We start from the raw sequence: 57,671 nt of genomic DNA, 5'->3' as shown, positions 1-57,671 counted from the left end.
CGCCGAGCCCCAGACGAACATGCGGTTGACGAGGCCCGGCACGATGACGCGTTTGCCGGCCATCAAGCCCTCATAGCCCTGGCGGGCCACTTCCGCCGCCGGCAGCATCGCCGGCTTCATCGCGCCCATCACGCCCGAGAGATCGAAGCCGGCCCGCGCCTGGAAGCCGGTCTGCACGGGACCGGGACACAGGCAGGCGACCTTCACCCCCAGCGGCTTCAGTTCCTGCGATAGCGCTTCGCTGAGCGAGCGCACATAGGCCTTGGTGGCGTAATAGACGGCGAAGCCAGGCCCCGGCATGAAGGCCGCGACGGAGGCGACGTTGAGCACGCCGCCCTTCGCCGCGACGATCGACGGCAGAAAGCGCAAGGTCAGTGCGGTGAGCGCGCGCGTATTGAGATCGACAATCGCGAGCTGCTCGGCGGCGTCGAGCTCGATGGCGCGGCCCATAAGGCCAAATCCCGCGTTGTTCACCAGGAAGCGCGGCGCGACGCCTGCTTCCGCCAGGCGTTCCGCAAGCGACTCGGCGGCGCTCTCAGTTGTGAGATCGAGTTCGATGGGGAGTGGGCGGACGACGGCGCCATTGGCGGCGATTTCGTCGGCCAGCGCCTCCAGCCGCTCGCCGCGACGGGCGACGAGCGCGAGCTCATGGCCGTTGGCGGCGAAGATGCGGGCAAGCGCCGCGCCGATGCCGTCAGACGCGCCGGTGATGACCGCGACGGGGCGCGTCACAGTTCGCCCTCGCTCGGCGACCACGGGCCGGTTGGCGTCGGCGCGGCGGCGTCGCGGAACTCCCGACGCAGCTCGACGCGTTCGCGCGTCGAGACGCCCAGCAATTCGGCGACGCGCCAGACGACGTTCTCCTCGAATTCGTGCACCGCGCCGTCGGCATGCGCCATATCCCAGAGCATGCCGACAATCTGCCGGCGACCGTCCTCATCGAGCCGGCGCTTCAGCACGCTCGTAAAGCGATAAAGGTCGACGGCGTCCCGCTCGCTCTCCTGCGCGGAATCGATCAGTTCGGCCGCCGCGTCGCCTTGAAGGCCGAAGCGCGCCTCGACGAGCTGATGAATGCGCGCCCTTTCCTTGTCGTCGAATTGGCCGTCGACCGAGGCGATATGGACGAGAAGCGCGGCGGCGGCGAGCTGATAGTCCGCGGCCCCAAAGGCCTTGGGCTGCTCGGCTTCGCCGGTGAGGTCGTTGATGAAGTTTTTGAGCGCTGAGAACATGGGCGGCGAAGCTACCGAGCGGGAGTTGGGTAGTCATCGGTATAGATCATGGGGAGCGGGAAGGGTAGGAGGGGCAGCCGATCCGGCCAATCCGCTGCTTATGGCCGTCTCGCCAGTGGTCGCCGTTCAGTTCGCCACGGCGACGATCCTCGCTCGCGCGAACTTCGCGCAATGGCTCGCAGAGCGGCGGATAAGGTCATTGTGAGTTTAGCCGCAAGTCGCGCGGCTTGATCACTCGGCTGCCGAAGGGCGCCAAGCGCGATCAGTCGAGGCGCCGGTCGCTGTTTTTCTGTATCCAGCGCCCGACGGCGTACGGAGATCGTTCACCATCAACTTGCATGCGACGTTCCCGAGCCGACGCGCAAAATGTTCCAATGAGTATCTCTCTTCGTATAGCGCGCGCGTATCGCTCGCCGCCAATTCGCTCCGTTCGCTCATGGCGCGACACTTGACCATGGCAGCGGCGAATTCGCTGGCCTCATTCGCAATGTAGACGTTGCGAAGCCGTGAGGGATCGATCTCCATGCCCCTGAAAGCCTTCGACGTCGCGATGACGGGCAGTCCGCTGGACAGAGCTTCCACGGTCTTGATTGAAAGGCCGTGCCCTTCTCTTGTTGGGAGGAGAATGAGGCCCGCGTCGGCGTAGGCGGAGTCTATATCGGCTATCCTGCCGCGGAAAAGATTGCGATGTTCTTCATACAACCGCCTGTCACGCCTTTTCACGCCATCGGCGATGTCGCCAAAAATCGAAATCGACATTTCAGGCGCATGCGGCACAATATATTTAAGAAACCATCGGACGCTGATGTAGTTGGCGGCGTTGTCGCCAGCGACAAAAATAGCCCGATCGCCATTGGGGCCGGGAGCCACGGGGGCTATCGACGGATAGATCAGTTCGTGACGAGACTGAGGCAGCAGCTGGCCGAACGTCGCATACTCTTCCGAATTCAAGTGAATGCATAGGTCGGCGCGCTCGACCCATGCGAGTTCGATCGCGAGCATGCTGTTGTAGCGAACATGCGGCGGGATGCTAAACGCAGCGCGATTCCGTAGCTCGTACTGCCGAGCCTGAATGTCGTGAGTGTCTAGCACGACGGGAATGCGGCGGCTTTCGCGCATTCTTTCGACGAAGGGCATGACGAAGAAATGATTGGCGTGGATCAGGTCAATGGCGCCCGTATCGAGCGCTTCGGGCAGAGGCGCGCGCTTCACGAGCTCCACGAGCCAAGTTGCGTGGTCGCCATGGATCAAGGGCCACCAACCGTCCTTCAGGAGCGTTGTCTTGAAGAGGTCCGCGATCGTGGCGGACGATTCATATCTCTCGTCGGCAGCGAGGTCCCGACTATGCAACCTGTAGTTCTTCCAGCGCCCGCCGTGGCCGATCGAGGGCGTGACATCGTCCATAAGCGCGACGGAGAGCACGCGCGCTCCGAGTTTCTTATAGGCCTTTATTTGGCTGGCGATGACCTGATGCGTTCCGCAGGAATGCCACGCAGGATGCACGACTGCGACGGTTTTTCCCGATAGCGCGGCGCGGCCCGGAGGTAGTTGATATACCGACATACCGATGACCCCTTTGGGTCCTCAAGGTCGGATTCCCCGGAGACATTTATTTGCTCAATTTGTTTCGTTTTGTTTCGAGTTCAGCTTGGCCAGCGACACCCTCGCGATCAGGCCGCCGCCGGTCCGCTCATCCAACGTGAGGCGTCCGCCGTGAGCTTCTACGATCGCGCGCGCGATCGCCAAGCCCAGGCCAAATCCCTCGTTCGCGGACGCGTTGACGTCTCCTCGCTCGAAGGGTTCCAGCATCGATTCCCTCTTTTCCGGCGGGATGCCCGGACCCCTGTCGACGACCTCGACAACGGCTGCTTCATCGCTTTCCCACAGCCGGACCTCGGGGCTTTCCCCGTATTTTACGGCATTGTCTATGAGGTTAGAGAACGCACGCTCCAGATCGTCTGGACTGCCGAGAACGCTTAAGTGATCGACTCCGTCGTAACGCGCGTCGGCGCCCATATCGCCGAACTGATCGACAACCGCCTGCAACAGGCTCGCCAGATCCAGCGCGACGACTTCCTGCTGGAAACCGCCGCGCAAGTAGTCCAGGCAGCTGCGGACCATCGCCTCCATCTGGTCGAGGTCACGCAGCAGTTTCAGTTTCGTGTCGCCACTTTCGATGTATTCGGCGCGAAGGCGCATTCGCGTAATCGGCGTTCGAAGGTCATGGCTAACGGACGTCAACATCCTCGTTCGTTGGGAGGCCATCAGGGCGATGCGATGCTGCATGCGGTTGAAGGCCCGCGTCGCCTTGCGGACTTCTTCGGGTCCTGTCTCGGCGAGCTGCGCCGGGACGCTGTCGAGGCCGAAGGATTCGGCAGCGTTGGCGAAGTTCGTCAGGGGGCGCGTAAGCGACAGCGCGGCCCATAAGGAGAAGATGAACAGACTGATCGCGACGAAGCCGAGGGTGACGACCGCGAACCGTGGGAAACCGGGACGCCGGGTCGGAGCGTCGAGTTCGAATTTCTGACCGTCGTGCAACGACCCGCTAAATCGCTTGTCGCCGTCGTGGGCTTCGATCTCGACTCCGGTGGGAAGGCGATCTTGGAAATAAACTGGCTGGCCTCCGTTGCGGGCGGCGACTCCTGGCCCTAAGAGCGCGACGTGAAACCCTGGAAGGTTTGCATTAAATGCCGTGGCGATGGCTGGCCGTTCCGCTGCGGAGGCGGCGTCTAAGGCTGTCAAAGCCGCCACGCTGAGAGCGGCGCTTAGGTCTCGAGGGTCGCCCGGAGCGGGTTGGGTCAGAAAAAAGATCGTCGTCACCGCCGCATGGAACAGGCCGACGCATAGGAGGAGGAGAAGTCCCAACTGCACATTGATGTTTCGGAGCGCAGATGTTTTCAATGAGCGCTGACTTTCGCCGTGAACGTGTAGCCCATCGAGCGGATCGTCTGAATGAGCGTCGGGTCTCGCGGGTCATTCTCGATCTTTTGACGAAGCCGGCTGATCAGGATGTCCACGCTCCGCTCAGTCGTTGACGCCGCCTTCAGCTCGTCGCGCGCGAATATTTTTCCGGGATTGCGGCAGAGCGTCAGCAACAGGTCGAATTCCGCGCTCGTCAGAATCACCCTTACGCCGGTCGGGCCCAACAGGCGACGCGTGGAGGAGTTCAAAACAAAGCCGGAGAAGCAATAGGCATTAATTTGCTGGCTGGGCTCGATGTCCGGAGCCGTCCGCCGAAGGACGGCGCCGATGCGTGCGAGCAGTTCGCGCGGAACGAAGGGCTTGACCAGATAATCGTCGGCGCCGAGCTCAATGCCGAGTATCCGGTCCGTGTCTTCGCCACGCGCGGTCAGCATGATCACTGGGGGGCTTCCCGTGTTCCGCAAGCGCATGCAAATCGAAAATCCATCCTCATCGGGAAGGTTGACGTCGAGCACGATGAGATCGACCTGCGAACTCGCGAGGAGCTCGTCCATCTGTTTGCCGTCTCCGGCAAGCATCACCTTAAATCCGCAGTCGCTGAGATATTTCGATAAGAGCGATCTGATCTCCTCGTCGTCCTCGACGACGAGAATCCGTCGCCTTTCGACCGCGTTTGATGCGGTTTCATTCAAGCTAGGGCCCCCTTTATTCGCGGCTCCGGGCCAGCGCTGAGTTCCCTGCCAAGGGTCCCTCACCGCTGTGTCGAGATTCTGGCGCGCTTGTTTCGGTTTGTTGCGGTGGCTCGGCCCCTGTCGCATATAGACATAAAGAAATCTTTATATCTTTATTGCCTTTCTCGGCCGCCCCTGCTATAGGCTGGCGCCGAGCCGTTGGCCTGAGCCTGCGGCGCGAATTCGGTTGAGCCGCTCCTTGGCGTGTCATTCCCGGCAGGCCGCAGGCCCGACCGGGAATCCAGAGCCGACGCAGAAATGCTCGCCTTGCTCTGGATTCCCGATCGCGCTTCGCGCGTTGGGAATGACATCCGAGACTAAGCCGCGCAGGAAAACAGAAGGATTTCGCATGACCGCACATCACTTTAACGATTTCGCCGTCACCGACCTTTCGCTGGCCGACTGGGGCCGCAAGGAAATCGCCATCGCCGAGACGGAAATGCCGGGCCTGATGGCGACCCGCAGCGAATATGGCCCGTCGCAGCCGCTAAAAGGCGCGCGCGTCGCGGGCTCCCTCCATATGACCATCCAGACGGCCGTGCTGATCGAGACCTTGAAGGCGCTCGGCGCCGACGTGCGCTGGGCCTCCTGCAACATCTATTCGACGCAGGACCACGCCGCCGCCGCCATCGCCGCGACCGGCACGCCGGTCTTCGCCAAGAAGGGCGAGAGCCTCGAGGACTATTGGGACTACACCCACAAGATCTTCGAATGGGGCGACGGCGGCTGCCCGAACATGATTCTCGACGACGGCGGCGACGCGACGCTGCTGATCCACCTTGGCCTGCGCGCCGAGCAGGGCGACGTCGCCTTCCTCGAAACCGCCTCCAATGAAGAAGAAGAAGTTCTCTACGCCTCGATCAAGAAGCGCCTGAAGGCCAATCCGGGCTTCTACAAGCGCAACGCCGAGGCGATCAAAGGCGTCACCGAAGAGACGACGACGGGCGTGCATCGCCTCTATGTGATGCACAAGGAGGGCAAGCTCCTCTGGCCGGCGATCAACGTCAACGACTCGGTCACGAAGTCGAAATTCGACAATCTCTATGGCTGCCGCGAGTCGCTCGTCGACGGCGTGCGCCGCGCCACCGACGTGATGATGGCCGGCAAGGTCGCCGTCATCGCCGGCTATGGCGACGTGGGCAAAGGCTCGGCCGCGTCGCTGCGCAACGCCGGTTGCCGCGTGCTCGTCACCGAAATCGATCCGATCTGCGCGCTGCAGGCGGCGATGGAAGGCTATGAAGTCACGACCATGGAAGACGCCGCGCCGCGCGGCGACATCTTCTGCACGGCGACCGGCAATGTCGACGTCATCACCGTCGACCATATGCGCGCCATGAAGGACCGCGCCATCGTCTGCAACATCGGCCATTTCGACTCGGAGATTCAAGTCGCCGGCCTGAAGAACCTGAAGTGGCACAATGTGAAGCCGCAGGTCGACGAGATCGAGTTCGCGGACGGCAAGCGCATCCTGCTGCTCGCGGAAGGGCGCCTCGTGAATCTCGGCTGCGCGACGGGTCATCCCTCCTTCGTGATGTCGGCGTCCTTCACCAATCAGACGCTGGCGCAGATCGAGCTGTGGACCAAGCAGGGCCAGTATCCTGTCGGGGTCTACACGCTGCCCAAGCATCTCGACGAGAAGGTCGCCTCGCTGCATCTCGACAAGATCGGCGTGAAGCTGACGCAGATGACCGATGAGCAGGCCAAATATCTGAACCTGCCGAAGAACGGCCCGTTCAAGCCGGACCATTACCGCTACTGACGCGGTTCAGGTTTTTTCCGATTTGCGGCCTCGCTCCTTGCCTGGAGCGAGGCCGTCTTTTAAGAGGCCTGCGAGCAGGGCGACCGGTTGAAGGCAAAGCGTTGCGCGTCCTTCCCCCTTGACGGAAAGGGAGCCCGCGTAAGGGAGTTGGACGGGTCAAAATTTGCTCAAGGGCGTGTGATGCGGCCCCACCCGTTGGTCTTCGATCGCCGACCTCTCCGCAAGGGAGAGGCATTTCGCGTCATACGCGGAGATCGACGTTCGCCCGAACGCCTTGCACATTCGCGCTTCAAAGATTCCGTTTTGGGCAATTGCGCTTTAGATTGGGGTTGATTCGTGTGCGCGCGACAGGCGACGGACGGACCCCTCCGTCTTCCTGCGGTCGGAGCCCATCCGCGTCCTGCGCTCGGCAGGCTGCGTCCGCGTTCTGCAAGAACCGTTTACGGCGTTGTTGTGATGAGCACCCGCAATTGACCGTGGAGACCGGCTTTCATGACGCGCCAATTCGATCGCTTGCAAGCGGAGTCGTCCTCGCAATGACGAGACGGCGCCGCGCGATTAACCACTCTGGCGCTCCTCCCTTTGCCGGCGCTTCCCTCGGGTCTTTGCTTTTATGGCTCGAGGCGACGCCGGCGCGCGCGGCAGGCTTCCTCGAGGATCTGGCCATTGATCCGCAGATCGTCAGCTTCGCCTTTAGCGGCGGACTGGCGATTTTCGCCGCGGCCCTCGTCGCGACGCATGTGCGCGAGCGCGCCGCCTGGCGTCGCCGCGAAGCCGCCTTGCGACTCGAATTCGACGACGCTCGCGCCCAACTGGGGCGGGCGAAAACCTTCCTCGCATCCGAGCCGCAGATCTTCGTCGCCTGGACGGCGCCCGACGCCGAGCCCGAAATCCATTCTTCATCTCTGATCATGACCGGGGCTGTCGCCGCGCCGCGCCGCATATTGAGCTTTGCCGCCTGGCTTGCGCCCAAAGACGCTCAGGCGCTCGAAAGCGCCGTCGACCGTCTGCGCAAGAGCGGCGAAAGCTTCCGCCTGGCGCTTGCCGGCGTCGCCGGTCGGTATTTTGACGCCGACGGCCGAGCGGTTGGCGGCAGCGTCGTGTTGCGCATCCGTGAAGTCTCCGGCGACCGGTTGGAGCTGATTGGCCTTCGCGAGCGCTACGCGTCGGCGCAATCTGAACTCTCCGGTCTGCGCGCGATGCTCCAGGCGCTGCCCGCGCCATTTTGGATACGCAATGAGGCGGGCGAACTCGTCTTCGTCAACGACGCTTATGCGCAGGCGGTCGAAGCGAAGAACCCCGAGGACGCCCTCGCCCGCAAACTGGAGTTGCTCGACCAGTCGGCGCGTAGCGCCGCCGAGCAAGCGCGCGCCAAAAACAGCGTCTGGCGCGAGCGCGTCAACGCCGTCGTCGCGGGCGAGCGCCATCGGCTCGACGTCACACAAGCCTCCGCTGCAGGCGCCGCCGCCGCCATCGCGATCGATCGTCATGAGGTCGAGACGGTGCGCGCTGATCTTGAACAGCAGATGCAATCGCATGTGCGCACGCTCGATCAGCTGCCGACGGCGGTCGCGAGCTTTGATCGCACGCGGCGCCTGATTTACAGCAACGACGCTTACGCCAAGCTGTGGCAGCTCGACCCGAGGTTCCTCGAACAACGGCCGACCGACGGGCAGATTCTCGACCGACTGCGCGCCGAGCAGCGCGTGCCCGTCGAGTCGGATTACAGGGCGTGGAAAGAGCGATTGTTTGAAGTCTATCGCTCGCCGGAGCCCATACGTCACACGTGGCATTTGCCGGATGGCCGCATCATCGACGTCGTCGCGCATCCCAATCCCAAAGGCGGCGTCACCTATCTTTATGACGACGCCACCAAGGCTTACGATCTCCAGACGCGCTTCAACGCGCTTGCACGCATGCAGAGCGAAACGCTCGAGACGCTGCACGAGGGCGTGGCGGTGTTCGGTTCCGACGGCCGTTTGAAGTTCAGCAATCCCGCCTTCGCCCATCTGTGGCGGCTTGATCCAGCGGAGCTCACGCAACGGCCGCGCTTCGACGCGCTCGCGGCGAGATGCCGCGCGCTGCACGCCACGGAGGAGACATGGGCGGCGCTGCAAGGCTTCGTCACCGGTCTCAATGAGCTGCGCGAAGGCTTCACGCGGCGCATCGAACGCAGCGACGGCGTCGTCTTGGACTGCACGGCGCAATCACTGCTCGACGGCGCGGCGCTCCTTACCTTCGTCGACGTTTCCGCCGACGTGAATGTCGAGCGCGCATTGACGGACCGTAACAAGGCGCTGCTCGCCGCCGAAAAATTGCGCAATGACTTCATCCATCACGTCAGTTATGAGCTGCGCTCGCCGCTCAACAACATCAACGGCTTCGTGCATCTCCTCGGAGAGGACTCGACCGGCCCGCTCAATCCGCGCCAGCGCGAATATCTCGGATATGTCAACAAATCCTCGGCGGCGCTGCTCGCCATCGTCGACGATATTCTCGATCTGGCGACCATCGACGAAGACGCGCTGGAGCTTGAAATTTCCGAGGTCGACGTCGAGGCGACGATGCGCGCGGCGATCGAAGGCGTGCAGGATCGGCTCGCCGAAAATTCGATCGACGTGCAGATCGTCGCCCTGGACGATGTCGGAACGTTCCGCGGCGACGCCAAACGCGTGCGCCAGATCCTGTTCAATCTTCTTTCGAACGCCATCGGATTTTCGCGTCCGGGGCAGACAGTGACGCTTGCCGTGTTGCGGCGCGAGGCCGAAATCGTCTTCAAAGTCACCGATCGCGGCCGCGGCATTTCGCCGGAAATTCTCGAACGCATCTTCGATCGCTTCGAGTCGCACACTGCCGGCTCCCGCCACCGCGGCGTCGGGCTCGGCCTTTCCATCGTGCGCGCCTTGATGGAGCTTCATGGCGGCAGGGTCTTGATTGATTCCGCCCCTGGCGAAGGCACGACCGTAACCTGCATTTTTCCGGCGCATGCCGCGCATGAAGAGGCGCGTCTTCTCGCGGCGAGCGCTGGAGGCGCCGAATGAGCGAGGAGTCAGCGCCGAAAGCTGTCTGGCGCCTCGACGTCGCCAGCGAAGCCGAGACGATTGAACTGGCGCAAGAGCTTTCGACGCTCGTTCGCACCGGCGACGCCGTGATGCTTTCCGGCGATCTCGGCGCGGGCAAGACCACATTCGCGCGCGCGATGATTCGCGCTTTGGTCGAGGACCCGCGGCTTGAGGCGCCAAGCCCGACCTTCACGCTGATGCAAGTCTACGAGGGCGCAGGCAAGCGCGTCGTTCACGCCGACTTCTATCGGCTGGAGAACACTGGGGAGCTTGAGGGATTGGGCTGGGAGGAGGCGACCGACGACGCGATCGTGCTCGTCGAATGGGCCGAACGTGCGCGCGAAGCGCTCTCGCCCGATCGTCTCGAAGTGCGATTGAGTTTCGTCGATGGCGATAATCGCGAGGCGCGTCGGCTCACCATTTCCGGCTATGGCGGCTTCGTGTCGCGCCTCGCGTCCTTTAAGGCGCTGCGCGAACTTCTGCGACAGGCGGGATGGGCCGGCGCCGAGCGGCGTTTTCTCCAGGGCGACGCTTCGACGCGCGCCTATGAGCGGCTCGCAAAGCAAAATGGACAGCGCGCGATTCTGATGATCTCGCCGGCGCGGCCCGACGGACCGCCGATCCGTTTCGGCAAATCCTATAGCGCGATCGCGCGCCTCGCCGAAAACGTCGCTCCTTTTGTCGCGATGTCTCAGGGGCTGCGCGGCCTGGGGCTCTCGGCTCCGGAAGTCTACGCCAAAGATGTCGACGCCGGCCTGCTCATCATTGAGGATCTTGGCGGCGAGGGCGCCGTCGACGGGAGCGGCCCGATCGTCGAGCGCTATCTCGAAGCGGCGGGCGTGCTCGCCTATCTTCACGCGCAGCGCCTGCCGGATAAGATCGCGGTCGATGGCGGCGGCGAATACCACATCCCGCCCTATGACCTCGACGCCTTGCTGATCGAAGTGGAATTGCTCGTCGACTGGTATCTGACGCGCCAGAAGGCGTCGGTCTCGTCCGGCGCCAAGGCCATCTTTCTCAATCTTTGGCGCCAGGCGCTTGTCGATGTCGCGAGCGCCGCGCCGACATGGACTCTGAGAGACTATCACTCTCCCAATCTTTTGTGGCTCGCGCAGCGGAACGGTCTGGCGCGGATCGGCATCCTCGATTTCCAGGACTGTGTGCTCGGCCACCCCGCCTATGACGTCGCTTCGCTAGGGCAGGACGCCCGCGTCGACGTGCCCGACGATTTGGAGTTGAAGCTCCTCGCCCATTACGCCAAACTGCGGCGCGACGCCGACTCCGCATTCGACATGGCCGCTTTCGCTAAAGCTTATGCGATCCTGGCGGCGCAGCGCGCGACAAAGATCCTGGGGATTTTCGCGCGGCTGGATCAGCGCGACGGCAAGCCGCAATATCTCGCGCATCTTCCGCGCGTTGAATCCTATCTCAAAAAGAGCCTCCGCCATCCGGCGCTGGCCGATGTCAGGGCGTGGTATGAAGCCAACATCCCCGGCCTGTTTCGCGAGGCCTGATAGAGTTCTCGCGTCTGCGCCGAGCGTCGCCATGGTGTTCGCCGCCGGCCTTGGCGCGCGCATGCGGCCGATCACCGAGAAGACGCCGAAGCCGCTCGTTTCCGTCGCCGGCCGCACGCTGATCGACCGCGCGCTCGATGAATTCGAAAACGCTGGCGTCGAACTGGCCATCGTCAACGTCCATCATCTCGCCGATCAGATCGAGTCGCACCTCGCGACGCGCGCCCGTCCGCGCATCGTGATTTCTGATGAGCGTGCGCTGCTGCTGGATCAAGGCGGCGGGATCAAGAAAGCGCTTCCCCTGATCGGAGACGATCCGTTTTTCGTTTGCAACACCGACGCGTTCTGGATCGACGCGGCGCGCTCAAATGTCCAAGCGCTTGCGGAAGCCTTTGACCCCGACATGATGGACGCGGCGCTGCTGCTCGCGCCGACATCGGGAAGCGTCGGAGTCGACTGGGGCGGCGATTTCGATCTGGACGCTGAAGGGCGCATTATTCGGTATGATGGCCAGAAACCTTATGTGTATACCGGCGTGGGCCTCATGAAGCCGCAGCTCTTCGCCGGCGTCGCGGATGATGTCTTCAAGCTCGCGCCCTTCTTCTTCGAGGCCGCGCGCAAGGGGCGACTCTACGGCGTCGTCTCCAGCGGTCTTTGGCTTCACGTCGGCACGGCCGCGGCGATTGCAGACGCCGAGCGTGCGATCGCCGCGCGCAGGGGCTGAATAAAATGCTTCCGCGCCGGCGCAATCTTTTCACCATTGCGCCGGGCGCGCCGTTTCTGAAGACCTTTGTTTACGCCTTGCTCGACGGCGAGATCGTTCCCGCGCTCTCGAGCGACACGCCGCCGCTGACGATGGCGCGCGCCACGATCTATGTGCCGACGCAGCGCGCGGCGCGGGCGCTCGCCGCCGAATTCGCGCAGGCGCTGGATCGGCGCGCGACATTGCTGCCGCGCATCCTGCCGCTCGGCGCTCTGGAGGAGCGCGAGAACGCCGCTCTGTTTGCCGGAGACTTTGACGTCGAGGCTGATGCGTCCCTCGCCGCGCCGATCGAAGAACTGGAACGACGCCTGCTGCTGTCGCAGCTCATTTTGCAATGGGCGGAAGCGATTGGGCGCGCGCTCATCTCGGTCGATACAAGCGGCGCGCCTAAACTGCATGAGAGCGAACCGCTTCTCGTCGCATCGACGCCGTCGGCCGCCTATGCGCTGGCCGCCGAACTCGGCGCCCTCATCGACGAATTGCACATCGAAGATGTTTCGGTCGACAGGTTCGATGCTTTGAGCGACGACGCCTACAGCGATTTCTGGGCGATCACGACGAAATTTCTGCAGATCGCCTTGCGCGAATGGCCGCAAATTCTCGCCGACCGCGGACGGATCGACGCCAGCGCCTATCAGAAACGCCTCGTTGAAGCGCAGATCGCCGAGCTTACCCGCACGCCGCCGACCGCGCCGGTGATCGCGCTCGGCTCCACCGGCGCGCAGCCGACGACCACGCGGCTGCTCGCCGCCATCGCCGGACTCGAAAATGGCGCCGTGGTCCTGCCGGGCCTCGATCAGATCATGAGCGCGGAGGTCTGGGCGAGCGTGGGTTGGACGGATCAAAGTCGAGAGCCGACCTTTACCCATCCGCAGATGATGTTGAAACGCTTGCTCGCGGCGATGGGCGCGGCGCGCGACGAACCGCGCGAACTCGCGCGCTTGACCCCGACGCTCGCGGCGCGCCGCGCCTTTGTCTCGCAAGCGATGGCGCCTGCTGACGCGACGTCGGCGTGGCGCGACTATCAGGCTGCGCAGAGCGGCGGCTTCGCACAGGCGCTCGACGGCGTCATCGCGCTGGAAGCGCCGGATGAGCGGCTCGAAGCTTTGACGCTCGCGCTCTTCATGCGCGAGGCGCTGGAGACGCCCGGCAAAACGGTGGCGCTCGTTACGCCGGACCGGCTCGTCGCGCGGCGCGTCGCCGCCGAGTTGCGACGCTTCGACATTGAGATCGACGATTCGGGCGGCATGCCGCTCGCACGAACATCCATAGGCGCGCTGGCGCGGCTCGTCGCAGCGATCGGATCGGATCGCGCCGGCGCCGTGAACGTCGCCGCGCTGCTCGCCCATCCGCTGACTGCGCTCGGACTTTCGCGCGCGCATGTCGCATCGCTCGCGCCGCTTATCGAGATCGGGGTGCTGCGGACATTCGCGCAGCCTGACGGCGGCTGGGCGGCGCGGGTCCCCCCGGCGCGCGAAGTGGCGCGCGCGCCGCATGCGCATCCGGCGGCGCGCCGCATCAGCGATGACGACTGGCGCGCGAGCGAAGACGCGCTTGCGCGTATTGACGCCGCTTTCTCGCCCTTCGCCGCGCTGACGCCAACGGCGTCGCTATCGGACCGCGCGCGCGCGCACAGTCGCGCGCTTGAAGCCGTGATCGCCGGCGCGGACGAAAGCGATGAAGAAGGCGCGTCGGCGCTGTTCGAACTCCTCGATCGGCTCGCGCACGCTGAGGCGCCGGCAGGCTTTGACGCGCTAAACTACGCGGCGCTCTTCGACCGCGTCGCCGCCGAGACGATGCTGCGCGGCCCAAGACGCGCCCATCCACGCTTGAAGATCCTCGGCCCTTTGGAGGCGCGGCTCATCGAGGCCGATCTCATCCTGCTTGCCGGACTGGACGAAGGCGTATGGCCGCCGCAGACGGACACCGGCGCTTTTCTCAATCGCTCGATGCGCGCCCAACTCGGCCTGATGGCGCCGGAGCGACGCATCGGCCAAAGCGCGCATGACTTCATCATGGCTTTGGGCGCGGAGCGCGTCGTGCTGAGCCGTGCGATCAAGCGTAATGGCGCGCCGACCGTTCCTTCCCGCTTCATCGCGCGCCTCTCGGCGCTTGCCGGCGATGTGTTCGACGACTGCAGGAAACGCGGCGACGCGATGCTCGCGATCGCCGCTGTGCTCGATCGTCCGGAAACGACGATTGCGATCGAACGGCCGCAGCCGCGCCCACCGGCGGCGCTGCGCCCACACCGCTTGAGCGTCACCCGCGTCGAGCGCCTGCGCCGTGACCCTTACGCGATCTTCGCCGAATATATTCTCAAACTCACGCCGCTGCCGCCGATCGGCGCGGAAGCCGGCGCGCGAGAAATCGGCGTCGCGATACATGAAGCGCTTGCGGCCTTCGTCGCACGACATTCGCGCGGCGCGCTTCCCTCTGGCGCCCGCGACATTCTCCGCGATCTCGCGCGCGAGAAACTCGATGGCTTCATGGCCGATCCCGCTTTCGTGAGTTTCCAATGGCCGCGCATCGAAGCGGGGCTCGATCATGCGTTCAGCTTCGAACAGGAGCGTCGCGCTTTGGACTGCGACATCCATGTCGAAACGCGCGGCGAGATCGCGCTTGCGCTCACTGACGGAACGACCTTTCGCCTGACCGCGATCGCCGACCGCATAGAGCTGGATCGCGAGGGCCAAGCCTATGTCTTCGACTACAAGACCGGCGCGCCGCCGTCCAAAAAGCAGGTCAAGGCCGGCTGGTCGCCGCAGCTGACGTTGGAGGCGGCGATGATCGAGGCCGGCGCTTTCGAAAAGATCGGCCCGCGGCCGGTTTCCGGCGCCGCCTATATCGGATTGCGAAAGGGCGGCGAGACTCAATGGCTCGAATGGAAAGACGCGCGCTTCGCCGATGTCGTCGCGGCGCATCGCGCGCAGCTCGAAGAGCTGCTGTCGCAGTTTTCCAGTGAATCGACGCCCTACGCGTCGCGGCCGCATCCGGCTTTTATGAGCGATATCGGCGACTATGACCATCTGGCGCGCGTCAAGGAATGGATGCGCGGCGGGGGAGAGACGGCATGAGCGAGCGTCCCGTTGGCGCGCTAACGATCCGGCGCCAGCAAACGGCGTCAGATCCGTTCACGTCCGCCTGGGTGTCGGCGCATGCCGGCTCCGGGAAAACCCATGTGCTCGCGCAGCGCGTTTTGCGGCTGCTGCTTGCCGGCGCGCGGCCGTCGCAGATTCTCTGCCTCACTTATACGAAGGCGGCCGCCGCCAATATGGGTTCGCGCGTTTTCGAGGCGCTCGCGCGCTGGGCGACGCTCGACGATGCGGCGCTGGCCAATGAAATCGCTCGGATGGGCGCAACAGTCGAGTCGCGCATCGATCTTGACTTCGCCCGGCGGCTTTTTGCGCGCGCCGTCGAGACGCCCGGCGGCCTCAAGATTCAGACCATCCACGCCTTTTGCGAGAAGCTGCTGCATATCTTTCCCTTCGAAGCCAATGTGCCGGCATCCTTCCGCGTCGTCGACGATCTGGAGCGCGCCGAGCTGATGGATTCGGCGCGCCGGCGCGCGCTTGAGGCCGCCACGCGAGACAATGGATCGCTGCGAAAAGCGCTGGAGCTTGTCGCCCGCGAGACTTCGGCCGCGGGATTTGACGCGCTTTGCGAGGAATTGCTGCATCACCGTCAAGAAATCGCGCATATGCGCGAGCAGGACGACTATGAGGCGCGTGTCTTTGCCGCGCTTGGTTTGACGACAGATGAAACGCTGGCGCGAATCGAAGCGGCGATCATCGAGGACGGCGAGCCGCCGTCCGCGTGGCCGGCGCTCGCCAAAATGCTGCGCGGCGGTTCGACCAACGACGGCAAACTCGCCGACTCGCTTGACTCTGCTTTTGTGCTTGCGCCGCATCCGGACTGTATCGAAAGCTATCTCGCGGTCTTCTTCAAAACAGACGGCGAACCGCGCGGGACCGGCAAGACAAGAATTGTCACGAGCGGTCTCGCCAAGCGCGAACCGCAGCTCCTCGCGCGCATGGAGGCCGAGCGCGACAGGCTCATTGCGCTCGTCGAAAAGCGCAAGGCGGCGGCCGCGGCTGAACGCTCGCTGGCGCTGCATGTTCTCGGGGACGCCATCTTAAGCGAATATGAGCATGCCAAGAGACGTCGGGGACTACTCGACTATGACGATTTGATCGAGGGCGCGCGCCGCCTGCTGCATCGTTCGAGCCCCTCCTGGGTGCTCTATAAGCTCGACGCGCAGATTGACCACATCCTGCTCGATGAGGCGCAGGATACGAGTTCGGCGCAGTGGGACATATTGGCGGCGATCGCTGATGAATTTTGCACAGGCGACAGCGCGCGCGAAGCCAAGGGCGGCCCGCCGCGCAGTTTTTTTGCGGTCGGCGACGAGAAGCAATCGATCTTTTCCTTTCAGGGCGCGGCGCCGGAAAAATTCGACGAGATGCGGCGCGAGTTTGGCCGAAGATTCGAATGCGTCAAACGCCGTTTCGAAGCGGTGACGCTCACGCAATCCTTCCGTTCTTCGCCCGGCGTGCTGCAAGCGGTCGACGATATTTTCGCGATCGAAGCGAATCGCCTCGGCCTGTGCTGCGATCCGCAGGAGCCGGCGCCAAGGCACGAGGCGTGGAAATCCGACGTCGCGGCGCTCATCGAAATCTGGGAGCCGATCGGCGCAGATAAGGCGCAGGACCCAAGCGATTGGCGCCTGCCGCTCGACTATGTCGACGCAAGCGATCCCAGTGAGCGTCTCGCGGAAAGACTGGCGCGCAAGATCAAGGCGCTGCTCGCGCCCGAAAACGGCGAATGCGTCGAGGACGGCGGCGCGCTGCGTCCTGTCGAGGCCGGCGATCTATTGATTCTCGTGCGCAAGCGCGGTCCGCTCTTCGAGGCGATCATTCGCGCGTTGAAAAACGAACATGTTCCCGTGGCCGGCGCCGATCGGCTGAATCTCGCCGACCACATCGCCGTCCACGATCTCATCGCGCTTGGACGCGCCGCGCTGTTGCCGCAAGACGATCTGACGTTGGCGTGCGTCCTGAAGTCGCCGTTCTTCGGCTTCGACGACGACGATCTCATCGCGCTCGCGCCGGGCCGTCGCGCGTCACTGATTGAAGCGATCGAGCAGTCCGAAGACGCGCGCTGCCGGGAGGCCGCGGCGCGGCTGCGACGCTTGCGACGCGATGCTGCGGCTCTGGCGCCGTTCGACTTTTTCAGCAGCGTTCTCGGCCCCGGGGGCGGACGCGCGCTACTCATGGCGAGACTGGGCGGCGAAGCCGAGGACGCGATCGACGAATTCTTAAAGCTCGCCGCGAGTTTCGAGCGCGAACAGCCGCCGTCTCTCACGGCCTTTCTGGAGATGGCCGAGTCGCTCGATCTTTCGATCAAGCGCGATATGGAATCGGCCGGCGGGGCCGTGCGGGTGATGACCGCTCATGCGGCGAAGGGCCTCGAGGCGAAGATCGTTTTTCTGCCCGACACCTGCGGCGCGCCTGCAGGCAAGCACGATCCGAAGCTTTACGCGTTTGGCGAGGATGACGAAGCGGCGCTCCTCTGGTCGATCGGCAAGGACAGCGACCCGGTCGCCCTCCAGCAGGCGCGCGAGGAGCATCGGCGCGGCGAGCGCGAGGAAAGCCAGCGCCTGCTCTATGTCGCGCTGACCCGCGCCGAGGAGCGGCTGTATATTTGCGGCGCTCATGGCGTCAACGGTCGCGCCGACGGCTGCTGGTACGACGCCGTACGCGACGCGCTCGAATCAAGCTGCGAGACTTTGCCCGACCCCCTCGATGCGACAGCGACGATTCTGCGCCGCGGCGCGGTTCCGCCGCGCTTCGATCTTTCGAGAAGAGCGCCGCCGGCCGCCGCTGTGGCCGTTCCGGCCTTCGCCATGACCAAGGCGCGGCCCGAGGTCGCGCCGTCGCCGCCGCTGCGTCCCTCGAGCGCGCTCGCCGGCGCGGACCTCATCGCCAATGGCGCGGACGGCGTGGCTGCGCGCCGAGGCGAAGCGGAACGTCTGCTGAACGGCCGTCTGGTCCATGCGCTGTTGCAGCATCTGCCGGCCTGCGCGCCAGACCGCCGTCAAAGCGCGGCGCGACGCTTCCTTATGGCGCGCGGCGGCTTTCTGGACGAAGCGAGGCGAGAGGCGTTGGCGCAGTCGGCGCTTGCGATCCTCGCAGACCCGCGTCTTGCGCCGCTCTTTGGCCCAGACTCGACTCCAGAGGTCGACATCGTCGCGACGCTCGAGAACGGCGCCGTCGTTTCCGGCCGCATTGACCGACTTGCCGAAACCGTGACCGAAGCGCTCATCGCCGAATTTAAAACAGGACGGCCGCGCGCCAAGCTCGAAGACGCGCATGTGCGCCAGCTCGCGCTCTATCGCGCCGCTGTCGCCTCGCTCTTTCCGGGCAAGCGGCTGCGCTGCTTTCTGATCTATACGCAGAACGCCAGCGTGCTCGAAGCCGATGAATCGGCGCTCGCGAACGCGCTTCAACGCGCGCTGTAGATCCGGCGGCGCTGAGGCTAAGCCGGCTGATCGGGTCCGACGCGGCGGCGCCAGAATTCCAGCAACAACGGGCTGAGCGCCATGACGATGGGGCCGAGGACGATGCCCGACGCGCCGAACAATTGAAGGCCGCCGAGCATGGCGATGAACGCGGGCACGGTATGTAGCCGCATGCTGTCGCCGATGAGCAGCGGCCGGACCAGATTGTCGATGCTGGCGATCACCACGCCGCCCCATAGAGCGAGAATTATGGCCTCGACCCAACGGTCCTCGATCAAGAGGTAAATCGTCGCCGGGATCCAGATGACGAAAGAGCCGAGCACCGGCACGATCGAGAGCAGCCCCATGATCAACCCCCACAGCACCGGCGAATTGAAATCCAGCGCCCAGAACATGAATCCGCCCAGCACGCCTTGCAGCGCCGCCACTGCCAGCGTGCCAAAGAGGATCGCATGGATCGTATCGCGCACGCGCACGATGATCCTGCCGGTTTCGAGATTGGAGAAGGGCGACAATCGCGCGAGCGTCTGCAGCGCCACGGCCCGGTCGCGCAGGAAAAAGAAGAGGAGGTAGAAGGCGAGAAGAGTGGTGATGATCTGACCGGTAGACGCGCGCAGAAAGTTCGCGGCGATATTGGTGACAAAGGCGCCCAGCTGCGAGAACGTCGCTTGCAGATCGAACCTGCGTGCAATCCAGCTTTGGAAGCGGCCGAGCCACGGATGCGCGTCGAGCATCGTTTGCCAGTCGCCTTGCTGCACCGTTTTCTGAACGTAGTCGACGCCTGCGGCGGCCTCGCTGACCAGGCGTTCGATCATAAGCAGCAGCGGTGCAACGACGACGAGGCCGACGATCAGCATGGAGACGCCGGCCGCGACGGAGGGCGGCAGGAAGCGCTCCAGCAGGCGATGCGGCCCAATGAACACAACCGCGAGCACAAGCGCCCAGGTGAGCGCCGGCAGAAAGGGCGCAGAAATCAGAATCGCGGCGGAAATAAACGCAAGCGTGACGGCCAGCCTGGCGAGAACAAAAATGTCTATTGAAAGGTTCTGATCCTGTTCGACGAGCGCCGCCGCTTCAAGCTCCTCGTTCATGTCCGCCCTCTGTCGATGCTCAGCCTATAGACAGGGCGCGACGCGGGCTTGGCAAGGAGGCGGGGAGCGCGAGCGCGCTTAAATCACGCTGCTGGCGCGGCGGCGCGCCGATAATATTCGTGAATTCGCGCGGCCGTTTTCGCGCCCTAAAAAACGGGCGGCTCCGAGAAGCCGCCCGATGAAATGTTCTATTCTCCGCCGTTCGCCGCGGCGGATTCGCGTTCGGCCTTTTCCTTGGCCTCTAGGTCTTCGCCAGTCTCCTGATCGACGACGCGCATCGAGAGGCGGACCTTGCCGCGGTCGTCGAAGCCGAGGAGTTTGACCTTCACGCGGTCGCCTTCCTTCACGACGTCGGTCGTCTTGTTCACGCGCTGCTTGGAAAGCTGCGAAATGTGAACGAGCCCGTCCTTGGCGCCGAAGAAGTTGACGAAGGCGCCAAAGTCCGCGGTCTTCACCACCGTGCCCTCGTAGATCATGCCGACCTCGGGATCAGAGGCGATGGACTTGATCCAGTTGATCGCCGCCTTGATCGAATTGCCGTCCGAGGAGGCGACCTTCACCGTGCCGTCGTCCTCGATGTTGATCTTGGCGCCGGTCTTCTCGACGATCTCGCGGATGACCTTGCCGCCCGAGCCGATCACGTCGCGGATCTTGTCGGTCGGGATCTTCATCGTCTCGATGCGCGGCGCGAATTCACCGAGTTCGGCGCGCGAAGCCGTGATCGCCTTCGCCATTTCGCCGAGAATATGCAGGCGGCCGTCCTTCGCCTGAGCGAGCGCGACCTTCATGATTTCCTCGGTGATGCCGGCGATCTTGATGTCCATCTGTAGCGACGTCACGCCATTGGACGTGCCCGCAACCTTGAAGTCCATGTCGCCGAGATGATCCTCGTCGCCCAGAATATCCGAGAGCACGGCGAAACGTTCGCCTTCGAGGATGAGGCCCATGGCGATGCCGGCCGTCGGCGCCTTAATCGGCACGCCGGCGTCCATCAACGCCAAGGACGTGCCGCAGACCGTCGCCATCGAGGACGAGCCATTCGACTCGGTGATCTCGGAGACGACGCGCAGCGTGTAGGGGAATTCGGCCGCGGCCGGCAGCATCGGCCTGAGCGCGCGCCAAGCGAGCTTGCCATGGCCGATTTCGCGACGGCCGGGCGAACCCATGCGGCCGGTCTCGCCGACGCTGTAGGGGGGGAAGTTGTAATGGAGCAGGAAGCGCTCCTTGTAGGTGCCCTCGAGCGAATCGACATATTGCTCGTCTTCGCCCGTTCCCAGCGTCGCCACGACGAGCGCCTGCGTCTCGCCGCGGGTGAAAAGCGCCGAGCCATGCGCGCGCGGCAGCACGCCGACTTCGGAAACGATCGGGCGCACGGTCTTCACGTCACGACCGTCGATGCGCACGCCGGTGTCGAGAACGTTCCAGCGCACGACCTTGGCCTGCAACGCCTTAAAGGCTTCGCCGACGTGCTCCTTGGTGAATTTCGCATCGCCGCCTTCCGGAAAGAGCGCGGCCATCACCTTCGCCTTCACCGCGTCAACGGCGGCGTAGCGCTCCTGCTTGACGGTGTGCTTGTAGGCTTCGCGCAGTTCAGCTTCGGCGATCTTTGCGACGGCGTTCGCGACCTCTGTCGTGTCGGCGATGACGAGGTCGCGCGGATCCTTGGCGGCGCGCTCGGCAAGGCGGATGATGGCGTCGATCACCGGCTGGAAGCCGCGATGCCCCAGCATGACCGCTTCCAGCATGGTCTCCTCGGAGAGCTCCTTGGCTTCCGACTCGACCATCAACACGGCGTCCTGCGTGCCGGCGACGATGAGATCGAGCTCGGAAAGCTTCATCTCCTCGATCGTCGGATTAAGTTTGAGCTGACCGTTGATGCAGCCGACGCGCGCGCCGCCCACCGGTCCCATGAAAGGGATGCCGGACAGCGTCAGCGCCGCTGACGCCGCCACCATGGCGAGAATGTCGGGATCGTTTTCGAGGTCATGCGACAGCACGGTCAGGATCAACTGCGTGTCGTTGCGATATCCATCGGGAAAGAGGGGACGGATCGGACGGTCGATCAGGCGGGAGATCAACGTCTCGCGCTCGGACGGACGGCCCTCGCGTTTGAAATAGCCGCCCGGAATGCGGCCTGCCGCGAAGGCCTTTTCCTGATAGTTTACGGTAAGCGGAAAAAAGTCCTGCCCCGGCTTTGGCGCCTTGGCGGAAACCACTGTCGCGAGCACGGTCGTCTCGCCCCAACTCGCCATCACGGCGCCGTCGGCCTGTCGGGCGACCTTGCCGGTCTCGAGCACGAGCTTGCGCCCGGCCCAATCGAGTTCTTCGCGGTGAATCTGGAACATGCTGGTCTTTCTCTGATGAACCTGCGGTTCGTCATGAGCAAGACGGCGAGAAGCTGCGGCAGCGGTGTTTCGTAAAGCGTCGACGCAGCGTCCGGCGATCCTGCCATGACTTTACGCGTTGGTCGTGGCGAGCGCCCTCTGGACGCCCATGTCGGTTGAAAGCGGCGCATCGAAAGCGCCGCTTTCGCTCAGCTGGGTTAGCGGCGGATGCCGAGCCGCTCGATCAGGCTCTTGTAGCGCGGTTCGTCCCGCACCTTCACATAGTCGAGGAGCTGGCGGCGCTGGGAAACGAGCTTCAGGAGCCCGCGACGCGAGTGATTGTCTTTCGCATGCGTCTTGAAGTGTTCGGTCAGATTGGTGATTCGTTCGGTGAGAATCGCCACCTGCACCTCGGGCGAGCCCGTGTCGTTCGCCTTGGTGGAATATTCCTTGATGAGCGACTGCTTGCGCTCCGCCGTGATCGACATCGGATTGTCCTTGTTTTCGGGGGTGATCCGCGCTCCGCGGCCAAGGCCGGGATGTCGTCCAGCAGGGTCGCGCGAAAACGGAGCCGCCCCGGCGGACCGGGGCGTGCGGGGGCGGTTATAGCAGAAATGCTGGAGATGGATAGGGGCTTACGCCTTCTCCAGCCTTCAAGTCGCTGCCTCAGCCTGTTGATTTCCGCTTCCGCGCTGACAAGCTCGGTCAGTCATACTGGACGCCAAAATAGGAGATCGCCGCTCCGCTGCTGTCGAGCGGCGGCGTAATATTGAGCTTATTGAAGAAACTCGCCGTTTTTCCGATAATTGCGCAGCGTCACTTCAATGTGTCGATGCTTGAATGGGTTGATGCTTGGCATGGCCTCCCGCAGAGGCGTATTCCCTCCTGATCCCGGTCGTCGCCTTGCAGAAAGCGGCAGTCCTGCAGCTGTTCAGTTTGGCCTTTCTCACCGAGCGTCGGCTTGCGCGCGTCATGCATCTTGTCCCCCGAAAGCCCCTTCCCTAGGCCGTGTGTGCGCGCGCAAAGCGCGCGCGGTTCAGGGAGCTCACGATCACGCCGATGGACGCCGGGGTCGCATCCGCGCCGCTTGACGAGAGCCTTGATGAACCGCACCGTTTGCTATTGTTTGCCGATTGTCGTCGCGAGCGGCTTCGCGTCCGCCGCCGCGCAGGACATCTCCTCCGCTTACACAAAGCTCGACGTGCGCCGCGACTGCGCGCACCGGCCTGGAAAGGCGGTCGAGGACTATGGCGACTGGCGCTGCAAGGGCTATGCGGGCATGCCCATGTGGCTCGGGGCGGGCGATCAGCGCATGTATGTCAGCTTCGGATCCAAGGCCAAGGACGAGCCGGCGGCGGGAGAGACGCTTGCGCCCTTCAACGACTTCTATAAGGGCGTCGTCGAATGGCGGCTCGCCAATGGCAGGCCCTTCGCCACGATCATGCGCTGGAACGTGAAACGCGCCGCCGACATGGAAAACCGTGAGGTGCGAGGCCGCGCACTGGTCGTCACGCGCCTGCCGCCGGGCGCCGTCTGCCACGTCGGCTACGTCGATGCGCTCGCCAACCCAAGCGCCAATGCGCTGGCGCGCGAGATCGCCGACAAACACGCCCGCGACTTCGCCTGCGGCAAGGACAGGCCGATCGTCCTCGGCAAGATCACGCCAGGCGAGGATTTCTTCAGCACAAAGCCTTAGGCGCCTTTGTCGGGCTGGAGCATCTGGGCGTCGCCGCGCAACATGCGGGTGATGAAGGCGCGCGCCGCGGGCTTGTCGCTTTTTGAGGTCAGTCCCGACAATAGTCCAAGCGCGCCGCCAAGCGTTACGCCAGCGAGCGCGCAGAGCGCATAGATTTCGATGCGATTGTGCGATCCCGCCGCGGCCAAGGCGCTGAATAGGCCCGCCGCGCCGCCGCAGAGCGCGACGAGCGCTTCGCGATCGCCCGCGCGCGACCAAAACGCCAAGACAAGCGACGGCGCGAGGCAGGCCGCCGATACGGCGAGCGCCGCCGCGACGAGCGCGCCTGGCGTGAAGACGCCGGTGACGGCCGTCACGTAAGCCAGAGTCGATACGACCACGAGCGTGACGCGATTGACGGCGAGACGTCGGCTCGTCAGGTCGATCTCGCCGCGCAGCCGGTAGAGCGCGTCATGGCCGAAGGCTGTCGCGCAGGCTTGCAGGCCCGCCGTGGCGAGCGCCAGGCCGATGGCGATAAGCGCCGAGGCGATGAGCCCCGAAGACGCCGCGCCGAGCTCCGCCGTCTGCGGCAGCGCGCCGAGCAGGACGTCGCCGTCGATCGGGCGAATCTCCGCCGCCGCGAGCGGCGCGCCGGGCGCGTAGCCCTTCGCCGCGCAGGCGCGCTGAGCCTCTGACGGCCCGCGCACGTAATAGCCGCAGATGCTGATAAGGCCGCGCTCGCTCGCCTGATAGATTGCTTGCGGCAGACGTTCCGGCGGCTGTTCCGCCGTGACGCGGGCGAGCGACAGCGCCGAAGCGGCAATCGCCGCCGCCGCCAGCAATGCGATGACGACGGTCCAAAAAAGGGCGGCGACCCCGGCGCGCCGTGCGCTTCGTCGGTCCCCGGTCGCCACCGAGGCCGCGAGCACGGGCGCGAGCGTCGCGATCCCCAGCGCCACGGCGAGCGTCGCGGCGAATTCGACCGGAAGGCCCATGGGCGCCGGCGTCACCCCCCAGCTCTCCAGCAGTTTCGCGGCCTCCGTGGAGGCGGCGCCGCCAAAAATCAGCCCGCTCGGCAGCGCGTCATGGAGACTGAGCGCGGCGATGGGCCAGCCAAAGCCCAGCGTCGCCACGCCAGCGGCCGCCGCCGCCCCCCACATGACGCCGGAAAGTCCGCCCGGGCCGGCGATGATGAGGCTCGCCGCGGCGATCAGAAACGCCGCGAAGCCCCGATTGGCGCCGGTGAGCTCGACAAGCGCGTTCACCGCGATCAGGCCGCCGGCGGCGGCAAGCAGCGTCGACGATAGCGCCACCGCGCCGATGAAGCCGACGCGCGTCGCGGCGCTTGTAAAACGTGCGCACAGAAGCTCGGAAATCGAAAAAACGCCGGTTTTGCGCAGCAGCGGGCCGACATAAAGCCCCGCGGCGGCGAGACCGATGAAGACGCCGGCGACGGCGCCTACAGCCCAGCTGCCTCCCGCAAGCCGTGCGCCGAAGGGCAGCACCAGGGCGATCACGATCGCGGCGTTGGCGAAGCCGGCGTAGGCGGCGGGCAGTCCGCGGCCGGCGGTGTAATAGACCGACGCGCGCATCGAATGCAGAAGAAAGCCGAGCGTGGCGAGGCCGAGGATGGTGAAATAGGGCGGCGCCGCGCCGACAAAGCGCTCCGGCGCGCCGACGCGGTCGAGAAGCGCCGCAAAGGCGTAAGCCAGGAGAAAGCTCGCGGCCACGAAGGCGATTCGGGCGTCAAGATTGGCTCTTTCGAGCGCCGCCTGCTCGGTCGACCGATCGCTCATCCTTGCCCTCGTTAAATCAGAAACGATGCGACTCTAGAGGAGGACGTCTCGCCGGCCAAGATGGCGCGCGCGTCTCCGCCGCTAGAGCGCTTCCCGGTCACATGGAATCATGTGAACGATAAGGAATCGCTCAACATCGAATTGTTAGAGCCGGATCTCATTGAAAAAATTCTGTCAGCTTTTTCGGAACCTGCTCTAAGCGATCGACGTCGCATATGTCAGAATGTAGCGGCTCATTCTCTCTTTGAGACCGCCGAACGCCATGCCCATGCGGTTATAGCCGATCGCGGCCGGAATGGCGGCGGCGAGCCCATAGGCCGTCGCGGCGAGCGCATCCGCGATGCCAGGGGCGACGACCGCAAGACTCGTGTCTTGAGTCTGCGCGATGCCCGAGAAGCTCGACATGATGCCCCAAACCGTGCCGAACAGGCCGACGAAGGGTCCCGCCGAGGCGACGATGGCGAGAACCGGGAGCCCGCCTTCGGCGTCGAGCATGAATTCGCGCGCGGCGCGGTTCATCTGCTGCAAGATTCGTTCGCGCTTTTGATGAATGGTTTCGTTGGGCAATTCAGCCTGCGAGGCTTCGCGCGCGGCCTCGGCGATCGGCCAGAGGACGCCAATGTCGCCGCCGGCGCGCACGCGGTCCAGCGCTTGGGAAAGACGCCGCAGAACAAAAACGCCGTCGATGATGAGCACCCAGGTCCAGACCGCCGCGGCGAGAAGTAGCGCCATGACTAGTTTGCTCACAGGTCCGGCATAAAGAAACATGCCGAACGGCGACATTGGAGCAAATTCCATTTCGGAGCCCTCCCGCGGCCTCGCGACGTCAAACCCTTGAGACGTCAAATCCTATTGAAACGTGATGCCCTGCCGGGCGTATACCGGGCCGCAGCTCGCCGGTCCGCGCGACGAGGCGACGATGCGCCGCGCCATCGCCGCATGCGCGGCGCTTCCGCCCGAAACAGAAACGCCCGAAAGACCGCCGCCGGCGTTCACATAGAAAGTGACCACGACCGATCCCGGTCCGAGGCTCGTCGCAGCGGGCGTATGGCCGCGGATTGACGCCGCGATCTGGGCCAGACAGGTCGCCTCGGCGCCGCCCGAACCATCGCCGCTACCTCCAGGCAATCCGTAACGACCGGCGATGCGCGCTCTGCCCACGCCTTGGCCTGTTCCGCCGGGGAGGCCATAGCGCCGACCGGTCTGGTCCGCGTGGCGGCCGTCGTTTGCCGCCGCCACTCGTCGCGCCCGGGGTTTTTGCTCGGCTTGCTTGGACTTCTCAATCTTGGCCTTCTCGACCTTTTGCTTTTTCTGCGGCTTCTCTTTTCTCTCCGGCGCCTGAATCTCGTCGGGCTCCATGATCAGCGGGGGCGGCGGCTCATCGTCGATCAGTTCGTCCATCCCCTCGTCGGTGAGCGAAGCTTCTTCGAGCGGCAGCGGGTCTTCCAGCGAATCTCCTTCAGGCGCGGGGTCGCCCGCCTCCAGAGATATGCCTTCCGGAATGAGGTCCGCGCCGATGCCGCCCAGATCGACGATCGTTTGCGGCCAGTAAATCCCCGAAGCGAAGAAGGCGACGAATATCCCCACGACCGCAGCGGTCGAGACGGGATGCAGCCAGCGAGGCCTGAGCAGGGGCCGTTTTTCGAATTGCGCGCCCGCGTTCGAGCGCGTCGTCGTATTATTCATTTGTGAAGCGCTCCGCCGCCGACGCGCCTAAAATCGTTTGGCATCATAGGCGCGTGAAACGGCGCGCTTCAAGCCGTGGCGGCGCGGGTGCGGCTTTGTGTGGCGCCTGGATCGCCGTGCGGCGCCGGCGTATCGTGATCGACACAGAGCCGGCTTTGGCGGATAAGGCGGCCATGTCCCTCAGTCCAAATTCGCAGACGCCCGCCGCCGCGGGCGGCGTCTCCACCGCCCTCGTCACCGAGGACGAGGCGGGGATGCGCCTCGACCGCTGGTTCAAGCGACGTTATCCCGGGCTCGCTTTGTCCCATCTCGCCAAAATCTGCCGCAAGGGCGAAGTGCGGGTCGATGGCAAGCGGGTCGAAACATCGACGCGGCTCGAAGAGGGCCAAAAGATTCGGGTGCCGCCTTTGAAGATCGAGGCCCCCGCCGCGCCGGCGGTGAAACGCGCCGACCCCAAGGACGCGTTGGCGCTGGCCGACATGACGCTGTTCGAGGACAAGGATTTGCTCGTCCTCAACAAGCCCTATGGGCTGGCGACGCAGGGAGGCTCTGGCCAGACGCGGCATATTGACGGGATGCTGGAATCGCTCGCCAAGGGCGACACGCGGCCCGTGCTCGTGCATCGTCTCGACCGCGACACCTCTGGCGTGCTGCTCGTCGCCAAGAACCGGCGGATGGCCGCCGACCTTGGCGAGATTTTCCGTTCCCGGCAGGCCAAGAAGATCTATTGGGCGCTTGTCGAAGGCGTGCCGAAGCCCGCTCAGGGCCGGATTTCGCTTTATCTGGCGAAAGGCGCCGGCATGGAAAAATCCAGAGGCGGCGCAAGAGACCTCGAGAAAATGCGCGTCGCGAAACATGGCGAGGCCGACGCGCAGCATTCGCTGACCTATTACGCGATCGTCGACAAGGTCGCGCCGCGTTGCGCCTGGCTGTCGATGAAGCCGCTCACCGGACGCACGCATCAGTTACGCGCCCATGCCGAGGCGATCGGCCACCCGATCTTCGGCGACCCCAAATATGGCCATCGCCCGGAGGACGAGGTCCGGCGTCGTGATCCGCTACGCGCGGTGCCGGAGGGGCTGGAACGCAAGCTCCACCTCCTCGCCCGCCGGCTCGTCCTACCGCATCCGAGGGGCGGAATTCTGGACGTCACCGCGCCGCTGCCCGATCATATGCAACGGAGCTGGGACCTTTTCGGCTTCGACGTGAAGCGTCATGACCCGATCGAGGACGCGCCGGACGCATGAGGCGCCGGGACAAGCCCGGCCATGACGGGTTCGCGGCGTTTCCATTGAGCGCTTTCGTAGGGATTGATAAATGTCAAAGGAGCCGACGGGCATCGACGCCGATTTTTTCGTCCTCCCGGAGGAGCGCGACCCCGTGAAGGCCGCGCGCGAACCGGCGCGTCCCTTACCCAAGCGTTTCTACAAGGAGGCCGTCGCGCGCCCCGCCGAGGGCGGATTCGGGATTTTCCTCGACGGTCGGCCGGTCAACACGCCGGCCAGGCGTGCGCTGGTCGCGCCCTCGCAGCCGCTGGCGGAAGCGATCGCCGCCGAATGGGCGAAGCAGGGCGAAACGATCGATCCGGCGACGATGCCGCTGACGAAGCTTATGAACACTGCGCTCGACGGCGTGGCGGCGCAGATGGCCGAGGTGGAAGCCGAGATCGTTAAATATGCCGCCTCCGACCTCATCTGCTACCGCGCCGGCGCGCCGGAGGGCCTGGCCGCCGCGCAATCCTCGGCCTGGGACCCGCTCGTCGCCTTCGCGCGCGAAAAGCTGGGCGCCAAGTTCGCCCTCGCCGAAGGCGTGATGTTCATCGAACAGCCGCAGGAGGCGCTCGAGGCGTTTGCACGCGCCGTGCGCGATTATGTGGGGGAGGGCGCCGGCGCGCCGCTCAGGCTCGCCGCGCTGCACGTCATGACGACGCTATCAGGATCCGCGGTCCTTGCGCTTGCAGCCGCCCGACACGAAATAGACGCACGCAAGGCCTGGGAGGCGGCCAATGTCGATGAAGACTGGCAGATGCGCGCCTGGGGCGAAGACGCCGAAGCGATGGCCAGGCGGTCAGCACGCTTTCAGGAATTCGAGGCCGCGACGACTGTCGCGCGCCATTCCACTCCTGACTGACTGACGCGCAATATAGAGGCGCCTCGCCAAAAGGCTGCGGCCAATTTGCCGACGGCGCGCTTCCTCTCTTGCTTTGCACAATGGCCTTTGTTACGGAACGCGCGGCCTGGAGTCGTTCTAAGGAATAACGCCAAGGAAACGCTCCCGCGACCGGCCCTCGCCCCGCCGAAGTCGGACCAGACTCATGCCGCTGCTCGAACAATATCTGCCGCTGGTGATCTTCATCGCCCTTTCGGCCGTGATTGCCGGCGCATTGCTCGTTGCGCCCTTCCTGCTCGCTTTCAAGGCGCCGGACCCCGAAAAGCTCTCCGCCTATGAATGCGGCTTCAATCCCTTCAATGACGCGCGCATGAAATTCGACGTGCGCTTCTATCTCGTCTCTCTGCTTTTCATCGTCTTCGATCTTGAAGTGGCCTTTCTCTTTCCCTGGGCGGTGGCCTTCAAGGAAGCGGGCGCCTTCGGCTTCTGGTCGATGATGGCCTTCCTTGGCGTGCTCACCGTCGGCTTCGTCTACGAGTGGCGCAAGGGAGCTCTGGAATGGGACTGATCGAGAAGGAAGGCGCGCGGCAGACGCTGATCGCGCCGCAGGCCAAAGGGCTGATCGATCCGCGCACCGGCAAGCCCGTCGGCTCGGACGACCCGTTCTTTCTGCATCTCAACGACGAACTCGCCGACAAGGGGTTTTTCGTCACCGCCACGGACGACGTCATCAATTGGGCGCGCACCGGCTCGCTGATGTGGATGACCTTTGGTCTCGCCTGCTGCGCCGTCGAGATGATCCAGGCGGCGATGCCGCGCTATGATCTGGAGCGCTTCGGTTTTGCGCCGCGCGCGAGCCCGCGTCAGTCCGACTGCATCATCATCGCCGGCACGCTGACGAACAAAATGGCGCCGGCGATGCGCAAGGTGTACGACCAGATGCCGGAGCCGCGTTACGTGATCTCGATGGGCTCCTGCGCCAATGGCGGCGGCTACTACCACTATTCCTATTCGGTGGTGCGCGGCTGCGATCGCATCATTCCGGTCGACATCTACGTGCCGGGATGCCCGCCTTCGGCGGAGGCGCTCGTCTACGGCATGCTGCTGTTGCAGAAGAAAATCCGGCGCACGGGCACGATCGAGCGCTAACGACGCGAAATTGAGGAGTTGTCCGCCCTCATCCTTCGAGACGCCTGCTTGCGCGGGCTCCGCAGGATGAAGTCGGGTCAAGCAATTCCCTCATCCTGAGGAGGTGGCGCAGCCGCCGTCTCGAAGGACGAGGGAATAGCGGCAGGCCAAGGAATTTAGAATGTCGGCTGAGTTGGAAGCTCTCGGCGCAAAAATCAGCAGGGCCTTGCCCGGCGCGGTGACGGAGGCGAAGGTCGCTTATGGCGAACTTACGCTGACCGTCGTGCGCGACCGCTGGCTCGAGGTCGCCGCCCATCTGCGCGACAGCCCCGACTGCCTTTTCGTGTGCTTCATCGACGTGACGGCGGCGGATTACCCGCAGCGGGCCGAGCGCTTTGAGGTCGTCGCGCATCTGCTCTCGCCCAAATACAACCGCCGTATCCGCATCAAGACGCCGGCGTCGGAAGAAACGCCTGTCGCCTCGCTCGTCACGCTCTATCCTGGCGCGGACTGGTTCGAGCGCGAGACCTACGATCTCTTCGGCGTGATCTTTTCCGGCCATCCTGATCTGCGCCGCATCATGACCGACTACGGCTTCGACGGTCATCCGCTGCGCAAGGACTTCCCGATGACGGGCTTCGTCGAGGTGCGCTACGACGACGAGCAGAAGCGCGTCGTTTATGAGCCGGTGCGACTCAGCCAGGAATACCGCAACTTCGATTTCCTCTCGCCGTGGGAGGGCGTGCACTACGACCTTCCCGGCGACGAGAAGGCGAGCAAGTGAGCGCGTCGAGATGAACGATCAAACCCCCGCGCCAGACCAACCCGCTCCCGCCTCCCAAGGCCTGCGCAACTTCAACATCAACTTCGGCCCGCAGCATCCGGCGGCGCATGGCGTGCTGCGCCTGATTCTGGAGTTGGACGGCGAGGTCGTCGAACGTGTCGACCCGCATGTCGGGTTTCTGCATCGCGGCACCGAAAAGCTGATGGAGTCGCGCACCTATCTGCAGAACGTGCCCTATTTCGATCGGCTCGATTATTGCGCGCCGATGAATCAGGAGCATGCGTTCTGTCTCGCCATCGAGCGCCTGCTTGGCGTCGAAGTTCCGCGTCGCGGCCAGCTCATCCGCGTGCTTTACGCCGAAATCGGCCGGCTGCTCTCGCATTTGCTCAACGTCACCTCGCAGGCGATGGACGTCGGCGCGCTCACGCCCCCGCTCTGGGGCTATGAAGAGCGCGAAAAGCTGATGGTGTTCTATGAGCGCGCCTCGGGCGCGCGCATGCACGCCAATTATTTCCGTCCCGGCGGCGTCGCGCGCGACCTGCCCGACCAGCTCGTCGAGGATATTGGCGCGTTTTGCGATCCGTTCCTCAAGGTCGTCGAAGATCTCGATGAACTCTTCATCGGCAACCGTATCTTCAAGCAGCGCAACGTCGACATCGGCGTCATCTCTCTGGAAGACGCCTGGAAATGGGGCTTCTCGGGGGTGATGGTGCGCGGCTCGGGCGCCGCCTGGGATCTGCGCAAGGCGCAGCCTTACGAATGCTACGAGGAGATGGAGTTCGACATCCCGGTCGGCAAGCATGGCGATTGTTACGACCGCGCCGTGATCCGCATGGAGGAGATGCGGCAGTCGACCTCGATCATGAAACAATGCGTCGAAAAGCTGATGCGCGCCGAAAACCGCGGCCCGGTGATGGCGCCCAATCATAAGATCACGCCACCCTCGCGCGGCGAGATGAAGCGCTCGATGGAAGCCTTGATCCATCACTTCAAGCTCTTCACCGAGGGCTTCCATGTGCCGCAGGGCGAGGTCTACGCCGCGGTCGAGGCGCCTAAGGGCGAATTTGGCGTCTATCTCGTGTCCGATGGCGGCGACAAGCCGTATCGCTGCAAGATTCGCGCGCCCGGCTTCGCGCATTTGTCCGCCATGGATTTTCTTTGCAAGAACCACATGCTCGCTGACGTCTCGGCGATTCTGGGTTCGCTCGACATCGTGTTCGGGGAGGTCGATCGCTAATGTCCGTCCGTCGTCTCGCCGAAAAACAGACAGAGAGCTTCGAGTTCACGCCCGAAAACAAGGCGTGGCTCGAGAAGCAGATCGCCAAATATCCCGACGGCCGCCAGGCCTCGATGGTCGTGCCGGCGCTGTGGCAGGCGCAAAAGCAGCATGACAATTGGTTATCGCAGGCGGCGATCGAAAAAGTCGCGGACGCGCTCGGCATGGCGAAGATCCGCGTGCTCGAAATCGCGACCTTCTATTCGATGTTCAATCTGGAGCCCGTCGGCAAATATTTTATCCAGCTTTGCGGCACGACGCCGTGCATGCTGGCCGGCTCGGATGAGATCATTGACGTGCTGCATCGCCGGGTCGGTCCTCAGCGGCGCGTGACCGACGATGGGCTGTTTTCCTGGCTCGAGGTCGAGTGCCTCGGCGCGTGCTGCAACGCGCCGATGGTGCAGATCAACGACGACTATTACGAGGATCTTACCGCCGAGAATTTCGAGAAGCTTCTCGATAATCTCGCCGCGGGTCGACCGGTGAAGATCGGCTCGCAAATCGGGCGCGTCTCTTCGGAGCCGGCGGGCAAGTTGACGAGCCTGACCTCGCTTTACGGCGACGGCGCGAAGTAGCGGAGGGAAGAGGAAAAACCATGCTTTCCGACGCAGATCGTATCTTCACCAATCTTTATGGCCTGGGCGACAGATCGCTCGCCGGCGCGCGAAAGCGCGGGCAGTGGGACAACACCAAGGCGCTGCTCGACAAGGGCCGCGACGCGATCATCAATGAGATCAAGGCGTCAGGTCTGCGCGGGCGCGGCGGCGCCGGGTTTTCGACGGGCCTGAAATGGTCCTTCATGCCCAAGGAAATCGATCCCAAGCGGCCGCATTATCTCGTCATCAACGCCGACGAGTCGGAGCCCGGCACGTGCAAGGATCGCGAGATCATGCGCAACGATCCGCATACGCTGGTCGAAGGCGCGCTCATCGCGAGCTTCGCCATGGGCGCGCATGCCTGTTACATTTACATTCGCGGCGAATTCATCGCCGAGCGCATCGCGCTCCAGAAAGCCGTTGACGAAGCCTATGAAGCGCGGCTGATCGGCAAGAACAACGTCCACGGCTATCCGTTCGATCTTTACGTCCATCACGGCGCGGGCGCTTATATTTGCGGCGAGGAGACCGCGCTGCTCGAAAGCCTCGAAGGCAAGAAGGGCATGCCGCGCTTAAAGCCGCCGTTCCCGGCCAATGTCGGTCTTTATGGCTGCCCGACGACGGTCAATAACGTCGAGTCGATCGCCGTCGCGCCGACCATCCTGCGCCGCGGCGCCGCCTGGTTCGCCGGCATCGGCAAGCCCAACAACACGGGCACCAAGCTCTTTTCGATTTCCGGCCACGTCAATCGGCCATGCAATGTCGAAGAAGCGATGTCGATCTCGTTCCGCGAACTGATCGAGACCCATTGCGGCGGCGTGCGCGGCGGCTGGGACAATCTGCTCGCGGTCATCCCCGGCGGTTCATCGGTGCGCTGCGTGCCGTCGCATGAGATCGTCGACTGTCCGATGGATTTCGACAGCCTGGTGGCGTTGAAGTCCGGCCTCGGCACGGCGGCGGTGATCGTCATGGACAAATCGACCGACATCATCCGCGCCATCGCGCGCCTCTCTTACTTTTACAAGCACGAGAGCTGTGGCCAGTGCACGCCGTGCCGCGAGGGCACGGGCTGGATGTGGCGGGTCGTGCAGCGCATGGTCGAAGGCCGCGCGCATAAAAAAGAAATCGACATGCTGTTCGATGTCTCGAAACAGATCGAAGGCCATACGATCTGCGCGCTCGGCGACGCCGCGGCCTGGCCGATCCAGGGGCTCATCACGCATTTCCGCGACGTGATCGAGAAGCGCATCGATCAATATGCCGCGAACCCACATCCCGATCCGATCCGCGTGGCGGCCGAGTGATGATCGAACCCATCGAGACTTCGGAGAGAGCGAAGTGACCAAGATTCTCGTCGATGGCGTCGAAGTGGACGTGCCGGGAGAGTTCACGCTGCTGCAGGCCTGCGAGCAGGCCGGCGCCGAGATTCCGCGCTTTTGCTATCACGAACGCCTGTCGATCGCCGGCAATTGCCGCATGTGCCTCGTCGAGGTGAAGGGCGGGCCGCCGAAGCCGCAGGCCTCCTGCGCCATGTCGGTAAAGGATTTGCGCCCCGGTCCGAACGGCGCGCCGCCGGAAGTTCTCACCAAGTCGCCGATGGTGAAGAAGGCGCGCGAAGGGGTGATGGAGTTCTTGCTGATCAATCATCCGCTGGATTGCCCGATATGCGATCAGGGCGGCGAATGCGATCTGCAGGATCAGGCGCTGGTCTTTGGCGTCGACAGCTCGCGTTTTCATGAAAACAAGCGCGCGGTCGAAGACAAATATATCGGCGTCCTGGTCAAGACCGAGATGAACCGCTGCATCCATTGCACGCGCTGCGTCCGCTTTACGGCGGAGGTCGCCGGCACGGGAGACATGGGCGCGATCGGCCGCGGCGAAGATATGGAGATCACCACCTATCTCGAAAGCGCGATGACTTCCGAGCTGCAGGGCAATGTCGCGGATCTTTGTCCGGTCGGCGCGCTGCTGCCCAAGCCGCAAAGCTTCCGTGGCCGTCCCTGGGAATATCAGAAGACCGAGACAATCGACGTCATGGACGCGCTTGGCTCGGCGATCCGCGTCGACTCGCGCGGCCGTGAAGTCATGCGCATTCTGCCGCGCATCAACGACCTCGTGAATGAAGAGTGGATTTCCGACAAGACGCGCCAGATCGTCGACGGTCTGAAGACGCAGCGTCTTGATCGCCCCTATATCCGCGAGAACGGTCGGCTGCGCCCGGCCTCCTGGCAGGAGGCGCTCGCCGCCGTCGCCGCCAAAACCAAGGCGACGTCCGCATCGCGCATCGGCGCGCTCGTCGGCGATCTCGCCGCGGTCGAAGAGACCTTCGCACTGAAGCTCCTCGCCGAGCAGCTTGGAACGCCTAACCTCGATTGCCGCCAGGACGGCGCCAAACTCGATCCGAAATTCGGCAGAGCCTCTTATCTCTTCAATGCGACGGTCGCGGGGATCGAGCAGGCGGGCGCCGCGCTCATCATCGGCGCCAATCCGCGCAAGGAAGCGCCTGTTCTCAACGCGCGACTCCGCAAGCGCTGGCTCAGAGGCGACTTCAAGATCTCGCTTGTCGGCGAGCGCGCCGATCTCACCTACGACTACGACTATCTCGGCGCTGGCCCCGAATCGCTTCTGCAGTTCATCCGCTCCGCAAAGCCGGTTGAGAAGCTGCTCGTCATCGTCGGGCAGGGCGCATTGGCGCGCGATGACGGCGAGGCGGCGCTCACTCTCGCCGCTCAGGCCGCGCAAAGGCTCGGCGGTCTCGGCGACGGCTGGAACGGCTTCTCGGTCCTGCATACGGCGGCCGCGCGCGTCGGCGCGCTCGATCTCGGCTTCACGCCCGGCGCCGGCGGCTTGGATGCTCGCGCGATGGCGAAGGCCGGCGCGCTCGATCTCATCTTCAACCTCGGGGCCGATGAAATCGCGATCGAACCCGGCGCCTTCGTGGTTTACCTCGGCACCCATGGCGATCGCGGCGCGCATCGCGCCGACGTGATCCTGCCTGGCGCCGCCTATACGGAAAAATCCGGGCTTTACGTCAATACCGAAGGCCGCGTGCAGCGCGCCTTCCGCGTCGTCTTCCCGCCCGGAGAAGCGCGAGAGGATTGGGCGGTGTTGCGCGCGCTCTCGGGGGCGCTCGGCAATCCGCTGCCCTTCGACTCTCTGGCGGCGTTGCGTCGGCTGCTCATCGAGTCTCACCCGCACTTCGCGGAACTGGATGAAATTGCGCCGGGCGAATCCGCGCAGGTCGTCGCTCTCGCAAATCATCCGGCCGTGGCGATGAAGGATTCCTTCGCGCCGGCGATCCAAAACTTCTACTTCACAAATCCGATCGCCCGCGCGTCGGCGATCATGGCGGAATGTTCGGCGCTGGCGCAGGGCCGGCTTGCTCAAGCGGCGGAATAGGAGCTTTGGACGTGAGCGACGGTTGGGCGAGCGCCATTTCGGATTTCTTCATCGCGTATCCGCTTCTTCTCGCGCTCGTGAAGAGCGTTTTGCTCGCGGTCGCGTTGCTGATCTACGTGGCCTATGTGATCCTCGCGGACCGCAAAATCTGGGCGGCGGTGCAATTGCGCCGCGGACCGAATGTCGTCGGACCCTGGGGGCTTCTGCAGAGCTTCGCGGACTTTCTCAAGTTCGCGCTCAAGGAGCCGGTGATTCCGGACGTCGCCAATAAGGGCGTTTTCCTGTTCGCGCCCTTCATTATGGCGACGCTCTCGATCGCCGCCTGGGCCGTCATTCCGGTCGCCGACGGCTGGGCGGTCGGCGACATCAATGTCGGGATCCTTTATATTTTCGCGCTGTCCTCGCTTGGCGTCTATGGCGTCATCATGGGCGGCTGGGCGTCGAATTCGAAATATCCGTTCCTGTCGGCGCTCCGCTCGGCGGCGCAGATGGTCTCCTACGAGGTCTCGATCGGCTTCGTCATCATCACGGTGCTGCTCTGCGCCGGCTCGCTCAATCTGACCGATATCGTTCACGCGCAGGATACGTCCTACGGCATGGCCGGCTGGTATTGGCTGCGCCTGTTCCCGATGTTCGTCATCTTCTTCGTCTCGGCGCTCGCCGAGACCAATCGTCCGCCGTTCGATCTTGTTGAGGCGGAGTCGGAGCTCGTCGCCGGCTTCATGATCGAATATTCGGCGACGCCCTACGTTCTGTTCATGCTCGCCGAATATGTGGCGATCGTCACCATGTGCGCGCTGCTGACGATCCTGTTCTTCGGCGGCTGGCTGCCGCCGATCAAAGTCGCGCCCTTCACCTATGTGCCGGGCGTGATCTGGTTCACGCTGAAGGTGAGCTTCTTTTTCTTCTTCTTCGCCATGGTGAAGGCTTTCGTGCCGCGCTATCGCTACGATCAGCTGATGCGTCTGGGCTGGAAAGTCTTCCTGCCGATCTCCCTCGCCATGGTCGTCATCGTCGCCGCCGTGCTGCAGTTCTGGCCGGCGGGACCGGCAGGCAGTTGAGGCCGTCATGAAACTCGATCAAGCCGCCAAGTCGCTCTTCCTCACCGAATTCGTCGGCGCATTCCTGCTGTCGATGCGCTATTTCTTCAAGCCGAAGGCGACGATCAACTATCCGCACGAAAAGAATCCGCAGTCGCCGCGCTACCGCGGCGAGCATGCGCTGCGCCGCTACCCCAATGGCGAGGAGCGCTGCATCGCCTGCAAACTGTGCGAGGCCATCTGTCCTGCGCAGGCGATCACCATCGAAGCCGGACCGCGCCGCAATGACGGCACCCGCCGCACGACGCGCTACGACATCGACATGGTCAAATGCATCTATTGCGGCTACTGCCAGGAGGCCTGCCCGGTCGACGCCATTGTCGAGGGGCCCAATTCGGAATTCTCGGTCGAGACGCGCGAGGAGCTTTACTACAACAAGCAGCGTCTGCTCGAGAACGGCGACCGATGGGAGCGCGAGATCGCGCGCAACATCGCGATGGACGCGCAGTACAGGTAACACGAAGATATGACGTTGCGGTCGCACCCCCTCCCTGTCCCTCCCCCGCTTCGCGGGAGAGGGGACGCATGCGAGCAGCATTGGCGTAGCGCTGGGGCCACGCCGTATCTGCTCCCTCTCCCGCGTAGCGGGGGAGGGTTGGGGTGGGGGCACTCCGCGAACGAACACGCCGCATCGGCGCAGTAAGGACGAAGAACGTGCAGGCCGTATTTTTCTACCTATTCGCGACAATCATGATCGCCTCGGCCGGCGTCGTGATCTTCGCGCGCAACCCTGTGCACTCGGTGCTCTTTCTCATCCTCGCGTTCTGCAATGGCGCGGGGCTGTTTCTGCTCGCCGGCGCGGAGTTCCTGGCGATGATCCTGATCGTCGTCTATGTCGGCGCGGTCGCGGTATTGTTCCTGTTCGTCGTCATGATGCTCGACGTCGACTTCGCCGAACTGAAGCAGGGCTTCGCTAAATATCTCCCCGTAGGCGTCGGGGTTGGCGTCGTCGTCCTTGCGGAACTCGGTTTTGTCGCGCTCGGCTGGAGTTCGGCGCCTTCCGCCGCTGACGCCGCCGCCAATCCGATCATTCCGCAAATGAGCAACACCGCGGCGCTCGGCCAAATCCTCTATACGAAATATGTGATCTTCTTTCAGGCGTCCGCGCTTGTGCTGCTCACCGCCATGATCGGCGCCATCGTGCTGACGCTCCATCACAAGCCCAACATCAAGCGGCAGAAGATCGACGAGCAGAATGCGCGCACGCGCGAAAATGTGATCGAGATCAAGAAAGTTCCGTTTCGGACCGGCGTCTAACGAGGACATCCATGCTGACCATCGGCCTTACGCATTACCTCGTCGTCGCGGCGGTCCTGTTCACGCTCGGCGTCGCCGGCATCATCCTCAACCGCAAGAACATTATCGTCATTCTCATGTCGGTTGAGCTGATACTGCTTGCGGTCAATCTGAACTTCGTCGCCTTCTCGCAGTCGCTCGCCGATTTGACCGGCCAGGTGTTCGCGCTCTTTGTGCTCACCGTGGCGGCGGCGGAAGCGGCGATCGGCCTTGCGATTCTCGTCGCCTTCTATCGCAATCGCGGCACCATCGCCGTCGAAGACATCAATTCCTTGAAGGGCTGACCCCAGCGATGATTTACGCCATCGTCTTTCTTCCGCTTGTCGGCTTTCTGATCGCAGGCGCGCTCGGACCCTGGATCGGGGCGCGCGCCTCGGAGTTCGTCACGACGAGCTTCTTGATGATCTGCGCCGTGCTGTCGTGGATCGTTTTCTTCGACGTCGCGCTCGGCCACAATCATGGCTACGCGCCAATCATCGGCAATTGGATGACCGTGGGCGACCTCAAGATCGACTGGGCGCTGCGCGTCGACACGCTGACGGCGGTGATGCTCGTCGTCGTCAACACGGTGTCGAGCCTCGTGCATCTCTACTCAGTCGGCTACATGCACGAGGATCCGGATCGCCCGCGCTTCTTCGCCTATCTGTCGCTCTTTACCTTCGCCATGCTGATGCTGGTGACCGCCGACAATCTCGTGCAGATGTTCTTTGGCTGGGAGGGCGTCGGGCTCGCCTCCTATCTGCTCATCGGCTTCTGGTATCAAAAGCCCTCGGCGAACGCCGCCGCGATCAAGGCCTTCGTCGTCAACCGCGTCGGCGACTTTGGCTTCGCGCTCGGGATTTTCCTCGTCTTCCAACTCACGAAGTCGCTTGGCTTTGAGGAGGTCTTCGCCGCCGTCCCGGGACTCGCCGGCAAAACGATCCACGTGTTCGGGATGGATGTCGACGCGCTGACGATGGCCGCTTTCCTGCTCTTCATCGGCGCGATGGGCAAGTCGGCGCAGTTCTTCCTGCACACATGGTTGCCGGACGCGATGGAAGGTCCGACGCCGGTCTCCGCGCTCATCCATGCGGCGACCATGGTGACTGCCGGCGTGTTCATGGTCGCGCGGCTGTCGCCGATCTTCGAACATGCGCCTGCGGCGCTCGAATTTGTGACCATCATCGGCGCGGTGACCGCATTTTTTGCCGCGACGGTCGGTCTCGTTCAAAACGACATCAAGCGCGTGATCGCCTATTCGACCTGTTCGCAGCTCGGCTATATGTTCGTCGCGGAAGGCGTCGGGGCCTATTCGCTCGGCATCTTTCATCTCTTCACGCATGCCTTCTTCAAGGCGCTGCTGTTTCTCGGCGCGGGCTCGGTCATCCACGCGATGCATCACGAGCAGGACATGCGCAACATGGGCGGGCTGCGCAAGGACATACCCTTCACCTTCGCCATGATGACGATCGGCACGCTGGCGCTGACCGGCTTTCCCTTTACGTCGGGCTATTTCTCCAAGGATGGAATCATCGAAGCGGCGTTCGCCGCCGGCGAGCACCACACAACGGCGATGATCGGCTTCGTTGCGACCGTCGTCGCCGCGGGGCTGACGTCCTACTATTCCTGGCGTCTGGTGTTCATGACCTTCTTCGGCCAGCGCCCAGCGCATCCCGTCGCGGTCAATCATTCGCATGACGAACCGGCGAGCGCGGACGAGCATGCTCCCGGCCACGACGATCACGCGCACGACGATCACGGGCATGACGATCATGGCCATCATGCGCCGCATGAATCGCCGCTGGTGATGCTGATCCCGCTGGCGGTGCTCGCCGTCGGCGCGCTTGCGGCCGGCTATGTGTTCGAGCCCGATTTCGCCGGTCACGCCTATGCCGAATTCTGGAAGGGCGCGATCTTTACCGGCGAGCACAATGAGATCCTGCACGAGATGCACGCCATTCCCGCCTGGGCCGGCTATGCGCCGACCGCGATGATGGTTCTGGGCTTCCTCGTGTCGCTCTATGTCTATGTGCTGAAGCCGGGAACCGCTCAGGCGCTGGCGAGAACCTTCCCGCGGCTTTACCAGTTCCTGCTCAACAAGTGGTATTTCGACGAACTCTACGACTTCCTATTCGTTCGGCCGGCCTTCGCTCTCGGCAGAATGTTCTGGAAGGGCGGCGATGGCGCGATCATCGACGGCCTCGGGCCTGATGGCGTCGCCGCGCGGGTCGCGGACGGCGCGCGGCTCGCCGTGCGCTTGCAGACCGGCTACGTCTATCACTACGCCTTCGCCATGCTCATCGGCGTCGCGGCGGTCGTCACATACTTCGTCGCCGGAGGGCTGCGCTGATGTTCGGTTTCGGCATTCTCTCCGGCGTCACCTTCCTGCCGCTTGTCGGCGTCGCCTTCCTCCTCACCCAGAAGGGCGACGACGAGGCGAGCCTGCGCAACATCCGCTGGGCGACGCTGGCGACCACGCTCGCGACCTTCGCACTGTCGCTTGTCATCTGGTCCGGCTTCGACACGACAAGCGCGGCGTTCCAGTTCGTCGAGGAGAAAAACTGGCTCGGCTCGGGCCTTGTCTACAAGATGGGCGTCGACGGCTTTTCGATGCCCTTCGTCCTGCTGACGACCTTCTTGATGCCCTTCGCCATTCTCGCTTCCTGGGACTCGATCCAGAAGCGCGTGAAGGAATATATGATCGCCTTTCTCGTGCTGGAGACGCTGATGATCGGCGTCTTCTGCGCGCTCGACCTCGTGCTGTTCTATCTCTTCTTCGAGGGCGGCCTCATCCCGATGTTTCTCATCATCGGAATCTGGGGCGGCAAGCGGCGCGTCTACGCGAGCTTCAAATTCTTTCTCTACACGCTCGTCGGCTCGCTCCTCATGCTGGTCGCGATCCTCGCCATGTATGGCAAGGCCGGCACGACCGACATCACCGTGCTGCTGCATACCGACTTCCCCAAGGAGATGCAGACCTGGCTGTGGCTCGCCTTCTTCGCCTCCTTCGCGGTGAAGATGCCGATGTGGCCGGTGCACACTTGGCTGCCTGATGCGCATGTCGAGGCGCCGACGGCCGGCTCCGTGATCCTTGCGGCGATTCTCCTGAAGATGGGCGGCTACGGTTTCATCCGCTTCTCGCTGCCGATGTTTCCGGACGCTTCGACCAATTTCGCGCCGCTCATCTACGCTTTGTCAGTGATCGCGATCGTCTACACGTCGCTCGTCGCGCTCGTTCAGGAAGACATCAAGAAGCTCATCGCCTATTCGTCCGTCGCGCATATGGGCTTCGTCACGATGGGCCTCTTCACGCTCAATGCTCAAGGCATGCAGGGCGCGATCTTCCAGATGATCTCGCACGGCTTAGTCTCCGGCGCGCTGTTCCTTTGCGTCGGCGTGATCTACGACCGCATGCATACGCGCGAGATTGCGGCCTATGGCGGCCTCGTCAACCGCATGCCGATCTACGCCTTCGTGTTCATGCTGTTCACTATGGCCAATGTCGGGCTGCCGGGAACGACGGGCTTCATCGGCGAATTCCTGTCGCTGACCGGCGCGTTCCAGGCCAACAGTTGGGTGGCGCTGATCGCAACGAGCGGAGTCATCTTTTCTGCGGCCTATGCGCTCTATCTCTACCGCCGCGTGATCTTCGGGGTCTTGGACAAGGCCAGCCTCAAGAACATCACCGATCTGACGCCGCGCGAGATTGCGATCTTCACGCCTCTCGTTCTGCTCACGATTTACTACGGCGTACAACCGCAGGCCATTCTGAACGCGACGCAGGCGTCGGTCGACAATCTCATCCAGACCCATACGGCGCTCATCGACGCGGTTAAGCTCGCGGCCGCTGGCCAATGACGGATCGCTGACGATGCCCTTTTTCGTTCAACTCGCGCATCACTTTCTTCCCGAGACCATTCTCGCCGTCGGCGTGATGGCGCTGATCCTCATCGGCGCCTTCCGAGGCGAGCGCGGTTTTGGCCTTGTCGACGAAATGGCCGTCGGCATTCTGGGCCTCGCCTTGGTCGCGATTGCGCTGTCGAGCACGCCCGACACGAGCATATTCGACGGCGCCTATATCGACGACGGGTTTTCACGCTTCATGAAAGCGCTGACGCTCATCGGCGCGATCGTGTCGATTCTGCTGTCCGTCGACTGGCTGCAACGCAACGGGCTCGAGAAATTCGAATATCCGGTGCTCATCATTCTCTCGACGCTGGGCATGATGCTGCTGATTTCGGCCGATAACCTCATCGCGCTCTATCTCGGCCTCGAACTAATGTCGCTGGCGCTCTATGTCATGGCCGCCTTTGCGCGCGAGGACGGGCGGTCGTCGGAGGCCGGGCTGAAATATTTCGTCCTCGGCGCGCTCTCTTCCGGCATGATGCTTTACGGCGCGTCGCTGCTCTATGGCTTCGCCGGAACGGTGTCTTTCGCCGAGATCGCGGCGGCCGTCTCGACCTCCCCGCCGATTGGCGTGATCTTCGGGCTGGTCTTCGTCCTGGCGGCGCTCGCCTTTAAAATGTCGGCGGCGCCCTTCCATATGTGGACGCCCGACGTTTATCAGGGCGCGCCGACGCCGGTCACTGCCTTCTTCGCTTCGGCCGCCAAAATGGCGGCGGTGGCGATCACCGTGCGCATTGTCATCACCGCTTTTCCGGGCGTGAAAGACCAATGGCGCCAGATCATCATCTTCATTGCCATCGCTTCCATGCTGCTCGGCTCTTTCGCGGCGATCGGACAGGAGAACATCAAGCGGCTGATGGCCTATTCCTCGATCGGCCATATGGGCTTTGCGCTGATCGGACTCGCGGCTGGCGACGAGGCGGGCGTGCGCGGCGTCGCGATCTACCTCACGATCTATCTGATCATGACTCTCGGCGCCTTCGCCGCCATTCTCGCGATGCGCGTCGAAGGCAGATATGTCGAGAATATCTCCGACCTCGCCGGCCTGTCGCGCACTAACAGCTGGATGGCCTTCTTCCTGGCGATGCTGATGTTCTCGCTTGCCGGCGTTCCGCCGCTCGCGGGCTTTTTCGCCAAATATTACGTGCTCCTCGCCGCGGTCGACGCTGGCCTCTTTGGCCTCGCGGTCATCGGCGTCCTGGCGAGCGCGGTCGCGGCCTATTACTATCTGCGGGTCGTCAAGGTCATGTATTTTGATGAACCGGCGCCGGCCTTCGACCGCGCGCCGATGGCGCTGCGCGCGGTGCTTGGCGTTTCCACGCTGGCGCTGCTTGGCTTTTGGGTCTATCCCACGCCGGTCATGGATGCGGCGGCGGCGGCGGCCAAATCGCTTTTCTAGGGAGGTAATTCGCGCGTGGAGTTGGGATCATTGGCGCGCGCCAGCGGCGTGCGTCTCCTCGCGCTGGAGAGCGTCGATTCGACTAATGACGAAGCCCGACGTCTGATCGAGGCCGGCGAGCGCGGACCGTTGTGGGTGGTCGCCGCACGGCAGACGCGCGGCCATGGCCGTCTGGGACGCGAATGGATTTCGCCGCCGAGCAATCTTCATGCAAGCCTTGTTCTGGGCAATTTCGGCGAAGCCGCCGTCGCGCCGCAGCTCGGCTTCGTGGCGGGGGTCGCGGCGATGCGCGGCTTGCGCGCCGCGACAGGCGGCGCCGGCAGCTTCGCGCTGAAATGGCCGAATGATCTTCTGCTCGAGGGCGCCAAGCTCGGCGGGATTTTGCTTGAGAATGTCGGCGTGCCGACGGGCGATGCGCGCGCGCCGCGCGGCTCCGTCGTCATTATCGGCCTCGGCGTCAACTGCGCCGAGGCGCCGCGCGATCTGCCCTTTGAAGCGCGCGCGCTTGCGTCGATTGGGCCGAAGGCGCCGGACGCCGCCACGCTCTTCGCTCATCTTTCCGACGCGTTCGTCGAAACGCTCGATCTCTGGCGCGGCGGCGAGGGCTTCGCCCACATCCGAGACGCTTGGCTGACGGACGCCGCCTATCTCGGGTCTCACATCCGAGTCGAGCTTCCCCGCGGGACAGTCGAGGGACGCTTCGAGACCATCGACGCGATCGGCCGGCTTGTATTAGCGACGCGCGAGGGCGAGCGCGTCATCGAGGCGGGCGATGTGTCGCTTGGGCCCCGGCAGACCACGGCGGGAGGCGTCGCATGACGACGCCGGACGCCGACCTCGTGTTCCTGCCGCTCGGCGGCTTGGGCGAAATCGGCATGAACATGGCGCTTTACGGCTATGGGCCGCCGAAAGCGCGCAAATGGCTGATGGTCGACTGCGGCCTGGGCTTTCCCGGGCCGGAGGCGCCCGGCGTCGATCTCGTCTTCGCCGACATCGCCTTCGTCGAGAAGATCGCGCGCGATCTTGTCGGCATTTGCATCACCCATGCGCATGAGGATCATATCGGCGGGCTCGCGACCTTATGGCCGCGACTCAAATGCCGAGTCTTCGCCACCCCCTTTGCGGCGGGCCTCCTCGAAGTGCGAAGGCTGAACGAACCTGGCGCGCCGAAGATCGACATCTCCCTGACGCATGCCGGGGCAAAGCTCGATCTCGATCCGTTCGAAGTCGAATATGTCGCCGTCGCGCATTCGATTCCGGAAGCGAATGCGCTCGCCATCCGCACGCCGCTCGGGCTGCTGCTCCACACCGGCGACTGGAAGATCGATCCGCAGCCCGGCGTTGGAACGCGCATCGACGAGGCGCGGCTCCGCGCGCTCGGCGACGAGGGCGTCACCGCGCTCATCTGCGACTCGACCAACATCCTGCGCGAGGGCGACAGTTTTTCGGAAGCCGACGTCGCGCGCACTTTGCGCACGCTGATCGCCGAAGCGCCGGGCCGGGTGCTGGTCACGACCTTCGCGTCCAATATTGCGCGGCTGCGCGGCATCGGCGAAGCGGCGCAGGCCTGCGGGCGCACCGTCGTCGTCGCCGGAAGAGCGATGGATCGCGCCATCCAGGTCGCGCGAGATTGCGGCTATCTCGACGGGCTGCCCGGATTTCACGCGCCCGAATTGCTGCCGACCTTGCCGCGCGACAAAACCGTCGTCATCGCGACCGGAAGCCAAGGCGAAACTCGCGCCGCCATGGCGCGGGCGGCGGCGAACGAACACCCGGCGATCAAGCTTGTCGCGGGCGATCGGGTGATCTTTTCTTCGCGGGTCATTCCCGGAAATGCGCGCGACGTCTTTCGCGTCATCAACGCCCTCTGCGACATTGGCGTCGAGGTCATCACCGACCACGACCACCTCGTGCATTGTTCAGGCCATCCGCGGCGCGGCGAAGTCACGCAAATGTACGAATGGGTCCGGCCGCAGATCGCCGTGCCGGCGCATGGCGAGGCGCATCATCTCACTGCGCACGCGGCCTTCGCCAAGTCGCATGGCGTGTCGCAAGTCGTCTCGGCGCGTAACGGCGATATCGTGCGACTGGCCCCGGGCGCGCCGGGCATTATCGGCAAGGCCCCGCACGGCCGTCTGATGAAGGATGGCGACGTCGTCATCACTGACGACGACGGCGCCGTGCGCGACCGCGCGCGCCTCGCTGTCACCGGCGTTATTTCCATCGCGCTCGCGGTTGACCGCAAGGGCGAGCTTGTCGGCGATCCGGACGTCGTCTTCGCTGGGGTGCCGAAGCGCGGCAAATTCGGCGAGGACATGGGGGAAGTCATCGACGAGGCGCTCTTCGCCGCCTTCGAGGCGCTGTCGCGTCCGCGACGCCGCGACGCCAACGCCGTTTCAACGGCGATCGAACGGGCGGTGCGCGGCGCGGTCGGGTCCGTCTGGGGCAAGAAGCCGACCGTGCATGTGATGGTCGTCGCGACGTAGCGCGAGGCCCTAAAAAAGGGTGTGAAACCCTCTCCCTTAGGGAGAGGGGTTACGCGCTTCTTTTCAGTCGCGGCGGCGGCGCCAAGCGGGTACGCTGCACTTGGAGCGAATCGCGCATGGACGATCGGCCTGCCTATTATGAATTTTTCGCCGGCGGCGGCATGGCCCGCGCCGGGCTCGGCGACGGCTGGCGGTGCCTTTTCGCCAATGACTTCGATCGCAAGAAAGCCGAGAGCTACCGCGCCAATTGGGGTGGCGAGGAGCTGCATGTCGGCGACGTGCGCGAGATCTCCACGGCGCAATTGCCGGGCCGCGCCGATCTCGTCTGGGCGTCCTTCCCCTGTCAGGACCTATCGCTCGCCGGCGCCGGCGCGGGACTGAAGGGCGAAAGGTCCGGCACGTTCTGGCCGTTCTGGGCGCTGATGAAGGCGCTGCGCCAAGAGGGACGTGCGCCTTCGATCATCGTGCTCGAAAATGTCTGCGGCGCGCTCACCTCGCATGGCGGCAAGGATTTTGAAAGAATCTGCGAGGCGCTGGCGAAGGAGCGCTACAGGTTTGGCGCGCTCATTATCGACGCGGCGCTGTTCGTTCCGCAATCGCGCCCGCGGCTGTTCATCGTTGCAATACACGAAAACGCGCTCATTCCTTCGTCATTGACGGAGGAGTACGCAAAGATGCCTTTCCACACAAATTCGCTGCTTGCCGCTTATGAGCGTTTCCCTATTCGTCTGAGAGACCGCTGGCTCTGGTGGAACTTGCCCGCCCCGCCATTGCGGAACACTACTCTTGCCGATGTGGTTCAAGAGATGGGAACTAGCACTTCTTGGCATTCGCCGGAGCAAACGCAAGCTTTGTTGTCTCGTCTCGGCCCACTTCACCGCATAAGATTGGCTGAGGCGATAAAATTGGGGAAGCCAGTAACGGGAACAGCTTTCAAGCGAATGCGTAAAGATATTCAGGGACAATCTGTTCAGAGGACTGAGATTCGGTTTGACGGAACTGCGGGATGTTTGAGAACGCCTGCGGGAGGATCGAGCAGGCAAATCCTGCTTTCTGTGGATGCACGGGTCGTGAGAAGCAGACTTGTTTCTGCGAGGGAGGCAGCTCGTCTGATGGGAGTGGATGAAAGTTATATATTACCATCCAGTTACACAGATTCTTTACACTTACTTGGTGATGGAGTCGCGGTTCCTGTTGTCAGGTATCTTAGCTCAAACCTGCTCGAACGATTATGTATGAAGCATGCGCAGCCTAAGCGTTCAAAACGAAAGAAGCTGGCCGCATGAGCATTGAGGCACATGAAATTGATGAGTTTGTTAACATAAATCGGGCCAACTCCGTTGGGCGATTATGCGTATTGGTTTTCGTTTCAAATAGATTGAGAGCTGCGAGTTATCCTTTTTCTCTTCAGCCGTTGCTGACAGAAAATGGCGGGCAAATTAGCGGATTAAACGGTCAGAGTGTTCAAAAGATCCTGCGTAACTGCGGAGCCGATATCCCTTTGTCTTTGCTTGGAGAAGCGGGCCGAACGAATAGGGGTAGTGTTCGTAGCGCTCAGCAACTGATTGATTTCCTCAATGCAAGGTTGGGTCCTCAAGGATCACCTAATGGGGCATTGCAATTTATTGAACACGCCTTCGCAGCACGCATTGCCAGTTTGCTGGACGAAAAGGGGCGAATCTACAGAACGCTCCCCACCAACGATCCTAACCACGGCGGCCCCCGTTTCGAAATACGAGACAACAAGTTTGCGATTGAGGCTGGTAGAACTGCTGGCGACGGCGCTGATTATGCTGCAGTCGGAAAGTTGACGCGAGAGCTGCGTCGCATGGTTCTGGGGCTTCAGGACAGCTTTAGTACCGCGCATAACTGCTATCAGAAACTCAAGCCGCTGATCTCAAAATATCTAAATGAGATCGAAAGAGAGAATGCTGAACTTGATATTACAAGGGTGTATTTTTTGGGTCTGGAAATCGAGGCTCAAATTGACGCAGTAGATGCGCCAGATAGCGAAGACCCGCCTTTCAATCCTGAACGAAGCGCATCACTGCGAGCATTCCGAATTGCGCATGGAACGCTCGTCGCTCTTACCCCAGAGGGGAAGGCGTACCTGCAGGCAGGGGCGGAGTATAGGGGCGCGCAAGTAGATATAGCCACTTTCCGTGAGCATTCGACGCACTTAGTCCTGCAAGCAAAACAAGAAGGGCTGCTTGAAGGTGCAAGCGCAGACACTATAAGCGAAATTAATGCTTTTGCGGGGAAGGGCCAAGCGCCCGAGCGAAGCTCTTTTCTCGCGGTGGTCACATCGCAGAATCTTTGGTCGAATGTTATTGCAAAAATTCTGACCGATTACGTTGTTCCAGAAGCAGGAGCTTTATTGCTGTTAGCAATCACTTTTATTAAGACTCACGCAACAGAGTTTTTAGCACTTGCCGAGTCGGCTGCAGCGTATTTTCGTTGGCTTGTTGACGCATTAAAGTGGCTTCTAGGCGTTGGCTGAAATTGCTGCCAAGCGCTCCGCCATCATGCGCGCGGTGAAGGGGCGCGACACCGCTCCCGAAATCGCCGTGCGGACGATGTTGAGGCGTTTCGCGCCGTTCTATCGGCTGCATCGCAAGGACGTTCCCGGCAATCCGGACATCGCCTACATCGGCCGCAAGCGCGCGATCTTCGTCCATGGCTGCTTCTGGCACGGGCATGAGTGCCCGCGCGGCGCGCGCAGCCCTAAGGCCAACGCCGACTATTGGCGCGCCAAGATCGCCAGGAATGTCGCCCGTGACGCGGCGCATCGTGAAAAGCTCGCGGCGCAGGGCTGGCGCGCGCTCACGGTCTGGGAATGCGAGCTGAAGGATAAAGCCGGCGTCGAAAAGAAGCTGCGCGAATTTTTGGAGTAGGGGCGCGCAACCCTCTCCCAGAGGGAGAGGGTGGTCGCCGGAGGCGACCGGGTGAGGGGATGCGCCCATTGAATGAAGCGCGTCGCTGTCTCATCCGGTTGGATAAATTTGAAGGCGCAGCAACCCCTCACCCCGGTCCTTCGGACCGACCCTCTCCCGATGGGAGAGGGTTATCGCCCCTCAGTCCTTGGCGCGCTCGACATAGGCGCCGTCCTCGGTCTGGATCACGACGCGCGTGCCCGGCTGAATATGCGGCGGGACCATGACGCGCGCGCCATTTGCGAGCTTCGCCGGCTTATAAGACGAGGATGCGGTCTGGCCTTTCATCGCCGGCTCTGTCTCGACGATCTCCAGCGTCACGCGCGGCGGCAACTGAATGCCAACGGCCACGCCGTTGAACATCGACAGGATGCAGACCATGCCCTCCTGCAGCCACTGCGCCTGATCGCCGATCACATCGCCGGGCACGATGATCTGCTCATAGCTCGCCTGATTCATGAAGTGATAGCCGTCGCCGTCATTGTAGAGATAGCTGAAATCCTGATCCTCGACGAAGGCGCGCTCGACCTGTTCGGTCGTCTTGTAGCGGTCCGTCGTTTTGACGCCGTCCGAGAGGCGGCGCATGTCGATCTGCGTCGTCGGCGTGCCCTTGCCGGGGAAAAAACTTTCGGCGGTCAGGACGACGTAAAGCTGCCCATCCTCCCTCTCGATGATATTGCCTTTGCGAATCGAACTGGCGATGACTTTCACGTCCGTATCCCTTATTGCCGGCCTAGTTTATGAACGGCGGTCAGACCATATTTCGGGCGCGCCGGCAATCCGGGCCCCGCCTCGGGGAGACCTCATGACGCGCGCGTCGCCTTGGTGGGCTCGGCATGTTTATGCCGACCGCAAGCCCTTTCTCAAGTCGCGGGCGGCGATCGCCGCCGCCACCCGACGCTTCTTCGCGGCGGAAGGCTTCGCCGAGGTCGAAACGGCGGCGCTTCAGCTATCCGGCGGCAATGAAACGCATCTTTCGGCCTTCGCGACGGAGCTGATAGGCTCGGATGGCGACCGGAGCCGGCTTTATCTCCATACCTCGCCGGAGTTTTCCTGCAAGAAGCTGCTCGCGGCGGGCGAGGAGCGGATTTTCACCCTTGCGCGCGTCTTCCGCAATCGCGAGCGCTCCGCCTTGCACCATCCGGAATTCACCATGCTGGAGTGGTATCGCGCCGATGCGCCGACCCTGCGGCTGATGGAGGATTGCGCCGGACTGCTGGCGAGCGCGGCGCGGGCGGCGGGCGCGACCGATTTCGCCTGGATGGGGCGCGTTTGCGATCCATTCGAGGAGCCGCAGATCATCAGCGTCTGCGACGCCTTTGCGATCCACGCCAGCATTGATTTGGAATCTCAGCTCGACGACCGCGACGGGCTCGCGCGCGCCGCCGCGCGCGACGGCATAAGGGTCGTCGAAGACGACGGCTGGTCGGATCTGTTCAGTAAGATCATGTCCGAAAAGATCGAGCCTATGCTCGGTCGCGAGCGGCCGACCATTTTGACGGATTATCCGTTGAGCGAGGCGGCGCTCGCCCGCGCCAACGCCGACGATCCGCGCTTCGCCGATCGTTTTGAACTCTATGTCTGCGGCGTCGAACTCGCCAATGGCTTCGCCGAATTGACCGACGCGGCGGAGCAGCGCCGGCGCTTCGAGGCGCAGATGCAGGAGAAGCGTCGCATCTACGGCGAGACCTATCCGATCGACGAGGATTTTCTCGCCGCTCTGGCTGAGATGCCGCCGGCCTGCGGCGTCGCGCTCGGCTTCGATCGGCTGGTGATGCTCGCGACGGGAGCTGAGCGCATCGAGCAGGTGCTGTGGACGCCAGTGGTCGAGCGCGGCACGCCGCTCTAGTTTCTCATTCGAATAAACGACGCAACGCTGGCGCGCACGTCCTACGCTGCCAACGACGTCCATATTGGCGCCATTTGGCGGCGAAGGCGGGCGATGCGCGCTCGCCCGCCGCGCATGATTTCATGGAGGGCGCGATGGGCCTTAAATTATTGCTGAAATCTATCGTGGCGATCGCCCTGACGATCACGACCGCCGCCATGGCGCAACAGAAGGGAACGCCGGCTGCGCCTTCTGCGCCGGTGACAACTTTCGACGATAAGCTCGTCAAGATCGGAGAACTCGCCCCCGGCTTTGGCGGCATGTATTTCGACGAGAAGGGCGCGCTGCAGGTCTATATGAAAAACGCCGCCGAACTGCGCAGCGCGGACTCGATGAAAGCCGCGCGGTCGCAGGTCACGTCGGCCATCGCCAGCGTGCTCGGCGCGGAGTTCCTGACGCAAAACGCCGCCGCCAAAGGCCGCGCTCAAGAACCGAACATCATCAAAGGCGACTACGACGTCGTCGAACTCGCCAAATGGAAGAAGAGCTTCAGCCCGGCGCTTGACGGCCAGGAAATCGTCTTCGTCGATCTCGACGAACGCCGCAATCGCGTGACCATCGGCGTGGTCGGCGATCCGTCGCGCCAGAGATTCGAAGCGCTGGCGAAATCGCTCGGCGTTCCGTTTGAAGCGCTGATCATCGAAGAAACGCAGCCGATCCGTTTCCACGCCTCGTTGCGCGACAAAAGCCGGCCGGTTCCCGGCGGCGTCCAGATCGAAATCGACACCGGCGTCTTCGCCTTCAAGATCTGCACGCTCGGGTTCAACGTCGTGCGCAACGGCCGCGACGGCTTCGTGACCAATTCTCATTGCACCAAGAATCGCGGCGTCAGCAATGACGACGATTTCCATCAACCGAACGATCCGCTGCTTTCCGGCAATAAGATCGGCGACGAGGATAGCGACCCACCATATTTCACCGGCGGCCTGTGCCCCTCGGGCAGGAAATGCCGCTTCAGCGACAGCGCCTACGCCGACTACCGAATCGACCGCGGCCGTTTCGAAATCGCGCGAACGACGAATAATGTCGGCTCGCTGACGATCAACAGCTTCCCGGGCGTCTTCCGGATCATGAGCGAGACGCCGGACTCGGTCGTCGGCATGAGGCTCAACAAAGTCGGCCGCACGACGGGTTGGGCCTTCGGCGACGTGCGCGCGACCTGCATCGACGTCAATGTCGCGGACACCGACATCAGGCTGCTGTGCCAGAGCCGCGTCGCGCGGGTGAGCGGGACGAACAAGCTGACGGACAATGGCGACAGCGGCTCGCCCGTCTTCTCCATCCTGCCGACCGCCAGCCAGGCGAGCCTGCACGGCATTCTGTGGGGCGGACCGGACGACGGCAGCTCCTTTGTTTTCAGCCCGATGAGCATGATCGAGCAGGAGCTTGGACCGCTCACCACCTTCACGGCGCAGCAGCCGCCGCCCCCGCCGCCGCCGGAGCCGACGCCGCGCGAGCAGTGCCTGCGGGAATGCAACGCGGAGCGCGACGCCTGTCTCGCCGATGGCGGCCTGGGGTCGCAATGCATCCCCGCCTGGCGGCGCTGCCGGGAGCAGTGCCCGGCCCAGTAGCCCGCGGTTCGGGGAGGCGTCTGGCCCTGAGAGGGGCCAGGCCGGCTCCGCTTCCAAATTCCCCCGCCTTGAGGTATGAGACGCTGCATCGCAACAACAGCCAGCGTCTCAAGTTACCGGCCGCTCTCGGGCGGCCGCAGAGGCGGCTGTTTTACCTGGCCGGCCTTTGAACATGCAGCTGCGCAACATCGCCATCATCGCCCACGTCGACCATGGCAAGACCACGCTCGTCGACCGCCTGCTCCAGCAGTCGGGCGCCTTTCGCGAAAATCAGCGCGTCGCCGAGCGCGTGATGGATTCGAACGATCTCGAAAAAGAGCGCGGCATCACCATCATGGCGAAGGCCACTTCCATCACCTGGAAGGACGTGCGCATCAACATCGTCGACACGCCCGGCCACGCCGATTTCGGCGGCGAGGTGGAGCGCATCCTGTCGATGGTCGATGGCGCCATCGTGCTCGTCGACGCCGCCGAAGGCCCGATGCCGCAGACGAAATTCGTCGTCGGCAAGGCGCTCAAGATCGGCCTGAAGCCGATTGTCTGCGTCAACAAAGTGGACAAGCCCGACGCCCGCGTCTCGGAAGTCGTCAACGAGGTCTTCGACCTTTTCGCCGCGCTCGACGCCACCGACGAGCAGCTCGACTTCCCGATCATCTACGGCTCGGCCAAGCAGGGCTGGATGGCCGAGGAGCCGACCGGTCCGCAGGACGGCATGGCGCCGCTCTTCGATCTCGTGGTTAAGCATGTGCCGGCGCCCACCGTCGAGGACGGCGGCTTCCGTATGCTCGGCACACTGCTGGAGGCCAATCCCTATCTCGGCCGCATCATCACCGGCCGCGTCTTCGCCGGCAGCATAAAGCCCAATCAGGCGGTGAAGGTGCTCGACCGCACCGGCAAGATCGTCGAACAGGGGCGCGTGTCAAAAATTCTCGCCTTCCGTGGCATCGAGCGCCAGCCGATCGAGGAGGCGGAAGCCGGCGATATCGTCGCCATCGCCGGCCTCGAAAAATTCAACGTCGCCGACACGCTCTGCGCGCTCGACGTGAACGAACCCTTGCAGGCGCAGCCGATCGATCCGCCGACGCTCTCCATGACCTTCCTCGTCAATGACAGCCCGCTCGCGGGCACGGAAGGCGACAAGGTCACGAGCCGCATGATCCGCGCGCGTCTCTTCAAGGAGGCCGAAGGCAATGTGGCGCTGCGCGTCGAGGACGCGCCGGCGGGCGACGCCTATATCGTCTCGGGTCGCGGCGAATTGCAGCTCGGCATTCTGATCGAGACCATGCGCCGCGAGGGTTTCGAGCTTGGCGTCTCGCGTCCGAAGGTCGTCTATAAGAAGGATGAGAACGGCGAGATCCTCGAGCCGATCGAAGAGGTCGTCATCGACGTCGACGAGGAGCATAGCGGCGTCGTCGTTCAGAAGATGAATGAGCGCAAGGCCGAGATGATCGAGATGCGCCCGTCAGGCGGCAATCGCCTGCGGCTCGTCTTCCATGCGCCGACGCGCGGCCTCATCGGCTATCAGGGCGAGCTTCTCACCGACACGCGCGGCACGGCGATCATGAACCGCCTGTTCCATGAATATGCGCCCTTCAGGGGCGAGATTCAGGGCCGCCGCAACGGCGTGCTGATCAGCAATGATTCCGGCGAGGCCGTCGCCTATGCGATGTGGAAGCTCGAAGATCGCGGCCCGATGATGATCGAGCCCGGCTGGAAGGTCTACAAGGGCATGATCGTCGGCGAGCATACGCGCGACAATGATCTCGAGATCAATGTCTTGAAGGGCAAGCAGCTCACCAATATCCGCACGCAGTCGAAGGACGAGGCGGTGCGTCTGACGCCGCCGATCCAGATGACGCTGGAAAAGGCGCTGGCCTATATCGAGGACGACGAGCGCGTCGAAGTGACGCCGAAATCGATCCGCCTGCGCAAGGTGTTTCTCGACCCCAACGACCGCAAGAAGGCGAAGGGCAAGGCCGCGCTGGTGGAGTGAGCGAGGTTCGCCAATCGCCCAAGCCCCTCACCTTACCTCTCCCCGCGAGCGGGGAGAGGGGATAGCGGCGCAGCGCCTTCTGCACGTCGCGCGCGCGATTTTTTCGCGAATCGCCTGACGCCTCTTCTCCCCCGCTTGCGGGGAGAAGTGCGATGAGGGGCGAGGGGATTGGCGCTCCGCCTACTGCAGCCCCACCGGATCGACGACGCCGCTTGGGCAGCCGGGATCCGTCGCCGGCGCAGCCGCCACAAGATCGGCGAGCTTGCTGTCGGGTTTGATGTCGCCGCTCAATCCGATGGTCATCTCGACGATGAGATTACGGCCGCCGTCTCTCTTGCACGCGACGCGCACCCGATCGGCGGCGCCGTCGCCGAAGGTCTCGTTGAACGCCGCCTTGAGCTGATCGCGCGTGATCTCCTGGCCGATATGCGCCGCGAAAAGCTCCCGAACCTTGGAGCTGTTCAGCTGCGACGTCAGCGCGAGCGAGCGCGCAAAATAGATTTCCGCCTCACTCCCGGGAAAGCAGGTGCCATGTTTGATCCACTCGTGCCGTTCGAGCAGCGACATCGTTCCCGGCATGACTTCTGATAGCGCGTGCCTTGTCGCGTCGGAGAGTTCGGGCTCGGGCAGGCCGTTCCACCGGTTGTCCTTATCGGCGGCGACGATGTGGCGATCGACGTTGCAATATTGTTTTTTGGGCCAGAGTCCATGCAGCGTGAAATGCGTCGCGTCGAACCGGTCTGGTCTTTGCGTTTCGCATTCCGTTTTGTCGGGCTTGCCTTCGCAAAAGGCCGGCTGCCAGCTCACGGCGAGGATGTAATCCGGCTTTTGCGCCGCCGCGCCGCCGTCATGCTCTTGCTCGCCGGAGGCATCTTCGCCGCCGATTCCCGGGCCGCCGCCCTCGGCCAGCGTCGCCTCGCCGCATCCGACCGCGACCCAGCGGCGACCCGGATGAGCGTCGGGGACATCGATGAGATAATGCGTCGCGTTCGGCTTGTTCTTGGCGAAAATGGAATAATGCCCATTCGGCTCGACGCTGACGTTTCCCGGATTGGCGCCGGTTCTGATCGATTGCAGCGCGGGACAGGACTGACGGGCGACGAAGGTTCCCGATGCAGGCGTATCCGCCGTCGCGCCTGAGGCGACGAGCGACAATGACGAGCAAAGCAGGATTCGAAAAGCGCGTGCGCGCATGACGCCAACTCCAAAAACATCAGCAACGCGGGGAAGGGTAATGCGGGCGGGCAATGCGAGCAAGCAATGTCTGATTGCGCGATTGCTTCGACGCGACGAAAGCCACGTCTCGTAAGGGGTGAAACTCCGAGGACCCCGCTCAATTGTATTGAGGCATATTCCAAGAAAAAAGGTCTCCGTGAAGAGCATGGCGCTCACGAAGCAACCTCATCCTGAGGAGCGACCGAAGGGAGCGTCTCGAAGGACGAGGTTGCGTCCTCCTCATGCGGCGCCCTCTTGCTCGCCCTCGTGCTTCGAGACGGCTGCTTCGCAGCCTCCTCAGCATGAGGGCTTAAGGAGCGCCATTCAAACAGGGCTCGTTACGGGCGCCTCATTCTGCGCTCAGCGCCTCTCTCAACCGCGCCAAATCATCCGGCAGTTCGCTTTCAAACATCATCTCCTCTTTCGTCACCGGATGCTCAAACCCCAGCGTCGCGGCGTGCAGCGCCTGGCGGTCCAAACGCTCGACGATCTCGCGCGCGGCGGGCGTCAGTTTCGCGACCTTGGTTTTAAATCCCGCGCCATAGGTTTGATCGCCAATCAGCGGATGGCCGATATGGGCCATATGCACGCGGATCTGATGGGTGCGGCCGGTTTCCAGCTGGCAGCGCAAGAGCGACGCGACGCCATAATCCTCGACCTTTTCCCAATGCGTGATCGCCTCGCGGCCGCGGGTTTCCGACACCACCGCCATTTTTTCGCGCTGCGTCGAATGGCGGCCGAGCGGCGCGTCGACCGTTCCCTGCGCGCGGTCGGGAACGCCCCAAACGAAGGCGAAATATTCGCGCGTCAGCGACAGTTTGCGGCCGTGATCGGCGAAGAGGCGCGAGAGGCCATGATGCGCGGCGTCGGTCTTGGCGACGACCAAAAGGCCGCTCGTATTCTTGTCGATGCGATGCACGATGCCGGGCTTCTTCACGCCGCCGACGCCGGAAAGGCTGTCGCCGCAATGAGCGATCAGCGCATTGACCAGCGTGCCGCTCTCATGCGCGCTCGCCGGATGCACGACGAGGCCGGCCGGCTTGTCGATAACGAGGAGATGCGCGTCCTCATAGACGACGTTAAGCGCGATATCTTCGCCCTGCGGCTCGGCCGGCGCCGGCGGCGGCACGTCGAGCGTCACGTGATCTCCGGCGCCAAGCTTCTTCGCCGGATCGCGCGCCGTCTCGCCGGCAAGGGTCGCGCGGCTGTCCTCGATCAGCCCCTTGATGCGGCTGCGCGACAGATGCGCGGCGACGATCTCCGGCTGTTCCGCGAGAAAGCGGTCGAGCCGGGCGCCGGCGTGCTGCGGCGCAACGAGAAATTCGAAGCGCTCGGCGGATGCGTCAATTTGAGGCAGAGCCTTGACCGTCATTCAGCTTTTTTTCCGCGCGCCAGCGCGCACATGATATGAGAGCCACCGAAACGCAGGCGTGGCGCGAGCGGAGGCGTGAACCTCCGCCATTGTGCGCATCGAAAAACGCCGCCCAAGGGAGGCTTTTCCATTAGCGACGCCGAGGCTCCGTTCTGCGCCGTCATCGGCGCGG

The 57,671-nt window shown here is 63.4% G+C and carries 45 protein-coding genes and 1 pseudogene (1 of these 46 running past the window's edge); 31 read left to right on the top strand and 15 right to left on the bottom strand.

The annotated features are described in order from the left end of the window. The 6 genes and pseudogenes from NEI07_RS05935 to NEI07_RS05910 all read right to left on the bottom strand — a co-directional run. On the bottom strand, positions 1-732 hold the 5' portion of the coding sequence (locus NEI07_RS05935; protein WP_256033353.1) for an SDR family NAD(P)-dependent oxidoreductase. The gene continues 57 nt to the left of window position 1, outside the view; 732 of the gene's 789 nt are visible here — the first part of the coding sequence; its start codon is at positions 730-732; its stop codon lies beyond the left edge, outside the window. After that, positions 729-1,229 carry a tellurite resistance TerB family protein gene (locus NEI07_RS05930; protein WP_256033352.1) on the bottom strand — a complete coding sequence of 167 codons (501 nt, stop codon included), beginning with the start codon at positions 1,227-1,229 and terminating at the stop codon, positions 729-731. Before NEI07_RS05930 ends, NEI07_RS05935 begins: the two co-directional genes overlap by 4 nt. 231 nt (positions 1,230-1,460) lie before the next feature. Further along, on the bottom strand, positions 1,461-2,792 hold the full coding sequence (locus NEI07_RS05925; protein WP_256033351.1) for a glycosyltransferase: 1,332 nt from the start codon (positions 2,790-2,792) through the stop codon (positions 1,461-1,463). A 54-nt stretch (positions 2,793-2,846) separates the two neighbouring features. Beyond that, the gene (locus tag NEI07_RS05920) at positions 2,847-3,428 is read right to left on the bottom strand and encodes a sensor histidine kinase (RefSeq protein WP_256033384.1); all 582 of its coding nucleotides are present in this window, start codon (positions 3,426-3,428) and stop codon (positions 2,847-2,849) included. Positions 3,429-3,560: 132 nt separating this feature from the next. Next, positions 3,561-3,980 (bottom strand): annotated as a pseudogene (locus NEI07_RS19595) (two-component sensor histidine kinase); the annotation flags it as partial. A 146-nt stretch (positions 3,981-4,126) separates the two neighbouring features. Beyond that, positions 4,127-4,843 (bottom strand): response regulator, encoded by a 717-nt coding sequence (locus NEI07_RS05910; protein WP_256033350.1) that lies wholly within the window; start codon positions 4,841-4,843, stop codon positions 4,127-4,129. Between the two features lie 388 nt (positions 4,844-5,231). On the opposite strand from NEI07_RS05910, the gene ahcY reads away from it, so the two are divergent. The 6 genes from ahcY to addA all read left to right on the top strand — a co-directional run bounded on the left by ahcY (position 5,232) and on the right by addA (position 18,497). Next, on the top strand, positions 5,232-6,641 hold the full coding sequence (gene ahcY / locus NEI07_RS05905; protein WP_256033349.1) for an adenosylhomocysteinase: 1,410 nt from the start codon (positions 5,232-5,234) through the stop codon (positions 6,639-6,641). A gap of 536 nt (positions 6,642-7,177) precedes the next feature. After that, the gene (locus tag NEI07_RS05900; RefSeq protein ID WP_256033348.1) at positions 7,178-9,682 is read left to right on the top strand and encodes a sensor histidine kinase; all 2,505 of its coding nucleotides are present in this window, start codon (positions 7,178-7,180) and stop codon (positions 9,680-9,682) included. Then, entirely contained in the window at positions 9,679-11,217 is a 1,539-nt protein-coding gene (gene tsaE / locus NEI07_RS05895) for a tRNA (adenosine(37)-N6)-threonylcarbamoyltransferase complex ATPase subunit type 1 TsaE (RefSeq protein ID WP_256033347.1), read from the top strand. The genes NEI07_RS05900 and tsaE overlap by 4 nt, the downstream gene beginning before the upstream one ends. Before the next feature lie 31 nt (positions 11,218-11,248). Further along, a complete protein-coding gene (locus NEI07_RS05890; protein WP_256033346.1) occupies positions 11,249-11,941 on the top strand; it encodes a nucleotidyltransferase family protein in 693 nt (230 codons plus the stop codon). 5 nt (positions 11,942-11,946) lie between these two features. Further along, positions 11,947-15,054, top strand: coding sequence for a double-strand break repair protein AddB (gene addB, locus NEI07_RS05885; protein ID WP_256033345.1), 3,108 nt, complete (start codon positions 11,947-11,949; stop codon positions 15,052-15,054). Beyond that, positions 15,051-18,497: a double-strand break repair helicase AddA gene (gene addA, locus NEI07_RS05880; RefSeq protein ID WP_256033344.1), complete on the top strand. Its 3,447-nt coding sequence runs from the start codon at positions 15,051-15,053 to the stop codon at positions 18,495-18,497. Before addB ends, addA begins: the two co-directional genes overlap by 4 nt. A 17-nt stretch (positions 18,498-18,514) precedes the next feature. On the opposite strand, the gene NEI07_RS05875 is transcribed toward addA, so the two are convergent. The 3 genes from NEI07_RS05875 to rpsO all read right to left on the bottom strand — a co-directional run bounded on the left by NEI07_RS05875 (position 18,515) and on the right by rpsO (position 22,400). Then, positions 18,515-19,588 (bottom strand): AI-2E family transporter, encoded by a 1,074-nt coding sequence (locus NEI07_RS05875; RefSeq protein ID WP_256033343.1) that lies wholly within the window; start codon positions 19,586-19,588, stop codon positions 18,515-18,517. 188 nt (positions 19,589-19,776) lie between these two features. Next, entirely contained in the window at positions 19,777-21,933 is a 2,157-nt protein-coding gene (gene pnp / locus NEI07_RS05870; RefSeq protein ID WP_256033342.1) for a polyribonucleotide nucleotidyltransferase, read from the bottom strand. Between the two features lie 197 nt (positions 21,934-22,130). Then, entirely contained in the window at positions 22,131-22,400 is a 270-nt protein-coding gene (gene rpsO, locus NEI07_RS05865; RefSeq protein ID WP_018406993.1) for a 30S ribosomal protein S15, read from the bottom strand. 614 nt (positions 22,401-23,014) lie between these two features. Here rpsO and NEI07_RS05860 point away from each other — a divergent pair. Then, complete coding sequence (locus tag NEI07_RS05860; protein ID WP_256033340.1) at positions 23,015-23,608, top strand: hypothetical protein; 594 nt, start codon at positions 23,015-23,017, stop codon at positions 23,606-23,608. On the opposite strand, the gene NEI07_RS05855 is transcribed toward NEI07_RS05860, so the two are convergent. The 3 genes from NEI07_RS05855 to NEI07_RS05845 all read right to left on the bottom strand — a co-directional run bounded on the left by NEI07_RS05855 (position 23,605) and on the right by NEI07_RS05845 (position 27,069). After that, on the bottom strand, positions 23,605-25,383 hold the full coding sequence (locus tag NEI07_RS05855; RefSeq protein ID WP_256033339.1) for an SLC5/6 family protein: 1,779 nt from the start codon (positions 25,381-25,383) through the stop codon (positions 23,605-23,607). The two genes, NEI07_RS05860 and NEI07_RS05855, sit on opposite strands and share 4 nt — an antisense overlap. Before the next feature lie 195 nt (positions 25,384-25,578). Beyond that, positions 25,579-26,181: a MotA/TolQ/ExbB proton channel family protein gene (locus NEI07_RS05850; RefSeq protein WP_256033338.1), complete on the bottom strand. Its 603-nt coding sequence runs from the start codon at positions 26,179-26,181 to the stop codon at positions 25,579-25,581. Positions 26,182-26,232: 51 nt separating this feature from the next. Continuing rightward, positions 26,233-27,069 (bottom strand): hypothetical protein, encoded by an 837-nt coding sequence (locus tag NEI07_RS05845; RefSeq protein WP_256033337.1) that lies wholly within the window; start codon positions 27,067-27,069, stop codon positions 26,233-26,235. Positions 27,070-27,242: 173 nt separating this feature from the next. Between NEI07_RS05845 and NEI07_RS05840 the strand changes: the two genes are divergently transcribed. From NEI07_RS05840 to NEI07_RS05740, 21 genes are all read left to right on the top strand, one after another. After that, positions 27,243-28,316, top strand: coding sequence for an RluA family pseudouridine synthase (locus NEI07_RS05840; protein WP_256033336.1), 1,074 nt, complete (start codon positions 27,243-27,245; stop codon positions 28,314-28,316). A 70-nt stretch (positions 28,317-28,386) separates the two neighbouring features. After that, positions 28,387-29,199, top strand: coding sequence for an ATP12 family chaperone protein (locus tag NEI07_RS05835; RefSeq protein WP_256033335.1), 813 nt, complete (start codon positions 28,387-28,389; stop codon positions 29,197-29,199). Between the two features lie 184 nt (positions 29,200-29,383). Next, the gene (locus tag NEI07_RS05830) at positions 29,384-29,746 is read left to right on the top strand and encodes an NADH-quinone oxidoreductase subunit A (protein WP_014891230.1); all 363 of its coding nucleotides are present in this window, start codon (positions 29,384-29,386) and stop codon (positions 29,744-29,746) included. After that, positions 29,737-30,327 (top strand): NuoB/complex I 20 kDa subunit family protein, encoded by a 591-nt coding sequence (locus NEI07_RS05825; protein WP_123177181.1) that lies wholly within the window; start codon positions 29,737-29,739, stop codon positions 30,325-30,327. Before NEI07_RS05830 ends, NEI07_RS05825 begins: the two co-directional genes overlap by 10 nt. A 160-nt stretch (positions 30,328-30,487) precedes the next feature. Continuing rightward, entirely contained in the window at positions 30,488-31,090 is a 603-nt protein-coding gene (locus NEI07_RS05820) for an NADH-quinone oxidoreductase subunit C (RefSeq protein ID WP_256033334.1), read from the top strand. A 10-nt stretch (positions 31,091-31,100) separates the two neighbouring features. Further along, positions 31,101-32,327 carry an NADH-quinone oxidoreductase subunit D gene (locus tag NEI07_RS05815; RefSeq protein WP_256033332.1) on the top strand — a complete coding sequence of 409 codons (1,227 nt, stop codon included), beginning with the start codon at positions 31,101-31,103 and terminating at the stop codon, positions 32,325-32,327. Further along, positions 32,327-32,941: an NADH-quinone oxidoreductase subunit NuoE gene (nuoE, locus tag NEI07_RS05810; RefSeq protein WP_256033330.1), complete on the top strand. Its 615-nt coding sequence runs from the start codon at positions 32,327-32,329 to the stop codon at positions 32,939-32,941. Before NEI07_RS05815 ends, nuoE begins: the two co-directional genes overlap by 1 nt. Before the next feature lie 20 nt (positions 32,942-32,961). Beyond that, positions 32,962-34,266 carry an NADH-quinone oxidoreductase subunit NuoF gene (gene nuoF / locus NEI07_RS05805; RefSeq protein WP_256033327.1) on the top strand — a complete coding sequence of 435 codons (1,305 nt, stop codon included), beginning with the start codon at positions 32,962-32,964 and terminating at the stop codon, positions 34,264-34,266. A gap of 34 nt (positions 34,267-34,300) precedes the next feature. Continuing rightward, positions 34,301-36,361, top strand: a complete 2,061-nt coding sequence (gene nuoG, locus NEI07_RS05800) for an NADH-quinone oxidoreductase subunit NuoG (RefSeq protein ID WP_256033326.1) — start codon at positions 34,301-34,303, stop codon at positions 36,359-36,361. An 11-nt stretch (positions 36,362-36,372) separates the two neighbouring features. Continuing rightward, positions 36,373-37,422 (top strand): NADH-quinone oxidoreductase subunit NuoH, encoded by a 1,050-nt coding sequence (gene nuoH, locus NEI07_RS05795; protein WP_407659851.1) that lies wholly within the window; start codon positions 36,373-36,375, stop codon positions 37,420-37,422. Positions 37,423-37,429: 7 nt separating this feature from the next. Next, the gene (gene nuoI / locus NEI07_RS05790) at positions 37,430-37,918 is read left to right on the top strand and encodes an NADH-quinone oxidoreductase subunit NuoI (protein ID WP_014891222.1); all 489 of its coding nucleotides are present in this window, start codon (positions 37,430-37,432) and stop codon (positions 37,916-37,918) included. 197 nt (positions 37,919-38,115) lie between these two features. Then, complete coding sequence (locus NEI07_RS05785; protein WP_123177172.1) at positions 38,116-38,718, top strand: NADH-quinone oxidoreductase subunit J; 603 nt, start codon at positions 38,116-38,118, stop codon at positions 38,716-38,718. 11 nt (positions 38,719-38,729) lie between these two features. Then, a complete protein-coding gene (gene nuoK / locus NEI07_RS05780) occupies positions 38,730-39,041 on the top strand; it encodes an NADH-quinone oxidoreductase subunit NuoK (protein WP_014891220.1) in 312 nt (103 codons plus the stop codon). 8 nt (positions 39,042-39,049) lie between these two features. Next, on the top strand, positions 39,050-41,086 hold the full coding sequence (gene nuoL / locus NEI07_RS05775) for an NADH-quinone oxidoreductase subunit L (protein WP_256033324.1): 2,037 nt from the start codon (positions 39,050-39,052) through the stop codon (positions 41,084-41,086). Beyond that, on the top strand, positions 41,086-42,594 hold the full coding sequence (locus tag NEI07_RS05770; protein ID WP_256033323.1) for an NADH-quinone oxidoreductase subunit M: 1,509 nt from the start codon (positions 41,086-41,088) through the stop codon (positions 42,592-42,594). Before nuoL ends, NEI07_RS05770 begins: the two co-directional genes overlap by 1 nt. Before the next feature lie 13 nt (positions 42,595-42,607). Further along, a complete protein-coding gene (nuoN, locus tag NEI07_RS05765; RefSeq protein ID WP_256033322.1) occupies positions 42,608-44,041 on the top strand; it encodes an NADH-quinone oxidoreductase subunit NuoN in 1,434 nt (477 codons plus the stop codon). Between the two features lie 30 nt (positions 44,042-44,071). After that, a complete protein-coding gene (locus NEI07_RS05760; RefSeq protein ID WP_256033320.1) occupies positions 44,072-44,860 on the top strand; it encodes a biotin--[acetyl-CoA-carboxylase] ligase in 789 nt (262 codons plus the stop codon). Further along, on the top strand, positions 44,857-46,527 hold the full coding sequence (locus NEI07_RS05755) for a ribonuclease J (RefSeq protein WP_256033319.1): 1,671 nt from the start codon (positions 44,857-44,859) through the stop codon (positions 46,525-46,527). Before NEI07_RS05760 ends, NEI07_RS05755 begins: the two co-directional genes overlap by 4 nt. 116 nt (positions 46,528-46,643) lie before the next feature. Beyond that, positions 46,644-47,813 (top strand): DNA cytosine methyltransferase, encoded by a 1,170-nt coding sequence (locus NEI07_RS05750; RefSeq protein WP_256033318.1) that lies wholly within the window; start codon positions 46,644-46,646, stop codon positions 47,811-47,813. Further along, a complete protein-coding gene (locus NEI07_RS05745; protein WP_256033317.1) occupies positions 47,810-49,027 on the top strand; it encodes a DUF4928 family protein in 1,218 nt (405 codons plus the stop codon). Before NEI07_RS05750 ends, NEI07_RS05745 begins: the two co-directional genes overlap by 4 nt. Continuing rightward, a complete protein-coding gene (locus NEI07_RS05740; RefSeq protein ID WP_256033316.1) occupies positions 49,020-49,421 on the top strand; it encodes a very short patch repair endonuclease in 402 nt (133 codons plus the stop codon). Before NEI07_RS05745 ends, NEI07_RS05740 begins: the two co-directional genes overlap by 8 nt. A 180-nt stretch (positions 49,422-49,601) precedes the next feature. Here NEI07_RS05740 and efp read toward each other — a convergent pair whose 3' ends face one another. After that, on the bottom strand, positions 49,602-50,171 hold the full coding sequence (gene efp, locus NEI07_RS05735; RefSeq protein WP_256033314.1) for an elongation factor P: 570 nt from the start codon (positions 50,169-50,171) through the stop codon (positions 49,602-49,604). 94 nt (positions 50,172-50,265) lie between these two features. Here efp and epmA point away from each other — a divergent pair, with 94 nt between their 5' ends. The 3 genes from epmA (at position 50,266) to typA (ending at position 54,912) form a co-directional block, all read left to right on the top strand. Then, complete coding sequence (epmA, locus tag NEI07_RS05730) at positions 50,266-51,309, top strand: EF-P lysine aminoacylase EpmA (protein WP_256033311.1); 1,044 nt, start codon at positions 50,266-50,268, stop codon at positions 51,307-51,309. Positions 51,310-51,443: 134 nt separating this feature from the next. Then, positions 51,444-52,919, top strand: coding sequence for a S1 family peptidase (locus NEI07_RS05725; protein ID WP_256033308.1), 1,476 nt, complete (start codon positions 51,444-51,446; stop codon positions 52,917-52,919). A gap of 172 nt (positions 52,920-53,091) precedes the next feature. Continuing rightward, the gene (gene typA / locus NEI07_RS05720; protein WP_256033306.1) at positions 53,092-54,912 is read left to right on the top strand and encodes a translational GTPase TypA; all 1,821 of its coding nucleotides are present in this window, start codon (positions 53,092-53,094) and stop codon (positions 54,910-54,912) included. Between the two features lie 180 nt (positions 54,913-55,092). Here the strand turns inward: typA and NEI07_RS05715 are convergent, their stop codons facing one another. Further along, positions 55,093-56,106: a ribonuclease T2 family protein gene (locus NEI07_RS05715; protein ID WP_256033304.1), complete on the bottom strand. Its 1,014-nt coding sequence runs from the start codon at positions 56,104-56,106 to the stop codon at positions 55,093-55,095. 370 nt (positions 56,107-56,476) lie between these two features. After that, positions 56,477-57,499 (bottom strand): RluA family pseudouridine synthase, encoded by a 1,023-nt coding sequence (locus NEI07_RS05710; protein ID WP_256033303.1) that lies wholly within the window; start codon positions 57,497-57,499, stop codon positions 56,477-56,479. Positions 57,500-57,671 lie beyond the last annotated feature (172 nt).

The sequence above is a fragment of the Methylocystis suflitae genome (assembly GCF_024448135.1).
Lineage (GTDB): Bacteria > Pseudomonadota > Alphaproteobacteria > Rhizobiales > Beijerinckiaceae > Methylocystis > Methylocystis suflitae.
Note: the sequence above shows the minus strand (reverse complement) of the source record. Positions and strands in the feature narration are given on the sequence as shown.

Coding starts and splice junctions, on each gene's coding strand:
- tsaE (WP_256033347.1), top strand. CDS start 9,679: ATGAGCGAGGAGTCAGCGCCGAAAGCTGTCTGGCGCCTCGACGTCGCC.
- nuoL (WP_256033324.1), top strand. CDS start 39,050: ATGATTTACGCCATCGTCTTTCTTCCGCTTGTCGGCTTTCTGATCGCA.
- addA (WP_256033344.1), top strand. CDS start 15,051: ATGAGCGAGCGTCCCGTTGGCGCGCTAACGATCCGGCGCCAGCAAACG.
- rpsO (WP_018406993.1), bottom strand. CDS start 22,400: ATGTCGATCACGGCGGAGCGCAAGCAGTCGCTCATCAAGGAATATTCC.
- NEI07_RS05890 (WP_256033346.1), top strand. CDS start 11,249: ATGGTGTTCGCCGCCGGCCTTGGCGCGCGCATGCGGCCGATCACCGAG.
- NEI07_RS05770 (WP_256033323.1), top strand. CDS start 41,086: ATGTTCGGTTTCGGCATTCTCTCCGGCGTCACCTTCCTGCCGCTTGTC.
- nuoI (WP_014891222.1), top strand. CDS start 37,430: ATGAAACTCGATCAAGCCGCCAAGTCGCTCTTCCTCACCGAATTCGTC.
- NEI07_RS05710 (WP_256033303.1), bottom strand. CDS start 57,499: ATGACGGTCAAGGCTCTGCCTCAAATTGACGCATCCGCCGAGCGCTTC.
- nuoF (WP_256033327.1), top strand. CDS start 32,962: ATGCTTTCCGACGCAGATCGTATCTTCACCAATCTTTATGGCCTGGGC.
- epmA (WP_256033311.1), top strand. CDS start 50,266: ATGACGCGCGCGTCGCCTTGGTGGGCTCGGCATGTTTATGCCGACCGC.
- nuoE (WP_256033330.1), top strand. CDS start 32,327: ATGTCCGTCCGTCGTCTCGCCGAAAAACAGACAGAGAGCTTCGAGTTC.
- NEI07_RS05850 (WP_256033338.1), bottom strand. CDS start 26,181: ATGGAATTTGCTCCAATGTCGCCGTTCGGCATGTTTCTTTATGCCGGA.
- NEI07_RS05920 (WP_256033384.1), bottom strand. CDS start 3,428: ATGCGCCTTCGCGCCGAATACATCGAAAGTGGCGACACGAAACTGAAA.
- NEI07_RS05845 (WP_256033337.1), bottom strand. CDS start 27,069: ATGAATAATACGACGACGCGCTCGAACGCGGGCGCGCAATTCGAAAAA.
- NEI07_RS05875 (WP_256033343.1), bottom strand. CDS start 19,588: ATGAACGAGGAGCTTGAAGCGGCGGCGCTCGTCGAACAGGATCAGAAC.
- addB (WP_256033345.1), top strand. CDS start 11,947: ATGCTTCCGCGCCGGCGCAATCTTTTCACCATTGCGCCGGGCGCGCCG.
- NEI07_RS05825 (WP_123177181.1), top strand. CDS start 29,737: ATGGGACTGATCGAGAAGGAAGGCGCGCGGCAGACGCTGATCGCGCCG.
- NEI07_RS05900 (WP_256033348.1), top strand. CDS start 7,178: ATGACGAGACGGCGCCGCGCGATTAACCACTCTGGCGCTCCTCCCTTT.
- typA (WP_256033306.1), top strand. CDS start 53,092: ATGCAGCTGCGCAACATCGCCATCATCGCCCACGTCGACCATGGCAAG.
- ahcY (WP_256033349.1), top strand. CDS start 5,232: ATGACCGCACATCACTTTAACGATTTCGCCGTCACCGACCTTTCGCTG.
- NEI07_RS05930 (WP_256033352.1), bottom strand. CDS start 1,229: ATGTTCTCAGCGCTCAAAAACTTCATCAACGACCTCACCGGCGAAGCC.
- nuoK (WP_014891220.1), top strand. CDS start 38,730: ATGCTGACCATCGGCCTTACGCATTACCTCGTCGTCGCGGCGGTCCTG.
- NEI07_RS05830 (WP_014891230.1), top strand. CDS start 29,384: ATGCCGCTGCTCGAACAATATCTGCCGCTGGTGATCTTCATCGCCCTT.
- pnp (WP_256033342.1), bottom strand. CDS start 21,933: ATGTTCCAGATTCACCGCGAAGAACTCGATTGGGCCGGGCGCAAGCTC.
- NEI07_RS05755 (WP_256033319.1), top strand. CDS start 44,857: ATGACGACGCCGGACGCCGACCTCGTGTTCCTGCCGCTCGGCGGCTTG.
- NEI07_RS05925 (WP_256033351.1), bottom strand. CDS start 2,792: ATGTCGGTATATCAACTACCTCCGGGCCGCGCCGCGCTATCGGGAAAA.
- NEI07_RS05745 (WP_256033317.1), top strand. CDS start 47,810: ATGAGCATTGAGGCACATGAAATTGATGAGTTTGTTAACATAAATCGG.
- NEI07_RS05725 (WP_256033308.1), top strand. CDS start 51,444: ATGGGCCTTAAATTATTGCTGAAATCTATCGTGGCGATCGCCCTGACG.
- nuoN (WP_256033322.1), top strand. CDS start 42,608: ATGCCCTTTTTCGTTCAACTCGCGCATCACTTTCTTCCCGAGACCATT.
- NEI07_RS05715 (WP_256033304.1), bottom strand. CDS start 56,106: ATGCGCGCACGCGCTTTTCGAATCCTGCTTTGCTCGTCATTGTCGCTC.
- NEI07_RS05855 (WP_256033339.1), bottom strand. CDS start 25,383: ATGAGCGATCGGTCGACCGAGCAGGCGGCGCTCGAAAGAGCCAATCTT.
- NEI07_RS05820 (WP_256033334.1), top strand. CDS start 30,488: ATGTCGGCTGAGTTGGAAGCTCTCGGCGCAAAAATCAGCAGGGCCTTG.
- NEI07_RS05750 (WP_256033318.1), top strand. CDS start 46,644: ATGGACGATCGGCCTGCCTATTATGAATTTTTCGCCGGCGGCGGCATG.
- NEI07_RS05815 (WP_256033332.1), top strand. CDS start 31,101: ATGAACGATCAAACCCCCGCGCCAGACCAACCCGCTCCCGCCTCCCAA.
- NEI07_RS05860 (WP_256033340.1), top strand. CDS start 23,015: ATGAACCGCACCGTTTGCTATTGTTTGCCGATTGTCGTCGCGAGCGGC.
- NEI07_RS05840 (WP_256033336.1), top strand. CDS start 27,243: ATGTCCCTCAGTCCAAATTCGCAGACGCCCGCCGCCGCGGGCGGCGTC.
- NEI07_RS05835 (WP_256033335.1), top strand. CDS start 28,387: ATGTCAAAGGAGCCGACGGGCATCGACGCCGATTTTTTCGTCCTCCCG.